Origin of the sequence: Hydrogenibacillus schlegelii, assembly GCF_001653195.1 — a bacterium.
GTDB classification, from domain to species: Bacteria; Bacillota; Bacilli; order Thermicanales; family DSM-22653; genus Hydrogenibacillus; species Hydrogenibacillus schlegelii.
In genome coordinates this window covers 1-57090 of sequence record NZ_JXBB01000063.1, presented here as the reverse complement: position 1 = coordinate 57090, position 57090 = coordinate 1, and the positions used below count along the sequence as shown (strand labels likewise).

The 57090-nt window shown below is 68.5% G+C and carries 52 protein-coding genes and 2 pseudogenes (1 of these 54 only partly in view); 15 read left to right on the top strand and 39 right to left on the bottom strand.

Annotated elements, in window-relative coordinates; all coding sequences use genetic code 11:
- Together SA87_RS11725 and dnaE are read right to left on the bottom strand one after the other, a co-directional pair.
- Positions 1-583 (bottom strand): annotated as a pseudogene (locus tag SA87_RS11725) (NAD(P)-dependent malic enzyme) (its annotated part extends 626 nt beyond the left edge of the window); the annotation flags it as partial.
- Between the two features lie 86 nt (positions 584-669).
- Positions 670-4101, bottom strand: coding sequence for a DNA polymerase III subunit alpha (gene dnaE / locus SA87_RS11720; RefSeq protein ID WP_066203495.1), 3432 nt, complete (start codon positions 4099-4101; stop codon positions 670-672).
- An 87-nt stretch (positions 4102-4188) separates the two neighbouring features.
- Here dnaE and SA87_RS11715 point away from each other — a divergent pair, with 87 nt between their 5' ends.
- A complete protein-coding gene (locus SA87_RS11715) occupies positions 4189-4500 on the top strand; it encodes a YtrH family sporulation protein (RefSeq protein WP_066203492.1) in 312 nt (103 codons plus the stop codon).
- Positions 4501-4634: 134 nt separating this feature from the next.
- Positions 4635-5117 carry a sporulation membrane protein YtrI gene (locus SA87_RS11710; protein WP_156516548.1) on the top strand — a complete coding sequence of 161 codons (483 nt, stop codon included), beginning with the start codon at positions 4635-4637 and terminating at the stop codon, positions 5115-5117.
- A gap of 11 nt (positions 5118-5128) precedes the next feature.
- On the opposite strand, the gene SA87_RS11705 is transcribed toward SA87_RS11710, so the two are convergent.
- From SA87_RS11705 to SA87_RS11695, 3 genes are all read right to left on the bottom strand, one after another.
- Positions 5129-6442 (bottom strand): DRTGG domain-containing protein, encoded by a 1314-nt coding sequence (locus tag SA87_RS11705; protein ID WP_066203485.1) that lies wholly within the window; start codon positions 6440-6442, stop codon positions 5129-5131.
- 19 nt (positions 6443-6461) lie between these two features.
- Complete coding sequence (locus tag SA87_RS11700) at positions 6462-6728, bottom strand: hypothetical protein (RefSeq protein ID WP_066203482.1); 267 nt, start codon at positions 6726-6728, stop codon at positions 6462-6464.
- Positions 6729-6873: 145 nt separating this feature from the next.
- On the bottom strand, positions 6874-7560 hold the full coding sequence (locus SA87_RS11695) for a metal-dependent hydrolase (protein WP_066203479.1): 687 nt from the start codon (positions 7558-7560) through the stop codon (positions 6874-6876).
- A 179-nt stretch (positions 7561-7739) separates the two neighbouring features.
- On the opposite strand from SA87_RS11695, the gene SA87_RS11690 reads away from it, so the two are divergent.
- From SA87_RS11690 to SA87_RS11665, 6 genes are all read left to right on the top strand, one after another.
- Positions 7740-9374: a YheC/YheD family protein gene (locus SA87_RS11690; RefSeq protein WP_245637736.1), complete on the top strand. Its 1635-nt coding sequence runs from the start codon at positions 7740-7742 to the stop codon at positions 9372-9374.
- A 155-nt stretch (positions 9375-9529) separates the two neighbouring features.
- Positions 9530-10609 (top strand): YheC/YheD family protein, encoded by a 1080-nt coding sequence (locus SA87_RS11685; RefSeq protein ID WP_066203473.1) that lies wholly within the window; start codon positions 9530-9532, stop codon positions 10607-10609.
- 30 nt (positions 10610-10639) lie between these two features.
- The gene (locus tag SA87_RS11680; protein WP_066203471.1) at positions 10640-12007 is read left to right on the top strand and encodes a YheC/YheD family endospore coat-associated protein; all 1368 of its coding nucleotides are present in this window, start codon (positions 10640-10642) and stop codon (positions 12005-12007) included.
- A complete protein-coding gene (locus SA87_RS11675; protein WP_066203468.1) occupies positions 12004-13227 on the top strand; it encodes a YheC/YheD family protein in 1224 nt (407 codons plus the stop codon). The genes SA87_RS11680 and SA87_RS11675 overlap by 4 nt, the downstream gene beginning before the upstream one ends.
- A complete protein-coding gene (locus SA87_RS13620; RefSeq protein ID WP_066203465.1) occupies positions 13224-13733 on the top strand; it encodes a GNAT family N-acetyltransferase in 510 nt (169 codons plus the stop codon). The genes SA87_RS11675 and SA87_RS13620 overlap by 4 nt, the downstream gene beginning before the upstream one ends.
- A complete protein-coding gene (locus SA87_RS11665; RefSeq protein WP_066203462.1) occupies positions 13712-14806 on the top strand; it encodes a YheC/YheD family protein in 1095 nt (364 codons plus the stop codon). Before SA87_RS13620 ends, SA87_RS11665 begins: the two co-directional genes overlap by 22 nt.
- Here the strand turns inward: SA87_RS11665 and SA87_RS11660 are convergent.
- Entirely contained in the window at positions 14758-15447 is a 690-nt protein-coding gene (locus SA87_RS11660) for a C40 family peptidase (RefSeq protein WP_066203459.1), read from the bottom strand. The genes SA87_RS11665 and SA87_RS11660 overlap by 49 nt on opposite strands.
- 283 nt (positions 15448-15730) lie before the next feature.
- Here SA87_RS11660 and proC point away from each other — a divergent pair, with 283 nt between their 5' ends.
- A complete protein-coding gene (gene proC / locus SA87_RS11655; RefSeq protein WP_066203456.1) occupies positions 15731-16657 on the top strand; it encodes a pyrroline-5-carboxylate reductase in 927 nt (308 codons plus the stop codon).
- A gap of 57 nt (positions 16658-16714) precedes the next feature.
- Positions 16715-18133: a dipeptidase gene (locus tag SA87_RS11650; RefSeq protein WP_245637730.1), complete on the top strand. Its 1419-nt coding sequence runs from the start codon at positions 16715-16717 to the stop codon at positions 18131-18133.
- An 85-nt stretch (positions 18134-18218) separates the two neighbouring features.
- Here the strand turns inward: SA87_RS11650 and SA87_RS11645 are convergent, their stop codons facing one another.
- From SA87_RS11645 to SA87_RS11625, 4 genes are all read right to left on the bottom strand, one after another.
- A complete protein-coding gene (locus SA87_RS11645; RefSeq protein ID WP_066203453.1) occupies positions 18219-19793 on the bottom strand; it encodes a sensor histidine kinase in 1575 nt (524 codons plus the stop codon).
- On the bottom strand, positions 19790-20473 hold the full coding sequence (locus tag SA87_RS11640; protein WP_066203450.1) for a response regulator transcription factor: 684 nt from the start codon (positions 20471-20473) through the stop codon (positions 19790-19792). The genes SA87_RS11645 and SA87_RS11640 overlap by 4 nt, the downstream gene beginning before the upstream one ends.
- 360 nt (positions 20474-20833) lie before the next feature.
- Entirely contained in the window at positions 20834-22000 is a 1167-nt protein-coding gene (locus SA87_RS11630; protein WP_066203445.1) for a S1C family serine protease, read from the bottom strand.
- Between the two features lie 152 nt (positions 22001-22152).
- Positions 22153-23025, bottom strand: coding sequence for an undecaprenyl-diphosphate phosphatase (locus SA87_RS11625; protein ID WP_066203657.1), 873 nt, complete (start codon positions 23023-23025; stop codon positions 22153-22155).
- 179 nt (positions 23026-23204) lie between these two features.
- Here SA87_RS11625 and SA87_RS11620 point away from each other — a divergent pair, with 179 nt between their 5' ends.
- Complete coding sequence (locus tag SA87_RS11620) at positions 23205-23759, top strand: BclA C-terminal domain-containing protein (RefSeq protein WP_066203442.1); 555 nt, start codon at positions 23205-23207, stop codon at positions 23757-23759.
- Between the two features lie 42 nt (positions 23760-23801).
- Here the strand turns inward: SA87_RS11620 and thiE are convergent, their stop codons facing one another.
- Positions 23802-24458: a thiamine phosphate synthase gene (gene thiE / locus SA87_RS11615; protein ID WP_066203439.1), complete on the bottom strand. Its 657-nt coding sequence runs from the start codon at positions 24456-24458 to the stop codon at positions 23802-23804.
- A gap of 201 nt (positions 24459-24659) precedes the next feature.
- Between thiE and SA87_RS14525 the strand changes: the two genes are divergently transcribed.
- Both SA87_RS14525 and SA87_RS11605 read left to right on the top strand, forming a co-directional pair.
- On the top strand, positions 24660-25382 hold the full coding sequence (locus tag SA87_RS14525) for a MarR family winged helix-turn-helix transcriptional regulator (protein ID WP_066203436.1): 723 nt from the start codon (positions 24660-24662) through the stop codon (positions 25380-25382).
- Positions 25312-25893 (top strand): protoglobin domain-containing protein, encoded by a 582-nt coding sequence (locus SA87_RS11605; RefSeq protein WP_066203427.1) that lies wholly within the window; start codon positions 25312-25314, stop codon positions 25891-25893. Before SA87_RS14525 ends, SA87_RS11605 begins: the two co-directional genes overlap by 71 nt.
- Here the strand turns inward: SA87_RS11605 and thiD are convergent.
- The 28 genes from thiD to SA87_RS11460 form a co-directional block, all read right to left on the bottom strand.
- A complete protein-coding gene (thiD, locus tag SA87_RS11600) occupies positions 25887-26753 on the bottom strand; it encodes a bifunctional hydroxymethylpyrimidine kinase/phosphomethylpyrimidine kinase (protein WP_066203424.1) in 867 nt (288 codons plus the stop codon). The two genes, SA87_RS11605 and thiD, sit on opposite strands and share 7 nt — an antisense overlap.
- 78 nt (positions 26754-26831) lie before the next feature.
- Positions 26832-27686, bottom strand: a complete 855-nt coding sequence (gene thiM / locus SA87_RS11595) for a hydroxyethylthiazole kinase (protein ID WP_066203418.1) — start codon at positions 27684-27686, stop codon at positions 26832-26834.
- Between the two features lie 310 nt (positions 27687-27996).
- Complete coding sequence (thiW, locus tag SA87_RS11590) at positions 27997-28560, bottom strand: energy coupling factor transporter S component ThiW (protein ID WP_066441414.1); 564 nt, start codon at positions 28558-28560, stop codon at positions 27997-27999.
- A 463-nt stretch (positions 28561-29023) separates the two neighbouring features.
- The gene (locus SA87_RS11585) at positions 29024-30286 is read right to left on the bottom strand and encodes a molybdopterin molybdotransferase MoeA (protein WP_066203415.1); all 1263 of its coding nucleotides are present in this window, start codon (positions 30284-30286) and stop codon (positions 29024-29026) included.
- 316 nt (positions 30287-30602) lie between these two features.
- Positions 30603-32135, bottom strand: coding sequence for a SpoVR family protein (locus SA87_RS11580; protein ID WP_066203412.1), 1533 nt, complete (start codon positions 32133-32135; stop codon positions 30603-30605).
- A 182-nt stretch (positions 32136-32317) separates the two neighbouring features.
- Positions 32318-33493 (bottom strand): YeaH/YhbH family protein, encoded by a 1176-nt coding sequence (locus tag SA87_RS11575; RefSeq protein ID WP_066203410.1) that lies wholly within the window; start codon positions 33491-33493, stop codon positions 32318-32320.
- 166 nt (positions 33494-33659) lie between these two features.
- Complete coding sequence (locus tag SA87_RS11570) at positions 33660-35612, bottom strand: PrkA family serine protein kinase (RefSeq protein WP_082910558.1); 1953 nt, start codon at positions 35610-35612, stop codon at positions 33660-33662.
- A 493-nt stretch (positions 35613-36105) separates the two neighbouring features.
- Positions 36106-37251, bottom strand: coding sequence for a hypothetical protein (locus SA87_RS11560; RefSeq protein WP_066203405.1), 1146 nt, complete (start codon positions 37249-37251; stop codon positions 36106-36108).
- A complete protein-coding gene (locus SA87_RS11555; protein ID WP_066203400.1) occupies positions 37241-38128 on the bottom strand; it encodes an ABC transporter ATP-binding protein in 888 nt (295 codons plus the stop codon). The genes SA87_RS11560 and SA87_RS11555 overlap by 11 nt, the downstream gene beginning before the upstream one ends.
- Complete coding sequence (locus SA87_RS11550) at positions 38094-38672, bottom strand: GntR family transcriptional regulator (protein WP_066203398.1); 579 nt, start codon at positions 38670-38672, stop codon at positions 38094-38096. The genes SA87_RS11555 and SA87_RS11550 overlap by 35 nt, the downstream gene beginning before the upstream one ends.
- A gap of 196 nt (positions 38673-38868) precedes the next feature.
- A complete protein-coding gene (locus SA87_RS11545) occupies positions 38869-39771 on the bottom strand; it encodes an MTAP family purine nucleoside phosphorylase (RefSeq protein WP_066203396.1) in 903 nt (300 codons plus the stop codon).
- Positions 39772-39844: 73 nt separating this feature from the next.
- A complete protein-coding gene (locus tag SA87_RS11540) occupies positions 39845-40309 on the bottom strand; it encodes a tRNA (cytidine(34)-2'-O)-methyltransferase (protein ID WP_066203394.1) in 465 nt (154 codons plus the stop codon).
- Between the two features lie 142 nt (positions 40310-40451).
- On the bottom strand, positions 40452-41060 hold the full coding sequence (locus SA87_RS11535) for a methylated-DNA--[protein]-cysteine S-methyltransferase (RefSeq protein ID WP_066203392.1): 609 nt from the start codon (positions 41058-41060) through the stop codon (positions 40452-40454).
- A 133-nt stretch (positions 41061-41193) separates the two neighbouring features.
- Positions 41194-42540 carry a tRNA epoxyqueuosine(34) reductase QueG gene (queG, locus tag SA87_RS11530; RefSeq protein WP_082718373.1) on the bottom strand — a complete coding sequence of 449 codons (1347 nt, stop codon included), beginning with the start codon at positions 42538-42540 and terminating at the stop codon, positions 41194-41196.
- Entirely contained in the window at positions 42537-43034 is a 498-nt protein-coding gene (gene rnhA / locus SA87_RS11525) for a ribonuclease HI (RefSeq protein ID WP_066203389.1), read from the bottom strand. Before rnhA ends, queG begins: the two co-directional genes overlap by 4 nt.
- An 86-nt stretch (positions 43035-43120) precedes the next feature.
- Positions 43121-43918: a hypothetical protein gene (locus tag SA87_RS11520; protein WP_066203384.1), complete on the bottom strand. Its 798-nt coding sequence runs from the start codon at positions 43916-43918 to the stop codon at positions 43121-43123.
- 204 nt (positions 43919-44122) lie between these two features.
- Positions 44123-44827 carry an ABC transporter ATP-binding protein gene (locus tag SA87_RS11515; protein ID WP_066203377.1) on the bottom strand — a complete coding sequence of 235 codons (705 nt, stop codon included), beginning with the start codon at positions 44825-44827 and terminating at the stop codon, positions 44123-44125.
- Positions 44814-45605 carry an ABC transporter ATP-binding protein gene (locus SA87_RS13360; RefSeq protein WP_066203375.1) on the bottom strand — a complete coding sequence of 264 codons (792 nt, stop codon included), beginning with the start codon at positions 45603-45605 and terminating at the stop codon, positions 44814-44816. Before SA87_RS13360 ends, SA87_RS11515 begins: the two co-directional genes overlap by 14 nt.
- A gap of 3 nt (positions 45606-45608) precedes the next feature.
- Entirely contained in the window at positions 45609-46547 is a 939-nt protein-coding gene (locus tag SA87_RS13355) for a branched-chain amino acid ABC transporter permease (protein ID WP_066203645.1), read from the bottom strand.
- 9 nt (positions 46548-46556) lie between these two features.
- Positions 46557-47432: a branched-chain amino acid ABC transporter permease gene (locus SA87_RS11500; protein WP_066203367.1), complete on the bottom strand. Its 876-nt coding sequence runs from the start codon at positions 47430-47432 to the stop codon at positions 46557-46559.
- Between the two features lie 221 nt (positions 47433-47653).
- Complete coding sequence (locus tag SA87_RS11495; protein ID WP_082718375.1) at positions 47654-48886, bottom strand: ABC transporter substrate-binding protein; 1233 nt, start codon at positions 48884-48886, stop codon at positions 47654-47656.
- 285 nt (positions 48887-49171) lie between these two features.
- Complete coding sequence (locus SA87_RS11490) at positions 49172-50929, bottom strand: methyl-accepting chemotaxis protein (RefSeq protein WP_066203363.1); 1758 nt, start codon at positions 50927-50929, stop codon at positions 49172-49174.
- Positions 50930-51241: 312 nt separating this feature from the next.
- Entirely contained in the window at positions 51242-51499 is a 258-nt protein-coding gene (locus SA87_RS11485; RefSeq protein WP_066203360.1) for a hypothetical protein, read from the bottom strand.
- A gap of 200 nt (positions 51500-51699) precedes the next feature.
- Entirely contained in the window at positions 51700-52710 is a 1011-nt protein-coding gene (locus SA87_RS11480; RefSeq protein WP_066203638.1) for an oxidoreductase, read from the bottom strand.
- A 38-nt stretch (positions 52711-52748) separates the two neighbouring features.
- Positions 52749-53549 (bottom strand): enoyl-CoA hydratase-related protein, encoded by an 801-nt coding sequence (locus SA87_RS11475; RefSeq protein ID WP_066203357.1) that lies wholly within the window; start codon positions 53547-53549, stop codon positions 52749-52751.
- A gap of 17 nt (positions 53550-53566) precedes the next feature.
- Complete coding sequence (locus tag SA87_RS11470; protein ID WP_211258080.1) at positions 53567-54139, bottom strand: peroxidase-related enzyme; 573 nt, start codon at positions 54137-54139, stop codon at positions 53567-53569.
- Positions 54136-55797 (bottom strand): acyl--CoA ligase family protein, encoded by a 1662-nt coding sequence (locus SA87_RS11465; protein WP_245637728.1) that lies wholly within the window; start codon positions 55795-55797, stop codon positions 54136-54138. Before SA87_RS11465 ends, SA87_RS11470 begins: the two co-directional genes overlap by 4 nt.
- A 178-nt stretch (positions 55798-55975) precedes the next feature.
- A complete protein-coding gene (locus SA87_RS11460; protein WP_169816969.1) occupies positions 55976-56251 on the bottom strand; it encodes a hypothetical protein in 276 nt (91 codons plus the stop codon).
- Positions 56252-56488: 237 nt separating this feature from the next.
- On the opposite strand from SA87_RS11460, the pseudogene SA87_RS12870 reads away from it, so the two are divergent.
- Both SA87_RS12870 and SA87_RS11455 read left to right on the top strand, forming a co-directional pair.
- Positions 56489-56617, top strand: a pseudogene (locus SA87_RS12870) (IS607 family transposase); the annotation flags it as partial.
- On the top strand, positions 56604-57090 hold a 487-nt coding region (locus SA87_RS11455; RefSeq protein ID WP_156516504.1), incomplete at its 3' end, for an RNA-guided endonuclease InsQ/TnpB family protein. The pseudogene SA87_RS12870 and the gene SA87_RS11455, both read left to right, overlap by 14 nt.

The window sequence follows — 57090 nt, the reverse complement described above, 5'->3', positions numbered from 1 at the left end:
CGCCGGCGCCGCTGACGACGACCCGGATGTCCGGAAAGGTCTTGTCGACGAGCCGGAGGGCGTTGATGAGCCCCGCCAGGGTGACGATCGCCGTCCCGTGCTGGTCGTCGTGAAAGACGGGAATGTCGAGGCGCTTTTTGAGCCGCTCCTCGATTTCGAAGCACTTCGGCGCGGCGATGTCTTCGAGGTTGATGCCGCCGAACGTCGGTGCAAGGCGCGTCACGAGGTCGACGAAGGCGTCGACGGAGTCGCCGTCGACGACGAGGGGAAAGGCGTCGATGTCGGCAAACGCCTTAAACAAAAGCGCCTTCCCCTCCATCACCGGCAGGGCCGCCTCGGGGCCGATGTTGCCGAGGCCGAGGACGGCCGTCCCGTCGGAGATGACGGCGACGAGGTTTTGCTTGATCGTGTAGTCGTAGACCCGCTCGACGTCCTCGTAAATCTCCTTGCACGGTTCGGCGACCCACGGCGAGTAGGCGAGGGACAGATCCGCCGACGATCGGAGCGGCACTTTCGGTCGGACGGCGAGCTTGCCGCCGTTTTCCCGGTGCAGCCGGAGGGCGGCGAGGCGCATGTCCATCATAACGGGGCTTCGCTCCTTCATAGGCTGGCGATGGTGCCTTCATTTTAAACCAATTCGATCGCCGGCCGCCACCGGCGTCCGGCGCCTTACCGGCGCCGGGCGTCGTCCGGCGCCGGGCGGAGGGCGACGCCGTCCGGGCCGAAGAGGGCCCGGGCGGCCTTTAAAAAGGTCAAGGAGGGGGTCACGGCGTACCGCTCGGGGAGCATCCGGACGCCCCGGCGCTCGTCGACGAGGAAGACGGGGCTTTCCCCGGGATGGTCGAGAAGAAGCCGCCGGAGCGCTTCAAGCTTGCCGGTGACGCGATCGGCCTCCCGCACCCGGACGAACACCGCCCGCCGGCCCTCGCCGTCGGCGGCGGACAGGGCGAGGCGCCGCGCGACGTCGTCGAGGGGACGGGCGTCGTCGACGGCAAGCCGGACGGCCTCGCCGTCGTGGAGCACCCTCCCCCGGAAGAGGTAGAGCGCCCCGGGCCGGAGCGCCTCCCGGAGCAGCCGGTACGCCTCCGGAAAGACGACGGCCCACAGGCGGGCGGTTAAGTCGTCGAGGAACAAGGACGCCATCGGTTCGCCGCGGCGGGTCGTCCGGGGCCGGACGGCGACGAGCTCGGCGGCGACGCGGACCCGTTCGTCCGGCCGGTGGGTGGAAAGGGCCGCGAGACGCGTCACCGACGGATGCCGGAGAACGGGCATAAAGCGATGAAGCGGGTGTTCGCCGAGGACGACGCCGAGGGCCTCCCGCTCGAGGCGGGCGAGTTCCTCGGGGGAATACGGATCGACCGCCCGGGCGGCCTCGAACGCCTCTTCCGGCGCCCCGTCGTCGGCAAACAGCGCCCCCTGCCCGGCGGTCTCGCGGAGGGCGTCCGCCCGGCGGTACGCTTCATCGAGGCCGGCGAGGAGCTTCGCCCGGTTGGCCCGGCCACCGGCGAGGGCGTCGAAGGCCCCGGCCACGATGAGGGCCTCGACGACCCGGCGGCTTACGGCCCGGGCATCGACCCGGACGAGGAAGTCGACCAGGGAGCGAAACGGCCCGTCCGCCCGGGCCCGCTCGATCGCCTCCGCCGCCTGCCGGCCGACGTTTTTGACGGGCAGAAGGCCGAAGCGGATCCACGGGCCTTCGACGCGAAAGAGGGCGGCGGAGGCGTTGATGTCCGGCCCGAGGAGCCGGATCCCTGCCCGGCGGGCGGCGTCGAGATAGGCGGCCGTCTTGTCGGCGTCGCCGACGACGCTGTTTAAAAGTTCGGCGTAAAAATACAGCGGATGGTGGGCCTTCAAGTACGCCGTCTGATAGGCGATGAGGGCGTAGGCGACGGCGTGGCTTTTGTTGAAGCCGTAGTCGGCGAAGCGGACGATGAGGTCGTAGACGGCCTCCGCCTCGGCCTTCGGCACCCCCCGCCCGACGGCCCGCTCGACAAACCGCGTCCGCTCTCCCTCGAGGGCGGAGCGGTCTTTTTTCGCCACCGCCCGCCGGAGAAGATCCGCCTCGCCGAGGGTGTAGCCGGCGAGGGCCTCGGCGATCCGCATGATCTGCTCCTGGTAGACGATGACGCCGTACGTCGGCTCGAGGATCGGCCGAAGGGCCGGGTGGGGATAGCGGACCGCCTCCGGGCGGCGCTTCGCCCGAAGGTACGCCGGAATCTGGTCCATCGGGCCCGGCCGGTAAAGGGCGATGGCGGCGACGAGGTCGTCGAAGGCGCTCGGCCGAAGCTCGACGAGGAGCCGCCGCATCCCCGGCGACTCCAGCTGAAAGACGCCGTCCGTCTCCCCTCGGGCGAGCATCCGGTACGTCTCCGCATCGTCGAGGGAAAGCGTCCGGAGGTCGATCTCGGCGACGCCGGCGCGGGAGAGCGACCGGACGGTCCGGTCGAGGAGGGAGAGGTTCCGGAGGCCGAGGAAGTCCATCTTGACGAGGCCGAGGCGTTCTAAGTCTTCCATCGGAAACTGCGTCACCGCGCCGCCGGCGCCGGGAAAAAGCGGCACGAGGCCGTCCAGCGGCTCCGGCGCGAGAACGATGCCGGCGGCGTGGGTCGAGACGTGCCGCGGCAGGCCTTCGATCCGCCGGGCGATGTCGAAAAGCCTCCGGATGTCCGGATTTTTTTCCCCTTCCGCCCGGAGGGCCGGATCGTCCCGGAGGGCCGCCTCGAGCGTCGCCCCCGGCTGCGCCGGGATGCGCTTCGCCAGCCGGTCGATGTCCGTCGGCGAAAGGCCGAGCGCCCTTCCGGCGTCCCTGAGGCTCATCCGGGCCGCCATCGTGCCGAACGTGCCGATGCCGGCGACGCGGTCGGCGCCGTATTTTTCCCGGACGTAGGCGAGCACCTCTTCCCGCCGGTCGTCGGCGAAGTCGATGTCGATGTCCGGGAGGCTTCTCCGCTCCGGGTTCAAAAAGCGCTCGAAGAGGAGGTCATACCGGAGGGGATCGACGTCGGTGATGCCGAGGGCGTAGGCGACGAGGCTCCCGGCGGCCGAGCCGCGCCCGGGCCCGACGGCGATCCCCCGGCGCCGGGCGTACGCGACGACGTCGGCGACGATGAGAAAGTAGTCGCTGAACCCCATCCGGACGATGACGTCGAGCTCGTGGTCGAGGCGCGCCCGGGCCGCGGCGGACGGCGCGCCAAAGCGACGCCGGAGGCCTTCTTCCGCCAGCGTCCGGAGCAGCCCGGCCGCGTCCCGGCCGTCTTCCGGCGGCACGGGAAACCGCGGGAGTTTCGGCGTTCCGTCCGGAAGATGCGCCGAAAGCCGCTCCGCGAGGCGGACGGCGTTTTGAAGCGCCTCCTTCGGCCAGGCCCGCCGGCCGAAAAACGCCTCCGGCGCGGCGAGGTCGTAGCCCCGGCCGGGAAGCCGCGGCCGAAGCGGGTCGGCGAGCTTCGTCCCGGCGGCGATGGCCAGAAGCACGTCGACGACCGGCGCTTCCGCCTCGTCAAGATACCGGACGTCGTTCGTCGCCACAAGGGGGAGGCCGAGGCGCCGGCCGAGCTCGACGCTGTAGGCGATGAGCTTTTGTTCTTCCGGCGTGCCGTGGTCCGTAAGCTCGAGGTAAAAGCCGTCGGGGCCGAAAACGTTCCGGTACCAGAGGGCCGCCTGGGCCGCCCGGGGGAGGTCGCCCTTCACGAGAAGCCGGCCGACCTCCCCCTCCGGTCCGCCGCTTAAAGCGACGAGCCCCTCGGCGTGGTCGGCGAGCGCCGCTTTCGTCACGCTCGGCCGGTCGGTTGCCGGATGGAGTTGGGCGAGGGTCGACAGGCGGACGAGGGAGCGGTAGCCCGCTTCGCCGTCGGCGAGGAGGACGACGTGGGCCGTCTCGCCGTCGTCGAGCGCCACCGCAAGCTCCATCCCGAGGATCGGCTTTACGCCGGCCGCCCGGCAGGCGTGGACGAACGGCACCCAGCCGGAGAGGACCCCATGGTCGGTGATGGCGACGGCGCTCATCCCTCGGGCCCGGACGGCTTCCGGGAGCGCCCCGACGCGGACGGTGCTCTGGAGCAGGCTGTATTCCGTGTGGACGTGGAGATGCACAAACGTCGACACCGCGAACTCCCCCCTGCGGACGTATGGGCGGGGACCGGCCTGCATACGGATGAAACGACGTCCGGCGCCCGAAAGGAGGCGCGCGCCGTGAGCCGCCTGATCACCGTCTTTTTCATCGCCTTCGGCATCACGCTGGGCGGAAGCCTGTTCGCCGGCCTCGCCGGCGTCCTCACCCGACAGGCGCCGTTCGAACTGATGAAAGAAGTCGCCGGCGAGCTCAAGCTCTGGGCCGTCATCGCGGCGATCGGCGGGGCGTTCACCGCCCTCCGCGGGATCGAAGAGGGGTTTTTGGGCGGCCAGCCGTCGTCCCTCGTCAAGCAGCTCTTTTATCTCGCCAGCGCCCTCCTTGGCGCCCAGGCCGCCGCCGCCCTCCTCCTCGCCGCCGTCGACCGCCGCTAGCGCGGGCGGACCCGAAGGGGGCCGGGGGGAGGAAAGCGGCGATCAGGGCACGGAACCGGATGGGGATGGCCTCGGAACGGATTCGGCAGCGTCGGACCGGATCCGGAAACGGGTGCGGAAAGGAAGGAGCGGCGGTGCTTTTGCCCCGACGGCCGACGGCGGAGGAGCGGCGCAGGCTGACCGCCTTCGTCTTCGGCCTCCTCGTCGGCGCTCTGTTCATGCTCCTCGAAGTCGGCGGTGAGCTGAACCGCCTCACCCTGGAACGGGCGCGGCTGATCACCGAAAACGCCCACCTCGCCGAGCGGCTGGCCAAGGCGGAGGACGAAAACGGCGCCTGGGATCGGCGGGTGCGGGTCAAGGACGTCGACATCCGCCTCGAGCCCCTCGAGAGCGCCCGGGTCGAGCAGGCGCTCCGCCGGCACCTCCTCGCCGACGCCCGCTTCCTCATCGGCAAAAGCATCGCCGACGTCGCCGACGCCGGCGACGTCCTCTTCCGGGCGTTCGACCGGCGGGCGGTCGACGTCGACGGCCGAACGTACGTCGTCCGCCTGAAAGGGCTCATCGTCGCGCCGACGCTCGTCCTCTACGTCGCCGTCGAACAAAAAGAAGGACCGTGACGCCGGAGCGCTCACCCTTCCCAGAGGTGGGCCCGGACGTACGCCTTGGCGGCCCGCCGGCCTTCGGCCTGGACGTCCGCCTCGAGCTGCACCGTCTTCCGGCCGGCATCGATGAAGGCCACGGCGATGTCGATCCGGCCGTCGATCGAGATCGGCCGGAGGTAGAAGACGTGGGCATCTTCGATTTCGTAGTCGCCGCGGAAAGCCCCTTTGAGGGCCCGGCGGGCCGCCTCGAGGATGAGGTTCGTGAGGACGCCGTTCGAAAGCACGCCGAACCGGTTCGACATCTGCGGCACGATGCGGGCGGAAAACCGGGCTTCGGCCCGGCCGAACGACTCGTCGCTCAGGTGGGCAAACATCAGGTCGTCGAACGTATCGCCGACCTGCGGCTGCTTCTGGAGCGTCTGCATCGCCTTCAGGACGTCCTTTCGCGTGAGGACGCCGACGAGGCGACGCTCGCCGTCGACGACCGGCATCAGGTGGATCCCGTCCCAGACCATCGCGTGGGCGGAAGCGGCGAGCGTGTAGTGGGGCCGGGCGCACGTCACCTCCGGCCGGACGATCTCCCGAAGGGGCGTCTCCGGATCGCGGCCGATCACATCCCGCGACGAGACGACGCCGTGGACGACGCCGTCATCGTCGACGACGGGAAAATGATGGTGCCCCGTCTCCTGCGACAGGCGCATGACCGCCCCCGCGTCGTCCGAAAGCGACACGTAGATCGTCCGATCCCGGGGGATCATCACGTCTTCGACCCGCAGGATCTCTTTTTTGATCAGATTGTCGTAGATCGCCCGGTTGATCATCGACGCGACGGTGAACGTGTCGTACGAGCACGAGATGAGGGGGAGCTTGAGCTCGTCCGCGAGCCGCTTCGTCTGCTCCTTGGCGTCAAAACCGCCGGTGATGAGCACCGCCGCCCCGGCGAGCAGGGCCATCCGGTGCGCCTCGTCGCGGTTGCCGACGATGAGCAAGTTTCCCGGCTCGACGTATTTCATCATGTCGTCGAGCTTCATCGCGCCGATGACGAATTTGTTGAGCCGCTTGTGCAGCCCTTCCCGGCCGCCCAGGACGACGCCGTCGACGATGGAGACGACCTCGGCGAAGGTGAGCATCTCCATCGTCTCGCGGCGCTTTTTTTCGATGCGGATCGTCCCGACCCGTTCGATCGTGCTGACCAGGCCGAGGGACTCCGCCTCTTTGATCGCCCGGTAGGCCGTCCCCTCGCTCACGCCGAGGGCTCGCGCGACCTGCCGGACGGAGATTTTTTCCCCGACCGGCAGGTCTTCAATGTACTTTAAAATCTGCACATGCTTGGTCGCCATCGCTGCCTCCGCCGCTTCGTCATCCCCCCGGCCGGCGGACGCCGGCGGGGGCCGGCCGCCGCTTCATCGCCGCGCGGGCGGCCTTGAGGCGGGCCCGGGCTTCCCGGACGGCAGCGTCCCGGCGGAGGGCCACGAGGTGGCCGCCGAGGGCCAAAAGGGCCACCGCCAGCCAGAGCGCGGCAAACCCCCGACCCCGGGGAGTCGCCTGCCAGATGCCGGAAAACCCGGCCCACGCGAGGATGAGGAGCCCGACGAACGCCCCTTTGACCGTCGTCCACGTTCGCACCGCCGCTTCCTCCTTTCTTTCCGACGCGGGAAAAGACGGCGGACCGGCGCCGGGCCAGACGCCGGGCCGCCTTTTGCCAGCGTATGCCGGCGGCGGCGCGGATAGGACGGGCCAAAATCGGACGGGCCAATCATAAGGTGATTTTTTACAAGGTGATTTGCTCGCCCGGACGAAGGGCCCGCCCTTCAATCCCCCGTTCGGCGAGGAGCCGGATGAAGGCGTCCGCATCCTGCCGGATGACGGGGAAAGTGTTGTAGTGGATCGGGACGACGAGCGGCTTGCCGAGCCATTCGGCGGCGACGACCGCCTCCGCCGGGCCCATCGTGAAGTTGTCGCCGATCGGCAAAAAGGCGACATCCGGCCGGTACAGCTCGCCAATGAGTTTCATGTCGCCGAAAAGCGCCGTGTCGCCGGCGTGGTAGAGCGTCTTCCCTTCGGCTTCGACGATGAGCCCTGCCGGCATGCCGGCATACACCGGACGGCCGTCCGGCCCCTCGACCGACGAGCTGTGAAACGCCGGCACCAGGCGGACGGTGCCGAACGGAAAGCGGTGCGCGCCGCCCAGGTTCATCGGATGAATCTCGACGCCTTGGGCGCCGAAGAGGCTCGCCAGCTCGTACGTCGCCACGACGGTCGCGCCGCGCTTTTTCGCCAGCGCCAGGACGTCGGCGGTGTGGTCGCTGTGGCCGTGGGTGAGGAGGATGTAGTCGGCTTCGGCCGCCGGGGCGGCGACGTCCGCCAGCGGGTTGCCCGTGAGGAAGGGGTCGATCCACACCCGGGTGGCGCCGATGACGAGCTCCACCGTCGCATGGCCGTGATAACGGATTTCCATCGGGGAGACCTCCTTGTTGAGCAGGCGGGAGGGCGGAGGCCCTCGCTGCCGATGCTCCGAATGATGGCCGGCCTTACGGCTATTGTACCGGAACCGACGCCCCCCCGTAAACCGATCGACCGCCGGCACCGGCCCACCGGCCGGTGCATACGATGCCAAGGCGATGACAGGAAGTGGGGATGCCGGTGGACCGTCTGCGCGCACGCGTGCTCGTCGACCCTGCCCTGCCCTCCGGCTTGGCCTGCCTCGTCCTGCCCGGAGGCGCCCGAAGGCGCCCCGACCCGACGGCCGCCGAACCGCCGAAGGCGCTCGCCATCGGCGGCACCCTGCCGATCCCCGTCACCTGCCTCGGCCAAGAAGCCGCCCTTTCCCCGGCCGGCGAACCCGAGGAGGCGGCCGCCCTCCGGCTCGCCCCGGCGGTGGCGGAAGCGTTGGCGTGGACCGAGCCGGCGATCCTGACCCTCGTCCGTTCGGGCTCCCTCCTTTTCGCCGGCCCGGTCGTCGCCGTCGTCACCGACGGCCGGACGCGGCCGGAAGACGACCCTCGGGCCCCCTTTTTCGTCGAGCTCGCCCGGGCGGCCCAGGCGGTCGGCGCCTTCGTCTACCTGACGGAGCCGAGCGCCCTCGACCCCGGCGCGCCGGCCGCGTCCGGCTGGGCGCTCACCCCCGCCGGGTGGCGCTACGGCCGGCGGCCTCCGCCCAACGCCATCGTGCCGCGCCTTCGCTCGCGCCGGGCGGAGCGGGCGGTGGCCGACCGCTGGACGGCGGCGTGGCGGGCGCGGGGCGCGATCGTGTTTCACACCCGGTTTTTGAGCAAATGGGCCGTCTACGAAGCGCTTTCCGATACCCCTCTCAGCCGCCATCTGCCGCCGACGGCGCTCCTCCGGCCGGAAGCCGGCGGTTTTCCGCTTTCAGGCGCCCCCGGGGCCGCGGAAGCGGGGCCGCCGGACGTCGGCGAAGAGGCCGCCGGCGGCGATGCCGAAAGCGGCGAGGCGGCCGGGGGCGCGGCCGGATCCGGCGTTCCCGCCGGTGTTCCGCCCGACCAAGGGGATGCCGAAGGCGATCCGGCCGGCGCGAAACCCGGGGGGGCCCGTGCCGCGGCGGAGACGCTTCCGTCGGACATCGGCGGGCCCGGGGGGGCTTTCGCCGGGGAAGCGCCCGCCGCCGGGCGCCCGGCCGTGGCGTGGTTTGTCAAACCGGAATACGGTTCCGAAGGGCGGGGCATCTGGCGCCTCGAGCGGCGGGGGGACGAAGCGATCGCTTTTTCCGCCCGCTCCCCGCTTCTCGGCGTCCGCGTTCCGACGGCCGCCCTGACCCGTTTCCTCCGGCGCCGGAGGGGTGAGAGGCGGTATGTCGTCCAGCCGGATCTCCGGCTGGCCCGCCTCGACGGTCGGCCGGTCGATTTTCGCCTCCTCGTCGTGCAGGAGGCGCCGGGAACGTTTCGGGTCGTTTCGGCGGTCGCCCGCCTCGGACCGCCCGGCCATTTCCTGACCAACCTGGCGCAGGCGGGCATCCTCCTGCCGGCGACCGAGGCCTTACGGCGCCTGGCGGAAGGTCAGCCGGTGCCCGCCCTTTCGGCGATGAAGCGCCTTGCCCGGGAGGCGGCCCGGTGGCTTCAGCGACGAACGGCGGAGGCCGGACCTTTGCTCGAGCTCGGCGTCGACATCGGCCTCGATGCCGCCGGGCGCCTCTGGATCATCGAGGTGAACGCCAAGCCGTCCAAACGCGGCCCGGGCGGCGGCGGCATCCGACCGAGCGCCCGCGCCCTGGCCCGGGCGTTCGTCCGCTGGTGGACGCCCGCCGGACCGCCCTAAGACCGGAGCGCCCGGCGCGGCGAAACGCCGGCGCCGACCGCGGCCGGGGCCCGTCCCCGAGGGGGCCGGGCGCTTCCCGGGATGACCGCGGACGATCGATCGATTTCCGGCGCCCGGGCGCCGGAACCGACGTCGAAAGGAGGCGGTCGGCGGCCATGCGCTTTTTCTTTCTGTACACGCCTTGCCCCGACGCCGGTCCGGCGGGGATCGCCGAGCCGCGCTACGCCGCGGCGGTCCTCGCGGCGGCCCGGAAGCTGGACCTTAAGGCGGAACGCCTCGCCGGGCCGGACGTCTTCCGGCAGCTTTCGGAGCTTCGGGGCGCCCTCGTCTACGACCGGACCGGACCGTGCCCCGGCGGCCGGCGGGGAGACGCCCGGCGCCTTCGGACGGCGCTCGCGGCCGCCGGCGCCTTCGTCATCGGTCGGCCGCTTCCGGACAAATGGGGCCAGTACGTCCGGCTTAACCGCCATCCCGCCCTCCGGCCGCACCTTCCGGCCCAGCGGCGCCTCGACGTTCCGGAAGACGTCTTCGCCCTCGGCGTTCCGGAGGTCGTCGTCAAGCCCCGCGCCGGCGCCTTCGGCGCCGGCGTCGTCGCCCTCCGGCTTGTGCCCCCTTACCGGGCGCGAGGGCGGGACGGGCGGCTCCGGCCGGTCGTTCGGACCTTTTCCGACCGGGCGGCGCTTTTTGCGTTTCTTGCGCCGGCCCTCGGGCGGGCGATCGTCCAGGAGCGGCTTTCGCTGACCGACGCCGGCGGCGAGCCGTTTGACCTCCGCCTCCTCGTTCAGTGGGAGACCGCCGGCGGCGGAGAGCGGATCCGCGTCGACGACTACGTCCGCCTCGGCCGGCCGGGGGACGTGGCGTCGAACCTCAAGCTGGGCGGCGCGGCGCTTCCCCCGGACGCCGCTGCCCGGCGCCTCGGGCGGCCGGAGCTCCTTTCCCTGCGGCCGGCCCTCACCCGCCTCGCCCGGGCGGTCGCCGATGTCTTTTCCGGTGATCCGGGCCGGATCGAGCTCGGCCTCGACGTCGGCCTCGATCGGGAAGGGCGCCTCTGGCTGCTCGAGGTAAACGGCAAGCCCGGGCGGGCGGGCCTCCTTCAGGCGTACGGCCCCGCCCGATATGAGAAAGCCGCCGAGGCGCTCCTCCGGACGGCCCTCGCCCGGTTCGCCCGGAGCGCCGGCCGCCCGCCGGAGGACGGCGAGGCCCGCCCTACGCCGCCCGATGAGCCTATCGGATGATCTTGCAGCAAGAAAGAAGGCGATCGCTCGATGCCCCAGGACTCAGCGCCGTTCGGTCCCTTCGTCGTCCGCCCGGCGAGCGGTCCGGACCTCTGGCTCGCCCTCCCGCCGGCCGCCCTCCCCGCCGGCACGGAACGGACGGCCGTCGTCCGTTTCGGCCACGCCGCCGCCGTCGCCGAACTGAAACGCCTACGCGGCCCCGGCGCCCGCCGGGTCGTGGCGGCGAGCCCGGCCCTCCTCGGCACCCTCGGCCTCTGGCCGGGTGCCCGGCTGTTCGCCCTCCGGGACGGCGGCATCCTGCGCTTCGGGCCGCTCATCGGCATCGCCACCGCCGGACCGGCGCGACGAATGCGGGCCCTCCTCGAAGCCTTCGCCCGCCTTCGGCCGGACGTCCCGTTTGCCGTCTTCGATCTCCGGGACGTCGACTGGGCGCGGCTTCGGGTCCCGGCCCTCGTCTGGACCGAACGCGGACCCCGGTCGGCGGCGGTGCCGCTTCCGGACGTCGTCTACAACAAAATCCCCTCCCGCCGCCTGGAGCAAAAGCTCGAACGGGAAGGGATCATCGACCGCTGGTATGCCTTGAGCCGGGCGCCGATCGTCAACGCCTCGTACTTTCACAAATGGGACGTCTATCTCGACCTCATCGCCTACCCGGAAATCCGCCCGAACCTCCCGGAGACGATTCTCGCCCCGGATGAAGCCGACGTCGCCGATCTCCTCGCCCGACACCGACGGGTCTACCTGAAACCCGCCGAAGGGGCCAAAGGGCGCGGCATCATCCGCCTCGACCGCGACGGGCCGGAGATCGTCGCCCGGTTTTACCTCGGCGGGCGGCCCCGCCTTCGGCGGGTGACGTCGCTCCGGCGCTTTTTGCGACAGGCCTTTCCCCCCGGGCGGCTTCGATCGTATATCGCCCAGCAGGGCATCCCCCTCATCGCCGAAGGCGGCCGGCCGGTCGACTTCCGGCTGCACCTCGCCAAAGGCGAGGACGGCCGCTGGCATCCGATCGTGCTGGCGGCCAAGGTCGCCGGGGAAGCCGGCGTCACGACCCACCTCGCGTACGGCGGCCGGCTGGACGACGCCGGAGCGGTCCTCGGCCGGCACTTCGGCGAGCAGGCCGTGGGCTTAAGGCTGGCCCTCCTGCAGTTCGGCCGCGCCGTCGCGGAAAAGCTGGAGCACGCCACCGGACAGCCGCTCATCGAACTCGGCCTCGATCTCGGCGTCGACGAAGACGGCCGCCTGTGGCTGTTCGAGGCGAACGCCAAACCCGGCCAGGCGGCTTTCGGCCGCGACCGGCACCTCGTTCGCCTCCGGCGGTTCAAGCTCATCGCCGCCCTCATCCGCCTGGCCGGCTTTCCCGCCGGCGCTTCGGGGGAGAAAAAGGAGGGACCCGCGTGAAGCCGGCACTCACCGTCGGCATCCTCACGGCGACGCCGTCCGGCGCCCGAGCGTTTCGCTTCGGCGGCCGCTACAGGCGGCTGGCCCGGCACGGGCTTCAGGAAAACGTCTTCGTGTACGCCGTCCTTCCGGAATGGATCGACGTCGATCGGCGGACCTATCAGGCGGTGCCGCTCTTTTTGGACGGCGACCCCAAGCGGGTCACCCTCTCCGCCTTCGACGTCATCTACAACCGCCTGCCGACGCCGGAGCTCGAAGCCAAACACCGCCGGCTTTTGGCGGAACTTTCGCTCCTCACCGGCGGCGCCGTGTTCAATCCGCGCTTCATCGATAAATGGACGCAGTACGTCCGCTTCGCCCCGCTCCGGCCGCGCCTTCACCTGCCCCATACGGAACGCCTCACGGCGCCGGAAGACGTCCGGCGCTGGATCGGCGGGCCGTTTTACGTCAAGCCCGTCTCCGGCCGGATGGGCGACGGCGTCGCCTTCGTCCGGGAAGACGGCGGAACGTTTTGGGTCATCGGGACTAAGACCCGCCGGCACTATGCCGACGCCGGCGCGCTGGCCCAAGCCCTCTTTCAAGAAGCCCGGCGGCGGCCGATGCTCCTTCAGCGGGCCGTCCGGCGGGTGTTCCTCGATGGGGCCGCCGTCGACCTCCGGGTGCTCGTGCAAAAAAGATCCGGCGGGCGCTTCCGCCTCACCGGCATCGGCGCCCGCGTCGGCCGGCCCGGCGCCCCGACGACCCACGTTCCCCGGGGCGGTCGGATCGCTCCCGTCCGGCCGCTGCTCGAAACGCTCTTTTCTCCGGCGGAGGCGGCCCGGATTGTGGAGCGAACGCGTTTTCAGGCGCTCATCGCCGCCGAAGCCCTCGATCGGACGTTCGCTCTCAGCCTCGGCGAGCTTTCGTTCGACTTCGCATTGGCGGAGGACGGCGAGCCGTGGCTGCTCGAAGCCAACGCGAAGCCGATGGCGTTTGACGAAACGGCGATCGAGCGCCGGTGGCGGTCGGCGTTTTTTGACACGGTGCGGCACTTTGCGGCCGCCGGCCGGGCCCATCGCCCGGGCGGCGGACCGAGAGGACCGGGAGGCGGCGGCCCCCGCGCTTCGGCCGGAAGCGGGCGCCGGTCGAATGGCGCCGGGACGGACGCCGCGGCCAGGGGCGACGGCCGCCCGCCGGCGGGGCCGGTCAAAACCGTCCCGCCCGGGGAGGCGCGACCGTGATCCGCCTTCGCCGCCTCGCGCCGCCCGACGTCCTCCGCCGGCGCCGGACGCTCCTTCGCTTCATTCGCCGGCACGGCGAGCGGCGGATCACCGCCGCCGCCCTCCGTCGGATCGCCCGGACCGCTCCGGAAGCCTGGCTCGCCCCCGGCACTGCCGTCTACGTGGCCCTCGAGCCCCGGCCCGGCGAAGGCTCCGGCGGGCGGCTGATCGGCGTCCTGGCCGCCTTGGACTACGGCCTGGCGGCCTCCCTTCTCGTCGTGCACCGAAGCCGCCGGAACCGGGGTCTCGGCCGGGCGCTCCTCGCCGCTGCCTTACGGGATCTCGGAAAACTCTACGGTCGGATCCGCGCCGACAACGGCCCGAGCCTCGCCGCCGCCCGGGCCGCCGGCCTTACGCCCCTGTTGGTCGCCCCGCCGGCGGCCGACGACCTCCCCCCGACGGTGATCGTCGGCGGCGGCCGGGTCGACCCGGAGGAGGCCCGACGATGTGCCATCTCGGTTTTCTGACCTTGCGCCGGGCCCGGGACGAGGCCGGCGGCCTTGTTCCGACGCCGCCCGGCCCTCCGATCCCCCCGGCCGACGCGGCCCCTTCGGCCCTGGCGTCGCTCGCCTTTGCCCGGCGCCTCGCGGACTTCGGCCGGCCGTTCGGCATCGCCGTCGTCGCCTTTACCCCGGACGATCTCCGTCCCGACGGCACGGTCCGCGCCGTCCTCTTTTCCGGTCGATCCGTTCGCCGGGCGACGATCCCGATGCCGGAGGCGGTGTACGACTTCGTCCGGACCCAACCGACCGACGCCTTCCGGCGCTACCTCGCCGCCCGCAAGGCGGGCCGCTGGCCGAGTCCGTCCCGCGGCGGGAGCGAAAAGTGGCGCCTCGATCGCATCCTCCGGGCCTCGCCGCTTGCGCCGCATCTTCCGGAGACGATCCTCTGGACGGGGGACGCCGAGGCGAGAGCGTCGGCCGAGGCGCTCCTCGCCGGCGGCGACGTCGTCATCAAACCCCGCGCCGGAACCGGCGGCCGGGGCGTCGTCCGCATCCCCCGCGACACCCCGCCTTCGGCGCTTCGCCGGGCGCTCGGGGCCCTTCCGCCGGGGAGGCATCTTCTCCAGCGCTACATCCCCCACGCCGCCGGAGACCGCGTCTACGACGTCCGGGTGCTCGTCCAAAAAACGCCCGACGGCGTCTTCCGGCCGACGGGCGCCGGCGTGCGGACCAACGACCGCCGCCGGTTCGTCACCAACCTCGCCCGGGGCGGCCGGGCCCTTCCCCTGAACGCCTATCTCCTTCGGGTGCGGCGGTTTTCCCCCGCCCGCGCCGAAACGCTTCAGCACGACCTCTTCCGACTCGCCACCGCGGCGGCCGAAGCGCTGGAAGCCGGCCTCGGCCCCCTCGTCGAAGTGGCCCTGGACGTCGTCATCGATCCGGAGGGCCGCCTTTTCATCGTCGAGGCGAACACGAAGCCGGGGCGGGAGCTTTTCCGCCTCCTGGGCGACCGGGCGGCGTACCGGTTGAGCCACCTCCGGCCGCTGTTTTACCTCTGCGCCTGGGCGCGAAACACGGCGTCGATCCGGCGGGCGTAGAGGAAAGCGTCTTTCCAGTAGCCGCTCGTAAGCGACGAGATCTGCACGCCGCGGCCGCCGGCCGGCGAGGCGTGGATGAAGCGACCCCGGCCGAGGTACAGGCCGACGTGGTTCATCTTGCGGTCCTTGCGCGTCGTGAAAAAGACGAGGTCGCCGATCAAAAGCTGCGATTTGGCCACCGGCCGGCCGAACGCCGCCTGCTTCGCCGTCGTCCGCGGGATGTCGATGCCGACGTCGGCGTAGGCCCGCTCAACAAACGCGCTGCAGTCAAACGCGCCGCTCCCGTCGCGGTCGTACGTCGCGCCGAAGCGGTACGGCACGCCGAGGTACGCCTGCGCCTTCTCCGCGAGGACGAACCGGAGCGGCACCGCCGCCGGTGCGGCGGCCGCGGCGGACGGTGTGGCGGCCCCGGCGGACGGCGCGGCCGGAACGGACGAAGCGGCGGTTCCGGCAGACGGCGCGGTCGGGGCGGCCGGAGCGCCGGAAGGCCCGTCCGCCATAGCGCCGGCCGTCCCCGCCGGCGCGGCGGCCGCAAGGGGCGGGAACGCGCCGAAGAGGGCGGCGAAGGCGACGATTCCTCCGAAGGCGAAGACGGCGATCGCCCGCACCGACCGGGCGGTGCGGGCAGGTCCGATGAACATGCGCTCCCTCCCGTCCGAGGTGTTTTTGACCGCTGCCGGCTCGAGGATACCAGAAAAGGAGCCGGCCGGACCTGGAAAAGGTTGTCAATCCGGACGGGGTCGGCAGGCTCACCCTAAGAACGGCCTCGGCGGCCGGCGGCGGCGAAAAACGAGGGGGGTCGGCGGCGGTGAAAGAGGCCGGAAAAAAGCCTCCGAGAAAGGCGGCGGCGAAAGACGGCGGCGAAAGGCTTTGGCAAAATAGGCGGGAACCGTTAAAATGTGAAAAAAGAAAGGAGGACCCCCTGTGCGGACCGAGCCGACCGATGCCGAGACTGCCGGGGCCCATTCGCCCCTCATCTTTCTCGGCGCCGGCGCCGTGAGCGAAGCGATCGTCGCCGGACTCCTGGCTGCCGGCGCCGATCCGACCGCGATCTACGTCACGAACCGCGCCGACGACGGGCGACTGGAACACTTCCGCCGGCGGTTCGGCGTCCACGCCGGGCGGGACACCGCCGCCTTTCCGGCGGGGCTCGTCGTGCTTGCGGTCAAGCCTGCCGACGCCGCCGAAGCCCTACGGGAACACAAGACCCTCTTCACCCGGGCGCCCCTCGCCGTCTCCGTCGCCGCCGGCATCCCCCTCGCGGCGCTCCGTTCGGCCCTGGGGCCGACCCCGCCCCTCGCCCGGGCGATGACGAACACCTCCGTCGTCGTCCGGAAGGCCGTCACCGCGATCAGCTTTGAGGCCGGCGTCCCGCCGGCGTGGCGCCGGGCGGCCGTCCGCCTGTTTGAGGCCGTCGGCACCGTCGTCGAAGTCGACGAGCCGGCCCTCGACGCCGTCACCGCCCTCGCCGGAAGCGGCCCGGCGTACGTCTACTACCTCCTCGAAGCGATGACGGCCGCCGGGGCGGCCGTCGGCCTGTCGCCGGAGCTTTCGGCCCGCCTCGCCCGGGAGACGGTGATCGGCGCCGGCGCGATGCTGGCGGCGGTTCCGGAAGCGCCGGAGGGGCTGCGAAAAAAGATCATGTCGCCCGGCGGGACGACGGAAGCGGCGATCGACGTCTTAGACGCCGGCGGGTTTTTCCGGCTCGTCGAGGCGGCGATCGAAGCCGCCGACCGGCGGGCCAAAGCCCTCGGGGAACGGTTTCGGGCGGCGTTTTACGCCCGGGGCGCCGAACCGGCTGCGCCCGAGGCGCCGGTCGAGCCGGGGGCGCTCGACCGGCGAAGCGTCTGATCGGAGGCGGGAAGGACGCGCCCCGACCTGAACGCTTTCGCCGAAAGGAGTCCGAACATGCTCACCCCACCGCTGAACGCCGTCCTGGAGGCCGTCCGCCGGGAACGGGACGCCATCCTGGACGGGCTCTTCCGGTTTCTCGCCCTGCCGAGCGTAAGCGCCCTTTCCGTGCACAAAGCCGACGTCGACCGGACGGCGGCCTTTCTCGCCGACGCCCTCCGGGAGGCCGGTTTTGCCGACGCCCGGGTGGAGCCGACGGCGGGACACCCGCTCGTCGTCGCCTCGTCCGTCGTCGACCCGCTTCTTCCGACGGTCCTCTTCTACGGCCACTACGACGTCCAGCCGGTCGACCCGGAAGACCGCTGGACGACGCCGCCGTTTGCCCCGGCCATCCGGGACGGCCGGATCTACGCCCGCGGCGCAAGCGACGACAAAGGCCCGGTCTGGATGCACCTTGCCGTCTTCCGGGCGTACCGGGACGCCTGGGGGCGGCTGCCGCTCAACGTCAAGGTCCTCATCGAAGGCGAAGAAGAGATCGGAAGCCCCCACCTCGAGCCGTACCTCGCGGCTCACCGGCATGAACTCGCCGCCGACGCCGTCCTCATCTCCGACACGACGATGCTCGGGCCGGATCGACCGGCGATCACCGTCGGCCTTCGCGGGCTGGCCGCCCTCGAAGTCCGGGTCCGGGGGCCAAAAAGCGACCTCCACTCCGGCCTCTACGGCGGCATCGTCCACAATCCGCTGCAGGCCCTCGTCCGCCTGCTCGCGACGCTCCACGACGCCGACGGCCGGGTCGCCGTGCCGGGCTTTTACGACGACGTCCGGCCGCTTCCCCCGTCCGAACGGGCGGAGATCGCCGCCTTGGCGCCGGCGGCGGACGCTCTCCGGGCGGAGCTCGGCGTTCCGGCCCTGTTCGGCGAAGCGGGCTTTACGCCCCTCGAGCGGAACTGGGCCCGGCCGACGCTGGAACTGAACGGCCTCTTCGGCGGTTTTCAGGGCGAAGGGATCAAAACCGTCATCCCCGCCGAAGCCGGCGCCAAGCTGAGCGCCCGCCTCGTCCCCGACCAGGACCCGGAGCGGATCCTCGACCTCGTCGAAGACCACCTCCGGCGCCACGCGCCGCCGGGCGTCGTCCTCGACCTCCGCCGCTTCGATGCCGGCCGGCCGTACCTCGCCCCGGCGGACCACCCGGCGATCCGGGCAGCGGCGCGGGCCCTCGAGGCGGCCTTCGGCCGGCCGGCGGCATTCATCCGGATGGGCGGCTCCATCCCGATCGTCGAACCCTTCCGGCGACACCTCGGCGCGCCGATCGTCCTCATGGGCCTCGGCCTGACGACGGACAACATCCACGCCCCCGACGAACATTTCGACCTGGCGATTTTCGATCGGGGGCTTGAGGCGATCGTCCGAGCCTACGCCGAGCTCGCCGACGCGCTGGCCCCGGCGGCGGGGCAAACCGGGGCCGACCGATAAGGACGGAGGCGGAAAAAGGCGCCCCGGTTTGCGCCGGGGGGCGGACCGGCGACGCTTCCGGGGTCGGGGGCGATCGGTGCGCGTCTTACGTCGGATCGCGCCCGTGCCGCCCGGGCGGCCCCTTCGGCGCCGTCTCCGACGGCGCCTCCGGCGGCGGGCCCGCTTCGTCGAGCGGCAGCATGAGCGTCACCGCCGTCCCCTGTCCCGGGGCGCTCTCGATCGTTACGTCGCCGCCGTGGGCCCGGGCGACCGCCCGGACGATGGCAAGGCCGAGCCCCGTCCCCGGCCGGTCGAGGGCGTTTTTTCCCCGGTAAAACCGTTCGAAGACGTGCGGGACGTCGTCCGGCGAGATGCCGATGCCCGTATCTTCCACCCGAAAAACGAGTCGCCCGTCGGCCGCCCGGCAGACGATCCGGACCCGGCCCCGGTCGGTGTACTTGAGCGCGTTTTCGAGGAGGAGCTCCACCGCCGACGCCAGGGCGTCCGGACGCCCGCGAAGCCGGCCCGCCGCCCCTTCGGATTCCGGCAGGAAGAGCCCGTCCGCCGTCCGCGCCGATGCTTCGGCCTCCGCCCCGGGGGCCGCCCCGGCCGCCGGGCAGTCGAATTCCACCGCCACGGCGGGCTTTCCGGCGCCGTAGCGGCGCCGGAGGCGCTCGATGAGGGCGGCGAGCCACGGACCGACCGCGAAGGGCTCCATCGCCTCCCGGCGGTCGGCGTCGGCCCGGGCGAGGGCGAGAAGCCGCTCGGCGAGGGCGATCATCCGCTCCACATCGTCCCGAAGATCGCGCACGACGTCCCGGACGTCCGAAACGGGCGTCCCCGCCGCGAGCATCCGCTCAAGAAGCTCCAGATTGCCCCGCATCGCCGTAAGGGGCGTCCGAAGCTCGTGGGAAGCGTCGGCGACAAAGCGTTGCTGCGCCTTGAGGGCCGCCGCCAGCGCTTCGTACGCCGCCTCCAGCCGTCCGAGCATCGCGTTCAGCTGATCGATGAGCCGCCCGAGCTCCGCCGGCGCCCCGCCCTTCGGCACTCGGCGACTTAAGTCCCGGCCGCTTTCGATGTCGGCGACCGTCGCCACGAGGGCCTCCAGCGGGCGGAGTTCCCGGCGGGTCACCGCCGACGTCACCAGCGCCGCGAGGGCGACCAAAAACACCAAGCTCCCGCCGAGCACCAGCCGGAGGTTGGCGAGCGTCCGCTCGAGGGGGTCGAGCGTGCTGGCGACGACGAGGACCCCCACCGCCTGTCCCCGGGCGACGAGGGGCGCCGCCAGCAGGCGAACCCGGTGCCCCCGGACGGCGGCGGTCGCCGTCACCGTCCGCCCGGCCAGGGCCGCCTCAAACACCGGCGCCGGAAGCGGCAGCCGGACGCCCTGAAGCGCCGACGAACGGGCGACGACCCGGCCGTCGGGGCTTAAAATTTCCAGCAACGTGTTGGGAAAAGTAAAAACGTCGACGTCCGGCAGGACGACTTCCTGCCACGGGAAAAAGAGCGGCTCTTCGATTCGGACCGACCGGAGGACCTCGGCCGCCGTCCGCCGGAGGCCGTCGTCGACCGCCGCCTCCTCCCGGGCGGAGAAAAACGCGTACAGCCCGCCGCCGACGGCGGCAAAAAGCGCTGCCAGCGAAAGCGACAGCGCGAGCACGAGCCGTCCCCGGAGCGTCATCGCCCGTCCTCCCGAAGCACATATCCGACCCCTCGGACGGTGTGGATGAGCCGCGGCCGGCCGCCCTCTTCGAGCTTCTGCCGGAGCTGGGCGACGTACACCTCGACGGCGTTCGGCCCGGTGTCCGCCTCCGGGCCCCACAGGCGGGCGAGAATCGCCTCTTTGGCGAGCACCTGCTCCGGATGCTCGAGAAAATAGACGAGGAGCTCAAACGCCTTGCCCGTGACCGGAATCGGCCGGCCGCCCCGACTCGCCTTCCGGGCGCCGAGATCGACCTCGACGTCGGCGTAGCGGAGCACCCCGCCTTTTGCCAGCACCGCCCGGCGCCGAAGCTGCGCCCGGAGCCGGGCAAGGAGCTCCGACAGATGAAACGGCTTCGGCACATAGTCGTCGGCGCCGAGATCGAGCCCCCGGACGCGCGATTCGACGTCGTCCCGAGCGGTGAGCATGAGGATCGGCACCGCCGGATCGCTCCGGCGGAACGCTTCCAGGAGCCGAAATCCGTCGCCGTCCGGCAGCCGGACGTCGAGGAGGATCGCGTCGAAGCCGCCGCGGGCAAACGCCGCCCGGGCCGCCTCGGCGCCGTCGGCCGCCGTGACATCGTATCCTTCATACCGGAGCGCCCGAAGGAGCATCGCGCGAATGTTCGGATCGTCGTCGACGACAAGCACCGTCGCCATCGTCCTCCCCTTTCCGTGCCTGCGCGCCGAAGGAAGCCGGCCGAGCGACCGACGCCCGATCCGCCGCCCTCCCTGAAGCGCTTCTTCTCCCCTCGCTTCCCATTGTACCGGCGGCATCGGGCGCCCGCACGTTTCACTCGCCGAAAAAGCGGCCTTCGTCCGCTTCGCGCTTCGACCCCCGCCACGCCGCCCGTCGACGCGCGGCGACGGAGCGTGCCGGGGTCCCGGCCCGGCCGGCGACCGGCGGCCGAAAGAAGCGTTTCCGCCGTTTCCGCCCAAAAAAGCGCGTGTTTGCGCAAAAGAAGAAGCGCCCGACCGGAGGAAGGGGCCGGGCGCTTTTTTTTGGGGTTTTTGGGGCCATCACTGATACGTCTTCTCGCCGATCCGGACCGAGATCGGGACGAGCTCGCCGCCGCGGTTCACGAGAAGCTTTTTCACCTCGCCGACTTTCGCCTGCTGGATCAGGTCGACGAGCGTCTGGGCGTCGGCGACGTCTTTGCCGTCGAACTGGACGATCACATCGCCGGGCCGAAGGCCCGCCTTCTGAGCGGGGCTTCCGTCAAACACCTGCGACACGAGCGCCCCCTTCGTCGACCGCGGCAGGCCGAGGTAGTCGGCGATGTCCGGCGTGAAATCCTGCACGCCGATCCCGACCCACGGCCGGGAGACCTTCCCCTTCGTGAGGAGGTCATTCAGCACTTCCCTCACCGAATTGCTCGGGACGGCAAAGCCGATCCCCTGCCCCTGGGCGCTCACGGCGGTGTTGATGCCGATGACCTCGCCGCTCAGGTTGAGCAGCGGGCCGCCGCTGTTTCCGGGGTTGATCGACGCGTCGGTCTGGAGGAGGTTTTTAAACTGCTTTCCCTCGACCGTAAGCGGCCGCCCCTTCGCCGAGAGCACCCCGACCGTCACCGTATGATCCAGGCCGAAGGGGTTTCCGATCGCCACCACCCAGTCGCCGACGTCCATCTTGTCCGAATCCCCGAGGGGAAGGTACGGAAATGGGCCCTTTCCGTCCACTTTCAGCACCGCGAGGTCGAGTTCCGGATCCCGGCCGACGACATGGGCCGTAAGCGGCGTCTTCCGGTCGGACATGTAGACCTTGATCTCGCTCGCCTTGTCGATGACGTGGTTGTTCGTGAGAATCGTCCCGTCTTCCGAGATGAAAAAGCCGGACCCGATCGACCCGCTCGGCTGGTTCGGCACCGGCACGCTAAACGGAAACGGCCCGAAGAAAAACATCTCGTCCGTCGACCCGCCCCGGGCGGGGATCTTCGTCTCGATGCGCACCACCGCCGGCCCCGCCTTTTTCACCATCTCGGCGATGAGGCTGTGGCCTTTGTCGGTCGACTCCGGAAGAAGGGCCGCCTTCCCTTCCACGGTGCCGGCGGCGGCCGCCTTCCCGTCGATCGCCGACGCCCCGGCCGATGGAAGCGGCGAGCCGACTTTCCCGAGCCAGAACCCGCTTGCAAAGAGCACGCCGGCCAAAAACGCCAGCACGACCGCCTTGCCGCTCATGCGTTTCATCGGCCTCACCCCTCCCGTTCCGAGATCTTCGAAATCCGTCCACCCTCAATTGAAGCGAAGGAAGCTGAAGCCCGGCTGAAGAAAATGTGACAGATCGGTGAACGACCGGGCGAAAAAGCGCCCGCCGGCGGTCGGCCGAAGGTGCCGGCCGCCTACGTCCGGCGGGCCAACACCCCCCACAACACCGCCACAAGGAGCAGGCGGTAGACGACGAAGGGCCCGAGGCCGTAGCGCTTGAGGAGCCTTAAAAACGTCACCACCGCCAGCATCGCCGTGACGAACGCCGTGCCGAAGCCGGCGAAGAGCACGCCCCAGTCCTCCGGCCGGATGATCGACCAGCTTTTGACGAGGTCGAGGCCGACGGCGCCGAACATGACCGGCACGGCGACGAGAAAAGAAAACTCCGCCGCCGCCGCCCGGGATGCCCCGGCGAGAATCCCGCCGCTGATCGTCGCCCCGGACCGGGAAAAACCGGGGTAGAGGGCGAGCGTCTGAAAAAGGCCGATCCAGAGCGCCTGAGCGTACGTGAGCTCGTCGACCGTCCGGGCCGTCGGTCCGGCGCTTCCCGGCCTCCGCCGCGTGCCGGCGTTCGCTTCCGTCCCTCGCGGCATGCCGGCGTTCGCCTCTCCCCTTCGGGCCACCCATTCCGCCGCCGCCATCAAGAGCGCCCCCGCGAAGAGGCCGTAGACGACCGTCTGCGGCGAAAACAGCCGGCTTTTGATAAAGTCGTGCAGAAAAAAGCCGGCGACGGCCGCCGGCAGCACGCCGAGGGCGAGGTGGACGATGTTGAGCCGGCGGGCCCGAAGGTCCGGCACGGTCAAAAAACCGACCAACCGCCGGAAATACAGCACGACGATGGCGAAGATCGCCCCCAGCTGAATAAAAATGTCAAACGTCTTGGCCAATTCTCCGGTAAACCCGAGCCAGTGCCCGACGAGGATGAGGTGCCCCGTGGACGAAATCGGCAAAAACTCGGTGAGTCCTTCGAGCGCCCCGAGCAGCACGGCCACCCCGAATTCCGACATCCACCCGAGCTCCTCTCTTTCCGGCTCATCCGGCCGGACCATCCCGGCCGCTCCCCGCACCGGCGGGCCCACCGCTTATCCGCCGTCGTGCGGATGGGGCGCCCGCCTTGTTCCTTTGCCGCGGCGTCCGGCTCCCCTCGGACATACCGTATTCGCAGGCGGCGAAAGGAGGTGTCATCATGAGTTGCCATAAAAAGATTGTCGTCCCGACCAAGAAAACCGGGGGACTGAAGATCATCATCCATCCCACGTGCCAGCCGACGGTGACCTGTCAGTGCCCGCAGCCGTCGGAACCCCCGCCGCCGGGAAACGGAGGCGGAGCGCCCACCCCCCTCGGATTTCTCAGCCGCTCCAACGTCGGCGGGCTCCTCAACATCGGCGTCAACGAACCGGTGTCCTTCAACACGCCCGGCGTCCAGGTCGGCGACGACATCGTCGTCCTGAACGACACGACGTTTTCAATTCAGCGCCCCGGCTTCTATGTCGTGCAATTTTATCTGTACACCGTTGCCGCCACCTTGCTCGGCACGGTCAAAGTCCAGTTCAGCGGGACCGCCGCGCCGAACCCGAACGACGTCCCCTTCAGCCTCCTTCTGGCCGGCGTCAACTTGAGCGGCGCCGTCGCCTTTGAGGCCAAGACGCCGGGGGCACTGCAGCTTGTGCAGACCGGCCTCGGGCTCAGCCTGAGCACCAGCGGCACGAACGCCGTCATCCTCATCCGGCGGATCGCTTAAGCCGCCTGCGGGCGCCGGTTTTTGCCGGTCCGGAGCCCGGCGTCAGCCGCCGCGCGGCCCGAGCCCCGCCTCCGCCGCCCGGGTGATCGCCCGGGCGGCCTTTTTCGGCTCGTCGGCCCGGGCGACCGCCGAGATGTACGCCACGCCGTCGGCGCCGTGCCGCATGACGCCTTCCGCGTTCTCCGGCGTGATGCCGCCGATGGCCACGATCGGAAGCGCGATGCCCGCCTCCCGGAGGCGCGCCACGTGCTCCGGCCCGACCGGCGGCTTCCCCGGCTTCGTCTGCGTCGGAAAGATCGGCCCGGCGCCGATGTAATCCGCGCCCGCCGCCTCCGCCCGCTTGGCCTGTTCCAAGGTGGTCGTGGAGACCCCGATGAGGAGTTTCGTCCCCACCCTTTGTCTCACGCGCTCGATCGACTCGTCCTCCTGCCCGATATGCACCCCGTCCGCCTCGACCTCGAGGGCCAGATCCGGATCGTCGTCGACGAAAAACAGCACCCCGTGCCGCCGGGCCACCGCCCTGAGGCGCCGGGCGAGGGCGAGCCGCTCCTCGCCGGTGAGCGCCCCGGGCCCCTTTTCCCGGAACTGGTACGCGGTGATGCCCCCTTCGATCGCCTGCTCCAGGAGCCAGATCGGATCGTACTTCGTATCCGGCGTGCCGAAAATGAAATAACTGAGCAGGGCTTTTCGGTCCAACACGATCTTCCCTCCTCCGGACTCGCCCCTCCGTCCTCCGCGCTCCCTTTCCCGCACGCCCTCATCTTACCACGCGAACGCCCGCCGGAGAACCGCCGGACGTCCGCGGCGGCCTTGGATGCAAAATGTCTGTATTGACAAAATAAATGCGTTCGGTAGACTTTTATTAGGAGTGCTAATTAAGTTGGAGGTGGGGGCCGGGAAATGCCGACGCACGATGAACTCGACGTCGCCAAGCGGATCGTCATCGGCCTCAACAAAATCGGCCTCGCGCTTCGGCATCACGCCTGGCAAAAAGCGGACAAAGCGCGTCTTACTCCGACACAGGGCCAGATTTTGAGCTTCCTCGACGCCCATGCGGGCGAATGCGTCGGGACGAGCGCCGTCGCCGAGGCGCTGGCCCTGACCCGCCCGACGGCAAGCGAGGCCATCCACGCCCTTGTTCAAAAAGGATGGGTGAAAAGAGAACCTTCTCCGGCCGACAGGCGGGCGGCGTGCTGGACGCTGACCGAGGCGGGCCGGCGTCAGGCCGAAGCCGCTAAGACGTGGGCCGACTTCCTCCTGCCGGCCGTCGCCGCGCTCGATCCGAACGAACAGGTGATTTTTCTCCGCAGCTTGATGAAGATGATCCGCGTGCTCCAAGTTCAACAGAAGATCCCGATCGCGGCGATGTGCGTAACCTGCCGCTTTTTCCGCCCCTGCGTGCATGACGATCCGCAAAAGCCGCACCACTGCGCCTTTGTAGACGCTCCGCTCGGCGACCGCGATCTCCAGCTGATGTGCTCCGATCACGAAACGGCCGATGAGGCGCATGCCGCGCACGTCTGGAACATCTTGACGCAAAGGAGGAGACGCCATGACGATCCCCGGGTACATGATGGGGTCCCCGACGCTGCCGCCGGCGCCGCTGAAACCCGAAGAGATTGAAGAGATCAAAAAAACGCTCACGCTGACCGACGATGACCTCCGCTTCTTGCGAATGTCGCTGCCGATCGTCGAGGCGCACGCCGATGAAATTCTCGACGTCTGGTACGGCTTTGTCGGCTCGCACCCGCATCTTTTGTATTATTTCAGCCGCCGGGACGGCACGCCGAACGAAACCTACCTTGCCCGCGTCCGCCAGAGGTTCAAACAATGGATCATCGACACGGCACAGGCGGAATACGATGACGCCTGGCTTCGCTACCAGTTCGAAATCGGGCGCCGCCACCACCGGACGGGCAAGAACAAGACCGACGGCGTGGACAGCGTTCCCCATATCCATTTCCGGCACCTCTTCGCCCTCGCCATCCCGGTCTTACACACGCTGAAGCCTTTCCTCGCCCGCGGAAGCCACGACACCGAAACGGTTGAACGGATATTTCAGGCATGGCAAAAAGCAGTCCTGTTCCAGCTCATTCTCTGGTCCTATCCGTACGTCAAAGAGGGCGATTACTGAACGTCTTCCCACTCGACCTCCGGGGCCGCCTCCGCCGAAAGCGTCGCCGCCGGCCGGAGGGCGCCGTACGCCCAGTGGTTCGTCGGTCCGTGCCCCGACCCGAGCGGAAGCGCCGAGCGGATGGCCGCGTCGATGAACCGCTCGGCGGTGAAGACCGCCTGAAACACGTCCGCCCCCTTCGCCAGCTCGGCCGCGATCGCCGCCGAAAAGGTGCAGCCCGTACCGTGGGTGTTTTTCGTCGCCGTCCGCTTTTTCTTAAAGACGACCGCCCGCGCCCCGTCGAAAAAGACGTCCTCCACGACGGGGCCTTCTTCATGCCCGCCTTTGATGACGACGTGCCGCGCGCCGCGGGAATAAAGCGCCTCCGCCGCCCGAAGCTTGTCCGCCCGCGTGCGGATCGCCCGTCCGGTGAGCCGCTCCGCTTCCGGAAGGTTCGGCGTGACGACGAGGGCGAGAGGCAGGATCGCATCGAGATACGCCTGCACCGCCTCGTCCTGTAAAAGCGGCGCGCCGCCCTTGGCGACCATCACCGGATCGACGACGAGCCGTTCGATCCGGTGCTTTCGTATGCGCTCGGCGACGGCCTCGATGATGGCGCGGGAAAACAGCATCCCCGTCTTCGCCGCGTCGACCCCGAGGTCGTCCGCCACGGCGTCGATCTGCGCCGCCACCGCCTCCGGCGAAAGGGGATAGACGCCGGTGACGTCCCGCGTGTTCTGGGCCGTCACCGCCGTGATGGCGCTCATGCCGAAGACGCCGAGGGCAAAAAACGTCTTCAAATCCGCCTGGATGCCGGCGCCGCCGCCGGAGTCCGACCCGGCGATCGTCAGCGCCCGCGCCACCGGCGTTCCCGAACGCATCGCCGATCCCTCCCGTCCCGTTCCGGATCTCGCTTAGACCTTGCCGCCTCGCCGAGCGCCGAAAGAGAAATGCCGGCCTTACGCGCTCCCGCCGCCTTCGGCCGCCATCTCCTCCGCCTCCCGGACGCGGGCCCGCGCCGCGAGCGCCCCTTCATCGAGCCCGTCGAGGGCGTCGAGGAGGGCGATGCCGTAACGTCCGCTTCGCACCGGGCCTAAAGCCGCAAGGCGCTCCCGGGCGATCTCCCCCGCCACGCCGAAGGCGACGAGGGCATCGGCCGCCGCCCGGAACGCCTCTTGTTCCACCGCGGCAAACGCCGCCACGACCGCCCCGAGGAGGCAGCCGCTTCCCGTCACCCGGGCCATGAGCGGATCGCCGTTGGCGACGATGAGCGTCCTTCGTCCGTCGGTGACGAAATCTTCCGGCCCCGTGGCGGCGACGACCGTTTCGAAGCGCTCCGCCGCCGCCCGGGCGACGGCCACCGCCACCGCCGTCGGCACCGCCTCCGCATCGACCCCTTTGATCGGGAGCGGCCGGCCGATGAGATTTGCCACCTCGGCGACGTTGCCCCGGATGACGGCAAACCGCCCGGCGGAAAGAAGCCGCTCAACGGCTTCGGTGCGAAACGCCGTCGCGCCGACCCCAACCGGATCGAGGACCGCCGGCACGCCGGCGGCGTTCGCCGCCCGGAGCGCTTCTTCCATCGCCCGAAGCGTCCGATCGGAAAGGGTTCCCAGGTTGATGAGCAGCGCGTCGGCCTTTCCCGCCACCTCGCCCGCCTCTTCCGGCGCGTCGGCCATCACCGGCGAGGCGCCGAGGGCGAGAAGGCCGTTTGCTGTAAAATTTTGTACGACCGTGTTGGTGATGGCATGAATGAGCGGGCGGCGCTCCCGGATCGCCCGAAGCGCCGCGCCGGCCCGGGAAGCGTCGAACATCGGATCGAACCTCCTGCTGCTCGGGAACCTCGCCCAGAAATCTCCCGATGGCTGATGGCTGACGGCTGATCGCTGACTGCTGATCGCTGATCACCGCTCGCCGCTCATCCCCCTGCGCGGCCGACGGCCTTTCGCAGCTTAGATCAGCGATCCTACCCGCAAGCGGCCGGTGGGCTTTCGCCCCGGCAGCCTGGAACGTCGTCGACCCGTCCCGGAAGCCGCCCGCCCGAGCGCCTTTCGCCGCGCCGGAGAAAAGAACCGGTGCTCACTGGCGCGGCGGCTCCTTCGCTGCCCTTTCCGCCTTCGCCGCTCATTCGTCTGCGCCGGGCGGCGGGGCGGCATCGAACCGTGAAAGCTTTTCGCCGCCGAGCAGACCGGTACGCCGAAGCGCAAGGAGAAGGACAACCCCGCCGGCGGCCCCGAGGACCGAGCTTAAGAGAAACGGCCCCACAAAACCCAAAAGCGCCACCTCCCGGCTTGCGATGAGGCGGCCGAGGCCGTACGCGACCGTCGCCCCGACGAATCCCGTCCCGATCGCCTCGCCGAACGCGGCGGCGACGAAGTGTTGGAAGCGGCGGTAGAGGACGCCGGCGAGCCAGGCGCCGAAGAGGCTCCCGGGGTAGGCGAAGATCGTCCCCGTCCCGAGGGCCAGGCGAAGCGTTGAGGCCGTCGCCGCCTGCAGCACCGCCGCCCCCGGCCCCAGGCGAACCGCCGTCAGGACGTTCACGAGATGCTGCACCGGATACGCCCGAAAGGGACCGATCGGAATGGAAAGAAGCGGACTCAGCACGACCGAAAGGGCCACGAGCGCCGCGATCTCGGCCACCGCCCGCGGCGACAATCCGAGACGGTCGATCTCTCTCTGCCGGTCCATACTCCCCTTCCTTTCGCGCAGGGTTATAAGACATCTGCCCTGCGACCACGGTGACCTGGGGGCCACCTCCTTTCGCGCGGGGTTTTGAGGGCGAGCGGGTCGGACGCCCGCCCCGATGCGGACGGCGGCAAGGCGGCGATGATCGCCGGCTTCGCCGTCGTGGAAGCCGCCCGCCCCGGCGCGGACGGCGGCAGGGCGGCCGCATCACAAGAAAAGCGCCGACCGCATCGGTCGGCGCCCCGCCCGGAAGGCCGGCGCCCGCCGAAGCGCCTCGGCGAGCCGTCCGGCGCGTTCCTTGCGGCCGATTCCCTCCGCCGGTCCGAACCGGATCAGGTTCCAAGGGTTGGGCGTTGCCCTCTCAGCCGCCCGGGAAACCCGCCGGGCCCGTACGACCCAGGCGGCTTCCGGACGGCACCCCCGCAGCCGTCCTCGATTGTCATCCGATCCCGTCCTCCACGGCCGCTCATCCCGGGCAGCCGCCGATCCACCAGACGGTCACCGTCTCCCCGACGGCCGGGTCCGCCTCCGGCGGCACCTCGACGAAGGCGTTCGTCCCGAGAAAGCTCGAAATCGACGCCGACGTCTGCGATCGCCCCGCGTCGACGACGACGGCGCCTCCCTCCAGCCGCGCCTCCGCCCGCCAGAAGCGCGTGCGCCACGTCGGCCGCTCCGCGGGCTTTCCGATCAAGCGCCCCGTCGTCCGAAGCGGTTCCCACCGGCGAGCGCCGGCCATCTTGCGAAGGAGCGGGAGGACGAACAGATGGGTCGTCACAAACGACGACGCCGGATTTCCCGGAAGGGCGATCCACGCCCGGTCGTCGCGGACCGCCACCGTAAGCGGCATCCCCGGCTTGATCGCCACCTTCCGAAACAGGACCTCGAGCCTAAGCCGCGCCATCGCCTCCGGAACGACGTCATAGTCGCCGACCGACACCGCTCCCGTCGTCACGACGACGTCCGCCGCCTCCAGCGCCTCCCCGATCGCCCGGACGACGTCTTCCGTCGCGTCCGGCAGCCGGCCGAGGTCCTCCACCCGAAACCCTTCTCCCGCGAAAAGCGCCCGCAGCATCGGGCCGTTCGAATTGCGGATCTGCCCCGGCCGGAGCGGACCGGCCCCCGTCACAAGCTCGTCCCCCGTCACGGCGAGGGCCACCCGAGGGAGCCGCACGACCGCGACTTCCTCCGCGCCGGCCGTGGCGAGCACCGCCGCCTCCGCCGGGCCGATCCTCGCGCCGGCCTCGACCGGCGCGCTCCCCTGCCGGAGATCGCCCCCTTTCGGCTGCCGCTCCGCCCCCGGCCGCGTCGGACGGACGATATGCACCACCTCGCCGGCGCGGCCGCGGGACCCCGGCGGAAGCACCGCGTCTTCGACCGGCACGACGGCGTCGGCCCCCGCCGGAAGGGGGGCGCCGGTCATGATGCGGACCGCCGTTCCCGGTCGAAGGGCCGCCTTCGGCCAGCCGCCGGCGGGCACCTCCTCCACGATCCGAAGGACGACCGGCGCCTCCGGCGACGCCCCCTCCGTCTCCGCCGCCCGCACGGCAAACCCGTCTTTGAGCGCCCGGTCGAACGGCGGCACGTCCTCGGGAAGGGCCGGCGCCTCCGCCAGGTAGCGGCCGAACGCCTGAAGAAGCGGCCGCCGCTCCGCCGCCCGCGGCCGGGCCCAATCGAAAAGCCGCCGCCGGGCTTCCTCCACCGGGATCGGCCGCACCTCTCGTTCGATCACCCCGCATCCCTCCGTCCGCCTGTTTTTCCGTCCTCATTTTCGAGCGCCGACCCTTGCGGCCCGTTCTCGGCTTGGGCTTTCTCCAAGGCCCTTCCTTCCGTCGCCGCAAAACGCTTTCTTTGATCAATACTATGATCATACCTCGCCCGAAAAACAAGTACAATTCCATCGCGCCCGAAGCAACGATGTCGCACGGAGGTCGATTATTGTTTGTAATCGTTAAAATTTTTGTAGGTGCGTACTCAAACCTTTTGCACCTCGACTTTTGTCCTCAAAATCCCGCAAGCCGTCAGAGAAAAATTTTTCGCATGCCGCCTCAAGCCAAAGCGGTGCGATCATGCCGGATCCCGTCGTAAGAAAATCGGACCGTCCGGCCCTCCAGCACCGTCTCCAGATGCACCGGTCGGCCCCAGAGCCGGTGGACGTGCGGAAGCGTCTGTTCGATCGAGCGGACGTCGAGCTCCGGGCCGTCGTGGACGTGCCGCAAAAGAAGCTCCCCCCGCCGTTCGAAATCCCCGTCGGCGACGACGATGAGGGGAAACCCGCCGCCGATCCGCTGGCGGATGAGCGCCTCCCGCACCGCCGTCCAGTCCGTCGTCTCCACCTGCCAGACGTCGTCCTTCCGGCCGTAGACGAAAAGATCGAGCTCCCGGACGACCTCCTCCGTCAGGTGATTGCGGATGAATGACACGTCGTTGTCGAGCTCCCGCGCCTCGAACATCCCCTCCCGCCCGCTTTTCGCCTCGATCGTCTCGAACATCTTCCAGCCGAGGAGGTACGGGTTGATCCCGCCCGGATACGGCTTCACGATCTCCGCGTGCATCCGCGCAAACTCGATCGCCTCCTCCGGCGAAAGGGGAAGCGCCTGCATGATCTTCCGATGCCAGTAGGTCGCCCACCCTTCGTTCATGAGCTTCGTTTCGAGCTGCGGCCAGAAATACCGCATCTCGTCGTGGACGATCGTGAGGATGTCCCGTTGCCACGGTTCGAGGGCCGTGCTGTACCGAAGGATAAAAAGAAGCACGTCCTTTTCCGGCTCCGGAGGAAAACGCCGGCGCGCCGGGGGCTCCGCTTCCGCCCCGCCGGCGCCGGATCGTTTCCCGTCGTTCCCCGAAAGCCGCTCGTCCAGGGCCCACAAATCGGCAAAAAGCCCCCATCGCCGCTTCTTCCCCGGCGGATCGCCGCCCCCAACGCGCCCGCCCCCGCGAGCCGGCGCCTCCGCCGACCCCGCTTCCCCCTGCCGGTCGGACCCCTCGATCCGCCGGTCGGACCCGTCGACCGCCGCATCGTAAAAAGCATCCGCGTCTTCCCACCAGAACCCCGTCTCCCGGGCCGTCCCGTACGGATCGATGTGCTCCTGGATCGACAGCGCCGCATCCAAAAACGCTTCCACCCGCCGTTCGCCGTACGCGATTTCGTAGCGGCGGATCCGCTCTGCCGATGCCGCCATGCTGTCCACCATGCGGCGGTTCGTCCGGGAAAAATAGACGTTGTTTTTAAAAAAGTCGCTGTGGGCCAGGACGTGCGCCACGATCACCGTGTTCTGCAAAAGCGAATTCCCTTCGTATAAAAACGCCTCGCACGGATCGCTGTTGATGACCAACTCGTAAATCTTCGACAGGCCGAGGTCGTAGTGGAGCTTCATCCGGTAAAACGCCTTCCCGAACTGCCAATGGGAAAAGCGCGTCGGCATGCCGCTCGCGCCGATGGCGAGCATGACGTCCGCCGGGATGATGTGGTAGCGCATCGGAAAAAAATCGAGCCCCATCTCCCGGGCGATCGCCGTCACCGCCTCGATTCGCTCCTTGAGCCGGGCGTCTTCCTCCGCCCGGCGAAGGCGCCCTTTCATGGCCCTCCCTCCCGATGCCCCGTTCCTTTCGCGCTCGAAGCGACGCCTCCTGCCGCCCAAGGGGCCGGCGAAAGCGGCCGGAGCAACCCAAATCGCCCGAGCCGCCCGGCGCTTTCGCCCTCGGCCGCCTGCCGCTTTCGCCCCCGGCCGCCTGCCGCTTCCTCCCCCGTCCGTCCGCCGGTTTACGCCGTCCGCTCGCTGAAAAAGTGCCGGAGCGCCCCGTACAGGTCGCTTTTGTCCTGCAGGCGGACGAGGCGAAACGCCGGAGAGGCGAGCGGCAAAAACTCATCGTAGAGCGTCCGGCGCTTCGCATAGTGGGTCACTTCCGCATACCCGGTGAGGTTCGTCCGCTCGATCAGCGCTTTAAGCAGCCGGCTCGCTTCCGCGTTGTCTTGGGGCAGGTTGTCGCCGTCGGTAAAGTGGATCGCGTAAAGATTGTACCGCTCCGGCGGATATTCCGCCGCGATCAGCCGAAGCGCGAGGGCGTACGCCGACGAGACGACCGTCCCGCCGCTTTCCCCCTTGCGGAAAAACGTCTCCTCGTCGACGACCTTCGCCTCGGCGTGATGGGCGATGTAGACCCGATCCACCCGCTCGAAGCGCGTCTTCAAAAAGCGCGTCATCCAGAAGAAAAACGTCCGCGCCATCTCCTTCTCGTACGTCCCCATCGACCCCGACGTATCCATCATCGCGAAGACGACCGCCCGGCCCTCTTCGTGGGGCGCCGGAGCGTAGGCGCGAAAGCGGAGGTCCTCATCGGTAAGGCGGAGCGCCACCCGCCCCCGCTCCGCCCCGACGCCGCCCCCCTTTTCGGGGCCGGCCAGGGCCGCCCGAAGCCGCGTCCGCTTGAGCGCCTGAAAGACCGTCCGGCGCTTGTCGAGGTTGGCCCAGGCCCCTTTTTTCCGCAAATCCGAAAACCGCTCCCCGTCGGAGGAGACCGCCTCCGGCGCCTTGGGCCGAAGGTTCGGCAGCGTCAGCTCGGAAAACAGCACCTCCTCCACCGCCTCGAGCGTCACTTCCGCCTCGATGTAGTCGACCCCCGGCGCCTCGCCGGGGCCGCCGTCCGGGGTCGCCCCGTCCGCCGCCCGGCCGACGACGTCCCCCGGCCGCGTCCCGCCGGCGCCCTGGCCGACGTGGCGATGCTTGCCCTCATCGAAGCGAAAGCGCGCCTCCTCCAGCGTCCGCACCGGAATGCGGACGATCGCCTTGCCGTCGGAGAGGAAAAAACTCTCATCGTGCAAAAGATCCGGCAGGCGCTCCCGGATCGCCTCCCGCACCCGGGCGTCGTGGCGCCGCCGATCGAGATGCCCCTTCGGATGAAGCGACCAGTCTTCGCGAAACACGAGCCCCTCGTCCATCGTCCCCCCTCCTTTCCGGATCCGCGGCCGTGCCGACATTGCGCTCCCGTGCCGACGCCGCGCGTCCGCGCCGGCGCCGAGGGAAAAGGCCGGGGCCGCGACCCCTCCACTGCCGCCCGGCCGACCGGGGCCCGCCTCACCGCCGTTTTCCCCGATCGGCCGCCGGCTACCGGTTCAAAAGCCCGCCGACGTACCGGAGGAGTTCGTTGGCGCACGTCGCGCAGTAGCCGTACTCGTCGATGAGCCGCCGGGAGACCTCGTTCACCTTCCGGAGCTGCTCCTCATCCGGCGTCACGCTCGACGTCGTGATCCGCACCGTATCTTTGAGATCGGCGAAGAGCTTCCGCTCGATCGCCTCCTTCAGCCGCTCGTGGCTGTCGTACGTAAACGGCCGACCCTTGCGGGCATAGGCCGAGATGCGGATGAGGATTTCCTCCCGAAAGGCCTTCTTCGCGCTTTCCGAGACGCCGATCTGCTCTTCGATCGACCGCATGAGCCGCTCGTCCGGCTCCACCTCTTCGCCCGTGATCGGATCCCGGAGCTTCTGCCGCCGCGACCACGCCTCGATGTTGTCCAGGTAGTTGTTCAAAATCGCCTGCGCCGCCTCTTCGAACGAATAAACGAACGCCTTTTGCACTTCCCGCTTCGCGATCTCGTCGTACTCCTGCCGCGCCAGGGCGATGAACTCGAGGTAGCGCTCCCGTTCCTCCTTCGTGATGCTCGGGTGCTGGTCGAGGCCGTCCTTGATCGCCCGGAGCACGTCGAGGGCGTTGATGCAGTCCGCGTCCCGCCGGATGAGGGCGCTCGAGATGCGGTTGATCACGTACCGCGGGTCGATGCCGCTCATCCCCTCGTCATCGTGCTCCGCCCGAAGCTCCCGAAGATCTGCCTCGCTTAAGCCCTCCACCGCCTCGCCGCCATAGAGCCGGAGCTTTTTCACGAGATCGATCCCCTGTCGCTTCGACGGTTTAAGCCGCGTCAAGATCGAGAAAAAAGCGGCGGTGTAGAGCGCGTGCGGTGCGATGTGCACGCCGCGCAAATCCGATTGTCGGATAAGCTTTTCATAGATCCGCTCCTCTTCCCGCACCTTCAGGTTATAGGGAACCCGAATGACGATCATCCGCGACTGGAGCGCCTCGTTTTTCTTGTCAGCGACAAACCGCCGGTACTCCGCCTCGTTCGTGTGGGCGACGACGAGCTCATCGGCGCTGATCAGGGCAAAGCGCCCCGCCTTAAAATTCCCCTCCTGCGTGAGGGACAACAGGTGCCAGAGGAATTTTTCGTCACTCTTTAAAATTTCTTGAAACTCCATCAAACCGCGGTTGGCCACGTTGAGCTCGCCGTCAAAACGGTATGCCCGCGGGTCCGACTCGACACCGTACTCCGTGATCGTCGCCAGATCGATGCTCCCGGTGAGCTCGGCGATGTCCTGCGACTTCGGGTCCGACGGCGAAAACGTCCCGATCCCCACCCGCTTCGCTTCAGAAAAAAGCACCCGTTCGACGCGAAACCGGTGGATGTCGCCGCCGTACTCCTCGTCCAGCCGGTGGCGGCAGACCGGGCAGAGCTCCCCTTCGATCCGGACGCCGAGCGCCGCTTCAAATTCCGGCCGAAGCTCGTGCGGCACGAGGTGGAGCGGCTCCTCGTGCATCGGACAGCCTTTCAGGCCGTAGACCGCCCCCGCCTCCGTCCGGGTGTACCGCTCGAGCCTGCGCTTCAAAAGCGTCACGATCGTCGATTTCCCGCCGGCGACCGGCCCCATGAGAAGCAAAAGGCGCTTTCGCACGTCGAGCCGCATCGCCGCCGCGTGAAAATATTCTTCGACGAGCTTTTCCAGCGTCTCGTCCAGCCCGAACAGCTCGTCGCTGAAAAAGCGATATCGCTTCCGGCCGTCGACCTCTTCCACCCCGGCGTCGACGATCATGCGGTAGATCCGCCGGTGGGCCGAATCCGCCACATGCGGCGACCGCCGGACGATCTCCAGGTATTCGGCAAACGTCCCCTCCCAGCGGAGGCTTTCTTCCCGCCGATAATACTCCCCGAGGCGCGACCAGAGCCGCTCCAGGGTTTCCGACGTCGGACCGCCCGCCTCGCCGATTCGCGCGCTCCACTCGCTCATGCGGCTCCCTCCGTTTGCCATATATTTCCTAAAAGACCGACTTCGGCGGCGGTGTACGGTCATTATACCACATCGGCCGGCGGTTGTGTTTGAAATTTGCGCCCGCTTCGCGCCGCTTGTGGCGCTCGCCGATTTGCCGTACAATACGGTTGGACGAAAGCGGTCTCAGCCCCTGAGCCATCGCCCGCCCGTCCAAACGTCGGCCGGGCTGCCGAAAACCGGATGCGAGGTGACTGCCGTGCTCTTTAAGTCGTCCATCGTCATCGCCATCCTGGCGTCGCTCATCTTCTTCATCCTCACCGCCGGCTACAACGAAGACAAGACGTGGAACCTCTGAACCGCTGGCGGAATACTGGCGAACGCCCCCGTCCCTCGTCGCCGCTCGCACAACCGAACCCTGCAAACCAAAAGGAGGAGGGAACGCCCTCCTCCTTTTGCTTTGGAAAGCACAGGCGGGAAAGCATCGGCCGCATCGGGCGGCCTCACCGCGGCGTCAGCCGGCCGGCGCCCCCCTTCGCCGCCTCGGCGGACCGAAGATCCGCTGCCGCGTCCCCCAGTAGACGACCCCGCCGAGGACGGCGGCGCCGAAGTAAAACCGGACGAGCGACCCCACGCCGATCATCGGTCCGCCGACCAATCCGGAAGCGATCAGCCCGCCGAGCAGGGCGAAGTGAACCGGGATGCCGACGAGAAAAAGCGGCCGAAGCGCCGGCACGACGAGCATCCGCCGGGAAAGCTCGAGCCGGTTGGCCGCATATCCGGCCGCCCCGGCCAGCAAAAACACCGCCGTCATCCCGAGATCGTACGGAACAAGCCGCCAGAACGCCGCCGCCTCCTGCGCCGGATCCGCCCCGCCGGTGAGGAGGCCTGGAAGCCCGAAGAAGGACTCTCCGAAATGGAGCAGCGGACTCAGGCCGATCACCGCATCGGCGATCTCCTGCATATGCGCTCGAAACCACTCGACCGGCGCCCAGTGTTCCACCAGCGGCTGCAGATGAAGCGCCTCGACGTGCACGACCGCCGTCAGGTACAAAAGCCCGATGACGCCCGCCGGATAGACGCCGAAGATGATCGTCAAGGCGACCTGGTACCCGCCGCTTCCGGCGATCGCCCCCATCAGCATCGCCAGCGCATACAGCGCCAGCGCATCGACAAAGAGCGTCCCCAGCCGCAGCCCGAGCGCCGGGCCAAAGACGACGACGTCCCGATACGGGGATCCCGCCACCAGTCCGAAACCGACCAGAGCCGAAAGAAGAAGCGCCGCCGCGATGACCGCCGCGCCGAGGGCCGCCTTGACCGCGAAGACCGTCCCGCGAGCGTACGGCAAGAAAAACGTCAGCCGGTCGAGCCCGCGACTCCGTTCGCCGCCGAGCTGGGCCATCGCCAGCCACAGGACAAACGCCGGAAAAAAGAACGACGGCCAATCCAGCCGCACCCGGTAAGGCGGCGGAAAGCCTTCCTCGATCTTAAAGTGGACGTCGTCGAGCTGGCCCATCACCCGGATCGCCGTCCAGAACACCGCCGCGCCGATGAACGCCGCCGTCACCCCGGCGATCTGCCGCCCTTCCTTCAGCCAGAGCCCGGCGAGCGGCGGCCGGAGGCCGCTTCGTCCGGCTTCCTGTCCGGCGTCACCCTTCATCTGGCGTCCCTCCCAGCTTTCTCACGTACACGTCTTCGAGCCTGAGCGGAAGCGGCTCGACGAACAGCGCGCCGGCTTCCCGGAGCCGCCCCGGCACCTCCTCCGGCGCCCCCTCGACGAGCACCGTCATCACCCGCCCCGTCCGGGCGAGAATCCGCACCCCCGAAAGCCGCTCGAGCGCCTCCGGCCCGACCCCTTCCGCGAGCGCCACCTGCCACTTCCCGTACCGCGTCTGAAGCGCCTCCACCGCCACCTCGCCGTCGATCCGCCCTTCCCGGAGAAAGAGCACCCGGTCGGCGATCGCCTCGAGCTCTTCCAGCCGGTGGGTGGCGACGACGATGAGCGGCCGGGCCTCCGCCGCCGCCTCGACGAGCAAGCGCAGCGCCTCTTTTTTGTAGATCGGATCGAGCCCCTCCGTCGGCTCATCCAGAAGGAGCCCTTCCGCCCCCGTCGAAAGCGCCAGCGACAGATAAAACAGCCCCTTCATCCCCTTGGAAAACGTCTGCACCTTCCGGTTCGGCGGAAGGTCGAACGCCCGAAGCCGCGCCCAGAACGCCTCCCGGTCGAAACGGGGGTAAATCCGGGAAAACAGCGCCAAAAACGCCTTCGGCGTATAATGGCCGAGCCACTCCCGCTCGTCGGTCACGAAAAAGAGCCGCGCCCGCGCCTCCGGCACCCGGTAGACGTCCAGGCCGTCGTAGCGGACCGACCCGGCGTCCGGACGGAAGATGCCGGCCATCGTCCGAAGGAGCGTCGTCTTCCCGGCGCCGTTTCGCCCGACGAGGCCGACGATTTCGCCCGGCGCGGCGGAAAACGTCACCCCGTCCAGCACCGCCCGGCCGTCAAAGGCCTTCCGAACGCCGTCCACTTCCAGCATCGCCGTCCCTCCCTCCGTCCGCCTCCGCGCCTCGCGCTTCGCCCCGTGCCGCCTTTTCCGCCCGGCCCGCCTTTCCCTCCCGGTCTGACGTCGCCGCCGCTCCGGCCGGCTCCGGCCGACCATCGGGCGCCATGCCCCGCACCCGACGATACGCCTCCGCCACCCAGCGCTGAAACGCCGCCTCCTCGACGCCCCAGAACGCCGCCTCCAGGACAAGCACGTCCAGCCGGCTTCGGAGCTTTTGCATCCGCTCTTCTCCCGCCGGAGGCCGCTCGGCGACGAACGTCCCCTTTCCCGGATACGTGGCGATCACCCCCTGCCGCTCCAGCTCCTGATAGGCCTTCATCACCGTGTTGGGGTTGGCGAGCACCTGAGCCGAAAGGTCCCGAACCGACGGCAGCCGGTCGCCGGGCCGAAGGAGTCCCTTGACGATGAGCCCTTTGATGTGCCGCACCAGTTGCTCGTACACCGGAACGCCCGGCTCGCCCTGCAGGTCGAACACGCCGTTCACCTCCTCGCCGCCGGAGCGCCGCTCGACACCCATGTTCTATTATACATAGTACACTTGGATCGTCAAGCGCTTTTCTCCCATCCCCATCGGCGCCCGTCTTCGCTCCGATCACGCTCATCGCCGGCAAACGCGAAAGACCCGGGCCAAAACGCCGCAAAAAAACCCGCCGGAGCCTCCCGGCGGGCAATGCGGTCGCCGCCCCCGCTCCACGCGCCGGGCGTCCCGCGCCCTACTCGAGCGTCGACGGATCGAACCGCTTTTCCTGAAGCAGCGTCTCCTTCCGGAGCGTCCGGCAGCGGCAGCCGACGGCTTCTTCCGGGCTTTCCTTGAGGGCATCGAGCAGGATGTGGCCGATCGTCACCGCTTCCTCGTAAAAAATCTCCGCCAGCTCCCGGTGCCGCCAGTCCCGGATGACGCCCTCCGCGTAGTTGACGACCATATAAAGCCCCGTATAACAGGCGCCGATCTCCCGGGCGAGGTACACCTCCGGAACCAGGCTCTGGCCGATGACGTCGGCGCCCATCAGCCGGAACGCCTGCACCTCCGCCCGGCTTTCAAAGTGCCGGCCGTCCGTCACGAGATACACCCCGCGGGTGAACACCCGGCGGCCCGTCCCTTCCAGCCGCCGCCGGGCGGCCCGGGCGAGGATCTCCGTCCCCGTCGGGCAGATCGGGTCCCGCATGATTAAAAGATAGGGGCTGCCGAGGGAGACGTCCTGCCGCATCGTGTAATCGATGTAATCGTCCGGGATGATGACGTCCCGAAGCTCCAGCAGGCGGTTTACGCTTCCGACGCCCCCTTCGGCGTAGATGCGGACGACGCCCGCCTCCCGGAGCACCCAGAAAAGCTGCCGCGACGCATCCGCCCGGCTCACGTGCGGCGGCCGCCACCCGTGCATTTTCACCGTCCAGAAGCGCTTGTCGCCGACCTCCGCCAGCGTCATCGGCGGGCTCGGGCCGAACGGCGTCTCATAGACGACGTCCCGCTCAAGCACCCGGACGTCTTCCCGCCCGAGCCCGCCGGGAAAATCGAGCGAAAACGTGCTCGAGCCGCCGATGAGGGCAAACGGCGCCGGCGCTACCGGTTCCGGCGCCGGCGCCTTTTTCTCTTTTTCTTCGGTCGAAGCAGCCATCTTCTTTCCCTCCGGTTCTCATCATTTCATCCGAACCGGGCGCATGCGACGGGCGGTCCCGACGGAAGCCCTCTCAGACGAGGTCGGGAAAACCGTTTTGCCGGAGCGCCTCGTACAGGACGATGGCGACGGCGTTGGAAAGGTTGAGCGAGCGGAGCGTCTTTCGCATCGGGATGCGGAGCACCCGGTCGGCGTTCGCCCGGAGGACGTCTTCCGGGAGCCCCGTCGTCTCCTTGCCGAAGACGAGCACGTCGCCCGGGCGAAAGCGGACGTCGGTGTAGCGGATCTTGCCGTGGGCGGAAAAATAAAAAAAGCGATGCCCGGCATAATGGCGATAGACGTCATCCAGGGAATAAAACTCCTTGAGCCTCACTTCCGGCCAGTAATCGAGCCCCGCCCGGCGCAAATACCGGTCCTCCAGCGAAAAACCGAGCGGATGCACCAGACCGAGCGACGCCCCGGTCACGGCGCACGTCCGGGCGACGTTCCCGGTATTGGGCGGGATCTCCGGCTCGACGAGCACGATGTGAAACGGCATGCCCCCAAAACCGCGCTCCTTTCCGGTCGACGGCCGGCAAAGGTCGTTTGGTCGTCGGCGATCGGCACTTCGGTCGAAACCGTCAACGGTCGAACGTCCGTCCGGTCACGGCGGTCGGCGATCGACCGCCCGGTCGCGGCCGTCAGCGGCCCGTCTGCCGTTCGACGGGGGACGCTCCGCCCCGATGCGCCCGCTCGTGGGCGAGGAGGGCCGCCTTCCGGTCGAGGCCGCCCCGGTAGCCGACGAGGCTGCCGCTTGCGCCGATCACCCGGTGGCACGGGACGAAAAGGAGAACCGGGTTGTGGTGAAGCGCCCGGGCGACGGCCCGGACCGACCGGGGCACGCCGAGGACGGCGGCGAGCTCCCGATAGGACCGCACCTCCCCGAAGGGGATCGTCCGGACGGCCTGCCACACCGCCCGGGAAAACGGCGACCCGAAAAGATGCAGGGAAATCCGGTGAAGGGCCGCCCCGTCGCCGGCAAAATACGCCGCCAGGGCTTCCCGCTCCGCCTCAAACCGCCCCGGCGCCGGCTTCGGGTCCGGCAGCCGGTGCCGCCGGAGAAACCGGGCGAGGGCCGCTTGCCCCCTGTCCCCGTTCGCTTCTCCCCAGGCGCCTCCGTCGGCGACGAAATTCGCCCAAAGAAGCCCCGCCGCCCCCTTCACGAGCCGCATCGTCCCGAGCGGGGTCGGCACATCGGTCCACCCCAGATCCGGCGCGCCCGACTCCGACGCTCTTTTCTCCGGCCGCATCGCCGCGCCCCCTTCCGGCGTTCGTGCTCGGGCCGGCGCGACCCAGAACCGCCCGTCCGGTGTTGCCCGGCCTTTGCCCATGGCGCCGGACCTGGGCGCCGCGCCTCGCCCCCGCCAGCGGGCCGGTCCTCCCTCAGCCGATGCCCGAGCGGTCATTCGCCGGGCGACGTTCCTCCTCAGCCCCGCTACGGCCGGAAGCGCCGGAAAGCCGCGCGAGCGCCGCCTCGATTTCTTCTCGGACCATCGGATCGCGCTCCCGCGCCCGGGCCGCCTCGAGGGCCGACTTTGCCGCCTCCCCGCCGATTTTCCCGAGCGCCCAGGCGGCGGTCCCCCGGATGACCGGCCGCGGATCCAGAGCGAGCCGCTCGGCGAGAACCGGCACCGCCTCCGGCGCCCGATGGTGGGCCAGTGCGATGATGGCGTTTCGCTCCAACGTCCGTTTCCCCCGCCAGCCGGCCGCCGTCTTGGCAAACGTTTCGACAAACGCCTTTTTCGAAAGGCCGATGAGCGGCATGATGAGCGGCTTGACGACTTCCGGATCCGGGCGAAACTCCGGATGATGATCGGCATCGACGCCGCGGTTGTACGGACAGACGACCTGGCACGTGTCACAGCCGTAGAGGCGGCTCCCGAGCTTTTCCCGGTACGGAAGGGGGACCATGCCCTTCGTCTGGGTATGATACGACAGGCACTTCTTACTGTCCAGCGCCCCCGGCCGGATGAACGCCGACGTCGGGCACGCGTCGAGGCATTTCGTGCATGAGCCGCAGCGGTCTTCCATCGGCGCATCCGGCGGAAGGGGGAGATCGAGCACGAGCTCCCCGAGATAGACGAACGAGCCGTAATCCGGCGTGATGAGAAGGCCGTTTTTCCCGATCCAGCCGATTCCCGCCCGGGCCGCCACCGCCCGGTCGGAGAGGACACCGGTGTCGACGAGGATCTCCCCGCGGACGGACGGCACCCGCTCCCGGATCCAGGCCAGAAGCGCCTCCAGCCGCTCCCGGAGGACGCCGTGATAATCCCGCCCCCACGCCGAGCGGGCGATGAATCCCCGCCGGGCGCCGGGGACGGATTTCGGCGCGTTTTTGAGCTTCGACGGATAGGCCATCGCCGCGGCGATGATCGATTGCGCCCACGGCATCGTCCGCCGGGGATCGACCCGCTCGTCGATCGTCCCCTTCTCAAATCCGGAATCATATCCCCGGCCGTAATATTCCTCCAGAATCGGCCGGAGCTCGTGAAAGGGATCGGCCGTCGTCACGCCGACCGCATCGAGGCCGATCGCCCGGGCCGCCGCCTTCAGCTCCGCTTTGAACGCCGCCCCGTCTTCGGGCGCCCGGTCGCTTCTTCCCCGCCTGCCCGGCGTCTCGTCCGGTCGAAGTTCGGATCGATCCGGATCGTCCGGCCGCGGGTCGAACGGCTTTGGTGCGCCTGCTCGCGGGTCGGACGGCGGGGCATTCGGCCGCCGTTCGGCCGTCATCGCGGCCCCGCCCCGCTTTCCCGCCGGTAGGCGGCCATCGCCCGCACCGCCAGCCGGTCGACCCGGACGTTCTCCGGAACGCCGGCGTGCCCTCGCACCTTCTCAAAGCGCACCGTCCGCCGCGCCGTCTCCTCGAGGATGGCCGCCCAGAGATCGCGGTTTTCCACCGGGCCTCCGTCCGCCTTCCGCCAGCCGCTTTCGACCCAGCGTCGGAGCCATCCCTGCCGGAAGGCATTGACGACGTACGCTGAATCGCTGTAGACGACGACGTCCGCCCCCGGGGGAAGCGCCCGCAGCGCTTCGAGGACCGCCGTGAGCTCCATCCGGTTGTTCGTCGTTCGGGCCTCGCCGCCGGTGAGGACCCGCTCCGCGCCGGCGTTCCGAATGAGCGCCGCCCAGCCGCCGGGCCCCGGATTGCCGGAACAGGCGCCGTCGGTATAGACGACGAACGATGGCCGGCTTTCGGCCGGCGCCGGGCTCCCGGTCTCGTGCATCCCGGAGCGCCTCCTTCCCCATCCCCCGTAAGCGTAACAAAAAAAGCACCGGTCGCCAAGGACGACCGGTGTCGGCCTTTGGCCGCTTAGCGCCCGGCCGGAGCAGCTCCCTTACTGCCGTTCGCCGGTCCTCCGCCGTCGCCGGGACCGGCGGGCGCTTCCGATCCGGGTTCGGCGGCCTTTTGTCCGATGCCGGCCGGCGCGGTCCGGGGGGGCCCTTCGCCGACCGGCCCGTCCCCGTCCGGTCCGAAGGCGGGCCACTCCAGCCGGGACGCCTGAGCATACCGTTCGAGCAGCGAAAAAAGGTAGGCCAGATCCTCCGGCGAAAGTTTCTCCCGGACCGCCGTATACGCTTCGCCCAGCGTCTCGAGCGTGAGCCCGCGGCCGAACACCTCCGCAAGGCGCCGGACGTCCGCCGGCGTCAAACGGGCCTGGGCCCAGCGGAGAAATTCGGTCTTTTCCTTTGCCGTCATCGTGGCCTCGAGGACGTCGATCGCCCGGACCAGTTCGTCCGCCGGGACCGCCGGGGCGCTCACCTCGACGGCGTCGCTTCCGCCTCGGGATTTGCCGCCGCCGGTGGCGGCGCCGGCGTTCTTTGCGCCCGAAGGGCGCCGCTCGACGCCGTCGATCGCCGCCCGGGCCTCGCCGGCGTATCGAAAGAGTTCGAACCACGCCTCGAGCCGGCTCGCGATCGCCCGTTCGACGGTGCGGTCCAGCTCCGCCTGCACGGCGTCCGGGAGGCCGATCCAGACGAAGGGCCGGAGTCCTCCGCCGCCTTCGCCCCCGGCCCCGTTTCCCGGCCCCCATCCGGCGGCGACGTACCCGGCGGCAAAAAAGGACGCCGCCCAAAAAAGGCGCCAAAAGGCCCGACCGATCGTCCGCATCGCGCTCCCTCCCGCGTGGCACCTGTTTCCAGTTTGCCAGCGGGACCGGTCCCATATACGCCGGGCCCGGGATCCGCCGGAAGCGGGCAACGATCGACGCCCGGACGCCGGGGGCCGTCGGTGGAGGGCGCCGGCCTTGAAGGCTCCGGCGGTCGGAAAGCGGCCGCATGGCCGCCCGACGGCCGCCGGAGGTCCCAGACGGCGCTAGCCGCCGAGGTACGCCGCCCGCACCTTTTCGCTCTGCCGGAGCGCCTCGCTCGGACCCTCCAGCACGATCCGCCCCGTCTCGATGACGTACGCCCGGCGGGCGACGCCGAGGGCCATGTGGGCGTTTTGCTCGATGAGGAGGATCGTCGTCCCCTGCGCGTTGATCTCCCGGATGATGCCGAAGATCGTCTGGACAAGGACCGGCGCAAGCCCCATCGACGGCTCGTCCATCAGGAGGAGCTTCGGCCGGGCCATGAGCGCTCGGCCGATGGCGAGCATCTGCTGTTCGCCGCCGGAGAGCGTCCCGGCCGGCTGCCGAAGCCGCTCCTTAAGGCGCGGAAAGAGGGCGAACACCCGCTCCAGGTCGGCCTGGATGCCCGCCCGATCCCGCCTGAGGTAGGCGCCCATCTCGAGGTTTTCCTTCACCGTCAGGTTGGCGAATACCCGGCGGCCTTCCGGCACGTGGGAGATGCCGAGGGCGACGATGTCCTCCGGCCGGCGGCGGGTGAGGTCCTCGCCCCGGAAACGGATCGTCCCGTTTTTCGGCCGCACCAGGCCGGAGATCGTCCGAAGGAGCGTCGTCTTCCCGGCGCCGTTGGCCCCGATCAGGGTGACGATCTCCCCTTCGTCGACCGAAAGCGAGACGCCCTTTAAGGCGTGGATTTTCCCGTAATAGACGTCGATCGCCTCAAGCGAGAGCATCTTCCGCCGCCTCCCCCAGATACGCTTCGATCACCCGCGGGTTTTTCCGCACCTCCGCCGGCGTGCCGTGGGCGATGAGGGCGCCGTGGTCGAGGACGTAGATCCGCTCGCTCACCGACATGACGAGGGACATGTCGTGCTCGATGAGGAGGATCGTGAGCCCGAACGCCTCCCGCACCTGGCGGATGAGGTCCATGAGCTCCTGCGTCTCCCGGGGGTTCATCCCCGCCGCCGGCTCGTCAAGGAGGAGGAGCTTCGGCCGCGTCGCCAGCGCCCGGGCGATCTCCAGCCGCCGCTGCATGCCGTAGGGAAGGTTTCGGGCGAGTTCCCCTTCGACGGCAGAAAGCCCCACCCGCTCGAGGAGCTTCCGGCTCTCCGCGAGCATCCGATTTTCTTCCCGAAAAAAGCGGGGAAGGCGGAAGATCGAGTCGATGAACGTATGATGCGTGTTCACCTGGTAGGCGATCCGCACGTTGTCGAGGACGGTCAGGTTCTGGAACAGCCGGATGTTCTGAAACGTCCGGGCGATCCCCTTCCGCGTCAGGCGGTGGGGCGCGGTGCCGTCGATCCGCTCGCCGAAAAAGCGGATCTCCCCCGCCGTCGGCCGGTAGACGCCGGTCAGCAGGTTGAACACCGTCGTCTTCCCGGCGCCGTTCGGGCCGATGAGGGCGACGAGCTCCCCTTCGTCCAGATAAAGGTCGACGTCTTTCACCGCCGTGAGGCCGCCGAAGTGGATGGTCAGCCCCTTCGTCTCCAGCACGCGCGCCTTCGTCGTCATCCGTCACGCCTCCTTCGCCCGGCGGCGGAAGAGGTCGCCGAGCTCGCGGTTGCCCATGAGCCCCTGAGGCCGGTAGAGCATGACGAGGATGAGCACCAGGCTGTAGAGGATCATCCGGGTCTCCGGAAACGCCTGCAGGTAGATGTTCACGACGCTAAGGAGCGTCGCCGCCAGAACCGCTCCGCTCAGGCTCCCGAGGCCGCCCAGGACGACGAAGACGAGGATCTCAAACGACTTCAGGAAGCTGAAGGCGACCGGCTGGATGATGTAAAACTGATGCGCGTACATCGCCCCGGCGATGCCGGCAAAAAACGCCCCGACGGCAAAGGCGAGCACCTTATAGTACGTCGTCGGCACCCCCATCGCCTCCGCCGCCACCTCGTCTTCCCGCACCGCGAGCATCGCCCGGCCGTGGGCGGAGTTTGTCAGGTTCGCGATGACGACGAGCATGACGACGACGGCCCCGTACAGCACCGTCCAGTTCGTGAGATGTTTCACCTGCATCCCGGCGGCGCCGCCGACGTAGTCGATGTTGTACAGGGTGATTCGGACGATTTCCCCGAAGCCGAGGGTGGCGATGGCGAGGTAGTCTCCCCGGAGGCGGAGCGTCGGCGCCCCGACGAGGAGGCCGAAAAGCGCCGCCACCACGCCGGCGGCGAGGATGGCGAGGAAAAACGGCTGATCGAGCTTCGTCGTGAGCACCGCCGACGTGTACGCCCCGACGGCGAGAAAGCCGGCGTGGCCGATGGAAAACTGCCCCGTCACGCCGATGATGAGGTGGAGGCTTGCGGCGAGCATGATGTTGATGCCGATGTTCATGAGCATGTTTTCATAAAAGCGGCCGATCCAGCCGGCAGAAAGCCCCGCTTGAACGACGGCGTACAGCGCTACGATCCCGATGAAGAGGAGGGCCAGACGCTTTCGATCCGGCGCGATGGTCATCGGCGTCACCTACACTTTCTCCCGGACGTTTTTCCCGAAGAGCCCCTGCGGCATGAAGAGTAGGATCAGGATGAGAATGATGAACGCCACGGCGTCCCGGAAAAGAGAAAAGCCGAGGGCGCTCACCCCCGTCTCGACGAGGCCGAGGAGGAGGCCGCCGACCATCGCCCCGGGGATGCTCCCGATCCCGCCCATCACCGCCGCCACGAACGCCTTGAGCCCCGGGATGAGCCCCATGAGCGGGTCGATCTTCGTGTAGTAGAGGCCGAAGATGACGCCGGCGGCGCCGGCCAGGGCCGACCCCAAGGCAAACGTCCAGGAGATCGTCCGGTCGACGCTGATGCCCATCAGGCGAGCCGCGTCGGCGTCGTACGAGACGGCCCGCATCGCCTTCCCGATCTTCGTGTAGTGGACGATCCACTGCAGAAGGAGCATGAGCAAAACGGAGATGAGGAGGATGACGAGCGTATCGACCCGCGTCGTCGCGCCGAACACCCGGATCACCCGGTCGCCGAAGAGGTCCGGGTAGACGTCCGGCTGGGCGCCGCGGACGTAGATCGTCGTGTACTCGATAAAGAGCGACACGCCGATCGCCGTCGTGAGCGCCGCGATCCGGGGCGAATTCCGGAGGCGACGGTACGCCACCCGCTCGATGAGGACGCCGATGAGCGATGTCACCGCCATCGTGAGGAGGATCGCCGGAATAAAACCGAGATGAAGCACCGTGATCGCATAGAAGCCGATGAACGCCCCGAGCATGAAGACGTCCCCGTGGGCGAAGTTGATGAGCTTGACGATGCCGTAGACCATCGTGTAGCCGAGGGCGATGAGGGCGTAGATGCTGCCGACGGAGATGCCGTTTAAAAGCTGCTGCAGCCAGTTCATGGAAGCACCGTCCTTTTCATCAAAAAACGGTGGAGAAGCGCCCTGCGGGCGCTTCCCACCTTCTCCGCGCATCGGACCGCCGACCGGCCCGGATCATTCGGCGGCCGCTCCATCACCGGCGGCCTCCCGCTTCTCGACCGGCCTCGTCGCCGCACCCGAACCGACTGGTCTTTCGGTTCCGAACCTCACGCCGGCTGGGCTCCGAACCTTATTTCCGAACCTTATTCCGGCTGGACTTTCGTCCGGAACGTCTGTTTGCCGTCCTTGAACTCGATGATGGCCGCCGCCTTGACGGGGTTGTGGTTCTCGTCGATCGAGATCTTGCCGGTGACGAGCTGGAGGTCTTTCGTCTCCGCCAGCGCCTGGGCGATCTTCTCCGGATCGGACGACCCCGCCCGCTTGATGGCGTCGGCGAGGAGGTACATCGCGTCGTAGCCGAGGGCGGCGAAGCCGTCCGGCGTCTTGCCGAATTTATCCTTGTACGCCTTGACGAACGCCTGCACCGCCGGATCCGGGTCCTCGGACGAGTAGTGGTTGGTGAAGAACGTGTTGTTGAGCGCCTCTTTCCCGGCGAGCTCGAGAAGCGTCGGCGAATCCCAGCCGTCTCCGCCGACGATCGGGCCGGTGTAGCCGAGCTCTCGGGCCTGCTTGATGATGAGCCCGACTTCCTCGTAATACCCCGGAACGTAGAGGACGTCCGGATTTTTGTCCTTGATGCGGGTGAGCGTCGAACGGAAGTCGGTGTCCTTCTGGACGTACGACTCTTCGGCGACGATCGTGCCGCCGGCGGCCTTGAACGTATCGATGAAGGAGGCGGCGAGCCCCTTCGAGTAGTCGCTCGACGAGTCGATGTAGACGGCCGCCGTCTTCGCCTTCAGATCGTTCAGGGCGAACTGCGCCGCGACCTTCCCCTGGAACGGGTCGATGAAGCACGCCCGGAACATGTACGGATGGACCTGGCCCGTCTTCTCGTCGACGGTCACCGACGCCGCCGTCGCCGTCGGCGAGACGACCGGCACTTTGTTCTCCGTCGACAGCTGGATCATCGCCTTCGTGTTGCCGGACGTCGCCGCGCCGATGATCGCCGACACCTGATCCTGCGTCATGAGCCGCACGGCCACGTTCGCCGACTCGGCGTTGTCGGAGCGGTTGTCCTGCTTGACGAGCTTGATCGTCATGCCGTCGATGCCGCCCTGCTTGTTCAGCTCCTCCGCCGCAAGCTCGGCGCCGTTTGCCGCCGACGTGCCGTAGGACGAGACGTTGCCGGAAAGCTCCAGGTTGAGACCGATCTTCACCTCACCCTTGGCCGCCTCTCCGCCGGAGGGCGTCGACGCCTGCGGCGAACCGGTGTCGGACGTTCCTTTTCCGCCCGTGCCGCAACCGGCAAGGACGAACAAGAACGCCGCCAGCAGGAGGAGCCAGCGTCCCCGAACGGGCCATGTCCGTTTCGTCATCGATCGACAACCCCCTTTGTTTTTCCCCCATCCATTCACAAAATTTTCGGATGGTGGTGGCAAACCTGCTTAAGATTATAATCATCTCCCGACCGTTCGTCTATAGGATGGGGCTATTTATTTTTGCGCTGCAACCGTGAAAACACCGGCGTCCGAACGGGCGCCAGGCCATCTCCGTTTCCGGGGCAGCCTGCGCCCATCGGCCGCACGCCGGCGCCGGCGTTCCTGGCGTCCGGGAACCGGGAACCCGCGCCGGCGCCGCAAGCCATCACCCGCCTGAGGCCGTCACAGCTTAAACTGCTTCAGCGTCTCCGTCAGGCGGTCGAACCCTTCTTTCAGGGCAGCGATCTGCCCGCGTAGATTTTCGGCGAGCGCCCCCGTCTCTTCGCTCGAGGCGGCGACTTCTTCCGCCGACGCCGACGACTCCTCGGCAAAGGCGACGATCTCCGCCAGTGAAGCGGCGACCTGAGACGCGTACGCCTCGATCGATTTCAAGCCGTCCGATAGCTCGCCGATCGCCCGGGCCGTCTTTTTCGCCTGCTCGGCGACCGCCGGGAAAAGCCGTCCCGTCTCTTCGAGCCGCTCGATGTGCCGCCCGAGCAGGTCGCTTTCTGCATTGACCTGCTCGGCAAGCTGGCGCGCCCCGTCGGCCACTTCATCGAGCGTCTCCCGCACCCTCTTGACAAAACCGGCCGACTGAACGGCGAGCTTTCCGATCTCCTCCGCCACGACGGCAAAGCCCCGGCCGTGCTCCCCCGCCCGGGCCGCCTCGATCGAGGCGTTCAAGGCCAGAAGCTGCGTCTGGGTGGCGATCTCCTGAATCTGCGCCAGCACCTCCACCATCTCGCGGGTCATCTCCGTCACCCGATCGGCGACGGAGCGCATCTCCCGGTTCGCCTTCAAGACTTCGCGCCCGTCGAGGACGAGGGCCTCGACCGCCTCGACGCCGCTTTGGGCCTTGGCCTGGCTTTCGCCGGAGAGGGTCCGAACCGTCTCCGCCCCTTCCGTCATCCGAACGAGCCGCTCCTTGACGCCGTCGACGGCCTCCGAAGCGCTCTGGATGCGCTGGGTCTGCTTTTCCGTCGCCTCGGCGAGCTGGGTGATCACCTGGCTTACTTCTTCCGAGACGGTGCCGAGCTGATCCGCCATCTCCTGCACTTCGACGATGAACGTTCCGCTGGTGCGCTCCATTTCCTGGACCTGGCGGATCGCCGCCCGGAGCTTGGCGACGTACTGCCGGAACCACCAGGCAAGGGCCCCGGTCTCGTCCATCGCCTGAACCGGCACGGCGACCGTGAGATCCGCCTCGCCCTGCGCCGCCCCCTGCATCGCCCGGGCCACCTCCCGGAGCGCCCGGTGCGACGCCCGCATGGCGAAGCTGACAAACAGGGTTCCCAGGATGAGGTTGCCGAGGTCGCTCAGAAGAAGCGTCCGGCCGATGACGAGCCAGTCGGCCGACCGCTGGAACGTCTCCAGGTGGGCGACGGCCGACGCGCTGCTCATGAGGATCGTCGCCAGAAGCTGCAGGAAAATCCCGGCCCCAAGCCGGACCGAGGAGGAAAACAACCCGTTCGACCGGTGCCGAAACGCCTTTTCGGCAAAGACTTTTTCGTATTCGAACACGATGAGCACGTAGAAGATGAGCGTCACCGGCACCGCCACCCCGATGCCGAACGACTCCAGCGCCCAAAACTGAAGCGGCGAAACGTCCGGGAGGCGGCCGGCGGCGAGCCAGACGGCGATCGGCGGATCGATCATTTTCCAGAGGAGGAAGACGATCGGGGACCACTTCAGCCGGCGGTACGTCGTATCCGGCGTGCCGCGCTCGAGTCCGACCCAGAAGGCGTGGAGCATCCCGAGCGTTCCCGCGAGGACAAACGCTCCCCAGAGAAGCGACGGCCAGGCCAGAAGCGCGCCGGAGAGCGTCCCGGCGTCGACGAGGCGGGCAACCGCCGTCACGTACAAAAACCAGACAAGCGGGACGAGGGCGACGTTCGCCGCAGCGTAAAGGATGATGCGCAGGCGAGACTGTGCCGGTTCCATCGGTGTTCCTCCCATCTTTCCGCCGTCGATCCGGTGGCCGGTTTCGGAACCGCTGATGCGGACCTGACGAGACGCCTGATGCGTGTCTTCCGGAGGGCCTGATGCATGCCTGATGGGGCACTTTCTGGATGTCTTATGTACGGCGATTTCCGGTAAGAAGTGTATCGGAAGGTTCCAAGGAAATTTTTAATGAAACGGCGGCGCCAAGAGGCGCCGCCGCGCGACGTCTTTTCCGCCTGCGCATAAGGGATATTTTGCGCTTTCCAAAGCTTTGTCGTCCGGCGTCGGCTTCTGCCGAGGCGAAGCCCGTCCTCATTCCAGCGGCGCTTCCGTCCGGTCTTTTAACATCGCCGTTCCGGCAAGGGAGATCAAGCCGAGGACGATGACATACAGCGAGATCGCCGCCGACGAGCCGGCCGTTTTCAAGAGCCACGTGCTCACGAGCGGCGCCGGGCCGCCGGCGATGATCGCCGTGAGCTGATATCCCAGCGAGGCGCCGCTGTAGCAAAGCCGCGTCGGAAAGTTTTCCGCGATGAGGGCCGCCTGCGGCCCCTTCGTTGAGCCGTTCAAACGGCACCCGGTCGGACAATAGTTTTTCGATCGGCAGCTTCCCGCGTCGGTACAGCTCGATGTAGCGGGGAATGTCTCGAGCCGGAACGGCACTTCCCATATACGCCCCTTTCACCGTCCGTTCCTCGACCGTCATCGTCACCAGCGGAAAGGCGAACCGGTGGCGCTTTGATTTTCACGGGTATCCTTCCTTTTCGAATTCAAGTTGGTTCCTCTCCTCCCAGACGCACGACGATCCGCCCTTGAACCGCCCCGCGAAGGATCGCCTCAAGCGCGTCGATGAGCCCGTCGAGTCCGACCTCCCGGGTCATGGCGAGAAGCTCCGGCGGCTTCCACGGCCCCGCCAGACGACGCCAAAGCTCCTCCCGAAGGGACATCGGGCAGTAGACGGAATCGATGCCGAGGAGGCTCACCCCTCGAAGGATAAAAGGGAACACCGTCGTCTCGAGCGCGCTTCCGCCGGCGAGACCGCTTAAGGCGATCGCCCCGCCGTAGCGGATCGCCTTCAAGACCGACGGGGTCGTCCGGCCGCCGACCGGGTCAACGGCGGCCGCCCACCGCTCTTTTTCCAATGCCTTCCGGCTCTCGGCCGCCACCGCCTCCCGATCGAGCACTTCGGAGGCCCCAAGCCGCCGCAAAAAATCATGGGCTTCCGTTTTCCCGGTGCTGGCCACGACCGTAAATCCGAGCCGGGCCAGGATCGCCACCGCCATCGACCCGACGCCGCCCGTCGCCCCCGTGACGAGCACCGGCCCCCGCTCCGGCGTAAGCCCCCATTCCAACAGCCGGTGAACCGACAGCGCCGCCGTGAAGCCGGCCGTTCCGAGCGCCATCCCCTCTTTGAGCGTCATGCCCTCCGGAAGCGGGACGGCCCAGTCGGCCGGCAAGCGCGCCCATTCGCTAAATCCGCCTTCGTGCGACACGCCGAGCCCGTACCCGGTGGCGAGGATGCGATCCCCGGGACGAAACCGATCGTCTTCCGAGGCGACGACGACGCCGGCGAGGTCGATCCCCGGCACCATCGGGTAGCGGGTGAGAATCTTCCCGTCCGGCCGAATCGCCAGGCCGTCTTTGTAGTTCACGCTCGAGTACGCCACCCGGACGAGGAGCTCCCCTTCCGGCAGATCGTCCGTCGTCCGCTCCCGGACGGCCGCGGCGACGCCGCCGTCGGCCGTCCGCTCGACGACGAGCGCCCGAAACCTTTGTTCCATCTTCACCGTTCAACCCCTCGATCCTCGATCATCGCCTCTCATTTCGGCGCCGGGGCCGGCCGCTCGATCCCGTCCTGCCACGCCGGCGTCCGCTTGTCCAAAAACGCCTGAATGCCCGCCACGGCGTCCGGATGTTTGCTGTTGCGGACGATCACTTCCGTCGCATAAGCGAGCGCCGTCCACTCGTCCAGCGGATACTGCCGGTAAAACAGCCGTTTTCCGAGCTCGACGACGTCCAGGCTGTGGGCGGCCACCTGCAGGGCCAGCGCCTCGGCGACCGCATCCAGCCGCTCGTCCGGGGCCACCTCGTTGACGAGCCCCATCGCCTTGGCCTCTTCGGCGCTGTACAGCCGACCGGTAAAGAGCATCTCCGCCGCCTTCTTCCGCGGCACGTTCCGGCTCAAAAACACCCCCGGCGTGCTGCAGAAAAGCCCCCATCGAATGCCCGTCGTTCCGAAGCGGGCCGTCTCGGCGGCCACCGCCAGGTCGCTCGCCGCCACCAGCTCCAGCCCCGCGGCCACGGCGAGCCCCCGCACCTTCGCCAGCACCACCTGCGGCATCTCCCGAATCACCCGTTTGAGCGCATACCCCAGCTCAAAAAGCGCATGCACCCCGTGAAGATCCCGCTCCTGAATTTCTCCGAGGTGATGGCCGGCGGAAAACACGTTCTCCCGCCCTTCCAAGATGACGACGACCGTCTCCCGGGCCGCGGCGATCGCCTCGAGCCTGGCCTTCAGCTCGGTCATCATCTCGACCGTCAGCGTGTTGTGCCGGCCGGCATCGTCCATCCGCACCCGCGCCAGCGGCCCCTTTTTCTCCACGTGGACAAGCGTCTTCATCGTGTCACTCCTTTCACTTAGCGCCCCATCCCGTAGAACTCCTCGTTCGGCAAGAGGGCACTCATGTTCGCCAGGCGATTGCTCATGGCGAAAAACGCCGCGATCGCGCCGATGTCCCAGATCTCGTCGTCGGAAAAACCCGCCTCCCGGAGCGCCTCGATGTCCGCCTCGGTGATGTCCGCCGAGGCGAGCGCCACCTTCATGGCAAAATCGAGCATCGCCCGCTGCCGGGGCGTAATCTCCGCCCGGCGGTAGTTGGTGGCGAGCTGATCCGCCAGGCGCGGATTTTTCGACCGAAGGCGCAAAATCGCCCCGTGGGCGACGACGCAGTACAGGCAGCGGTTGGCCGCCGACGTGGCGACGACGATCATCTCCCGCTCCGCCTTGGTGAGGCCCCCCGGCCGCTCCATGAGCGCATCGTGATAGGCGAAAAAGGCGCGAAATTCCTCCGGCCGGTGGGCCAGCGCGAGGAAGACGTTCGGCAAAAACCCCGTCTTTGCCCGGACCGCCTCCATGCGGGCCCGCACGTCCTCCGGCAGGGCCGACGGATCCGGAATCGGAAACCGGCTGATCGGCCGCCCTTCGCTCACCGGCCTTCCCCTCCCCCGTAGATGCGCCGGTCGCGCCCCTGCCATTCCCGTTCCCGGAGGACGTATTTCTGGATCTTCCCGGTGCTCGTCTTCGGCAGCTCGCCGAATTCGATCGTCTTCGGGCACTTAAAGTGGGCGAGGCGCTCCCGGCAGAAGGCGATGAGCTCGGCCTCCGTCGCCGTGCGGTCCGGCTTCAAGGTGACGAACGCCTTCGGCACTTCTCCCCATTTTTCGTCCGGCACGCCGACGACCGCCACTTCCAGCACCGCCGGATGCTCGAGGAGCACCCGCTCCACCTCGATCGAGCTGATGTTCTCCCCGCCGGAGATGATGATGTCCTTCGCCCGGTCCCGAAGTTCGATGTAGCCGTCCGGATGCATCACGCCGAGATCGCCCGTATGGAACCAGCCCCCGGCAAACGCCTTTTCCGTCGCGGCCGGATCCTTGTAATACCCGAGCATGACGCCGTTTCCCCGCATGACGACTTCGCCCATCGTCTCTCCGTCGGCCGGCACCGGCCGCATCTCGGCATCGACGACGTCCACCTCCCCCAGCCCGACGTACGGCACCCCCTGCCGCGCCTTCAGCCGGGCCCGTTCTTCCAGGGGGAGCGTCTCCCACGCCTTCCGCCACGCGTTTACGGTAAACGGCCCGTACACTTCCGTCAGCCCGTAGACGTGGGTGATTCGGGCGCCGAGCCCTTCCATCTGCCGAAGCAGCGCCGGCGACGGCGGCGCCGCGGCGGTGACGATGTGCACCGGCCTGGGAAATGCCCGCCCCGTCCGCTCCAGGTGCTGAGCGATCATCGTCAGCACCGTCGGCGCGGCGCTGAAGTGGGTCACCCCCTCCGCCTCGATGAGGGCCACGATCCGCTCCGGATCGACCTTCGAAAGGAGCACGTGCGTCGCCCCGACGGCGGTGACCGCCCACGGAAAACACCACCCGGCCGCATGGAACATCGGCAGCGTCCAGAGATAGACGTCTTCCGACTGGATCTTGGCCTCGATCACTTCCGCCAAAGCGTTCAAAAAAGCGCCGCGATGATGGAGCATCACCCCTTTGGGGCGGCCCGTCGTGCCGCTCGTGTAATGCAGGCTGATGAGGTCCCATTCGTCCCGAACCGCCACCGGCCGGATCTCCGCCGGCGCCGCCTTCAGAAGCCCTTCATAGTCGTGCCGGGCCCAGGGCGGCGTGCCGTCGACCGCCGCCTCGCCGTCGAAGATCACGTGCCGGAGCCGGCGTTCCGCCAGCATCGCCGCATGGTCCCGATAAAGCGCCGCCTCGATCAGGAGCACCGACGCCTCGGAATGATCGAGGATATAAGCGATCTCCGCGCTCTTCAGGCGGATGTTGATCGGCACGATCACCGCCCCCATGAGCGGTAGGGCCAGGTGCGCCTCCAGCGCCATCCGCGTGTTCGGCGCCAGCACGGCCACCCGATCGCCATACCCGACGCCCAACCGTTCCAGCCCGTTGGCCAGCCGGTGCACCCGCTCGTGGAGCTCGGCGTACGTCAGGCGGCGATCGCCGTCGACCGCCGCCACGACGTCCCGATACGCCACCGCCGATCGCTCGAGAAACATCGCCGGCGTAAGCGGCGCCCGATACGGGACCCCTTCGCGCTGAAGGGTTTTTTCCGCCATCCGCGTCAAAAGCATCGACGTTCCTCCTTTTCGTGCGCACTTTTCGCGCGCCTCTCCGGCATCTTCGATCCCTTCCGGAACGGATCGGGCCTCACCGCTCATCGAAACCGCTCGTTGCGTCCGTCCCAGCCTTGGACCGACAAACATGGCGGCCGCCTTGCGGCGGATCCGGCCGACCGTCCCTTCCGGACCGTCATTCCGCCGGCTGTTCTGCCCCCGCCGTCTCCCCGCCGACCCAGCGCATCTCCCGCTCCGCGACGGCTTTCAGCACCGCCGTCCCGATGAGCGACAGCACGTCGACGAGGGCGATGTAGGCGCTGATCGCATGGGTCGTTCCGAACGTTTTCAGCAAATAGGTGGCGATCATCGGCGAAAAGCCGCCGGCCGTCGCCCCGGCCACCTGATAGATGAGCGACGATCCGGTATACCGCAGGGCCGGCGGAAAGCTCTCGGTGTTCACCGCCGCCATCGGACCGTAGAAAATGCCAAACAGCATCAGCCCGATCGCCGCCGCCAGGACGATGGCGCCGGGCGATTTCGTATTGACGAGGGCAAAGTAAGGGCTGCCAGCAGCTGAAAATACGATTGATCTTCATCACTTTCTCGGATAAAATATACCCATGAAACTCAGCCAATGGGCCAAAAATCGCGGCATCACCTACAAGACGGCGTGGCGCTGGGTCAAAGAGGGCAAGAAGAAAGAGAGGTTGACGATGACCTGGTGCGCGACATGACCGAGGTCCTCACTTCCCTTGCCGCACGATTGTATGGCAAGCGTTCCCCGAGACGTCGGGCAAAAAAGGCGCTGGAGGCGCTTCAGCGTGAAGATCCATAGAGCCTACCGGTACGAACTCGATCCCAACGTCGACCAGCGCATCCTCCTCGCCAAGCACGCCGGGGCCGCCCGCTTCGCCTACAACTGGGGCCTCGCGCGATGGATCGAGATCTACGAAAAAGAAGGCCGCACGACAAATGCGATGGAGCTCCACCGGGAACTGAACCGCCTGAAGAAGACGGACTTCCCGTGGATGTACGAAGTGTCCAAATGGGCACCGCAGGAGGCGCTTCGGGACCTGGAAAAGGCGTTCCAAAACTTCTTTCGCGGGCGGAAGACCGGCCGGAAGATCGGCTATCCGAAGTTCCGGCGGAAACACGACCGGCGGGACAGTTTCCGGCTGGACAACAGTTCCGGCACGATTCGCCTGCTTCTGGACGGGAGTGACAGGCGTTATCCCGGAAAGGCGCGCCACATCGTGCTCCCTCGCATCGGCGCCGTGCGCCTGAAAGAGAAGCCCGTCCGCCGGAAGA

Coding starts and splice junctions, on each gene's coding strand:
- SA87_RS11705 (WP_066203485.1), bottom strand. CDS start 6,442: ATGGCGACCAAGCATGTGCAGATTTTAAAGTACATTGAAGACCTGCCG.
- SA87_RS11695 (WP_066203479.1), bottom strand. CDS start 7,560: ATGGAAATCCGTTATCACGGCCATGCGACGGTGGAGCTCGTCATCGGC.
- SA87_RS11690 (WP_245637736.1), top strand. CDS start 7,740: ATGCCGGTGGACCGTCTGCGCGCACGCGTGCTCGTCGACCCTGCCCTG.
- SA87_RS11685 (WP_066203473.1), top strand. CDS start 9,530: ATGCGCTTTTTCTTTCTGTACACGCCTTGCCCCGACGCCGGTCCGGCG.
- SA87_RS11680 (WP_066203471.1), top strand. CDS start 10,640: ATGCCCCAGGACTCAGCGCCGTTCGGTCCCTTCGTCGTCCGCCCGGCG.
- SA87_RS11665 (WP_066203462.1), top strand. CDS start 13,712: ATGTGCCATCTCGGTTTTCTGACCTTGCGCCGGGCCCGGGACGAGGCC.
- SA87_RS11660 (WP_066203459.1), bottom strand. CDS start 15,447: ATGTTCATCGGACCTGCCCGCACCGCCCGGTCGGTGCGGGCGATCGCC.
- SA87_RS11650 (WP_245637730.1), top strand. CDS start 16,715: ATGCTCACCCCACCGCTGAACGCCGTCCTGGAGGCCGTCCGCCGGGAA.
- SA87_RS11645 (WP_066203453.1), bottom strand. CDS start 19,793: ATGACGCTCCGGGGACGGCTCGTGCTCGCGCTGTCGCTTTCGCTGGCA.
- SA87_RS11640 (WP_066203450.1), bottom strand. CDS start 20,473: ATGGCGACGGTGCTTGTCGTCGACGACGATCCGAACATTCGCGCGATG.
- SA87_RS11630 (WP_066203445.1), bottom strand. CDS start 22,000: ATGAAACGCATGAGCGGCAAGGCGGTCGTGCTGGCGTTTTTGGCCGGC.
- SA87_RS11625 (WP_066203657.1), bottom strand. CDS start 23,025: ATGTCGGAATTCGGGGTGGCCGTGCTGCTCGGGGCGCTCGAAGGACTC.
- SA87_RS11620 (WP_066203442.1), top strand. CDS start 23,205: ATGAGTTGCCATAAAAAGATTGTCGTCCCGACCAAGAAAACCGGGGGA.
- SA87_RS14525 (WP_066203436.1), top strand. CDS start 24,660: ATGCCGACGCACGATGAACTCGACGTCGCCAAGCGGATCGTCATCGGC.
- SA87_RS11605 (WP_066203427.1), top strand. CDS start 25,312: ATGACGATCCCCGGGTACATGATGGGGTCCCCGACGCTGCCGCCGGCG.
- thiD (WP_066203424.1), bottom strand. CDS start 26,753: ATGCGTTCGGGAACGCCGGTGGCGCGGGCGCTGACGATCGCCGGGTCG.
- thiM (WP_066203418.1), bottom strand. CDS start 27,686: ATGTTCGACGCTTCCCGGGCCGGCGCGGCGCTTCGGGCGATCCGGGAG.
- thiW (WP_066441414.1), bottom strand. CDS start 28,560: ATGGACCGGCAGAGAGAGATCGACCGTCTCGGATTGTCGCCGCGGGCG.
- SA87_RS11580 (WP_066203412.1), bottom strand. CDS start 32,135: ATGAAAGGGCGCCTTCGCCGGGCGGAGGAAGACGCCCGGCTCAAGGAG.
- SA87_RS11575 (WP_066203410.1), bottom strand. CDS start 33,493: ATGGACGAGGGGCTCGTGTTTCGCGAAGACTGGTCGCTTCATCCGAAG.
- SA87_RS11570 (WP_082910558.1), bottom strand. CDS start 35,612: ATGAGCGAGTGGAGCGCGCGAATCGGCGAGGCGGGCGGTCCGACGTCG.
- SA87_RS11560 (WP_066203405.1), bottom strand. CDS start 37,251: ATGAAGGGTGACGCCGGACAGGAAGCCGGACGAAGCGGCCTCCGGCCG.
- SA87_RS11555 (WP_066203400.1), bottom strand. CDS start 38,128: ATGCTGGAAGTGGACGGCGTTCGGAAGGCCTTTGACGGCCGGGCGGTG.
- SA87_RS11550 (WP_066203398.1), bottom strand. CDS start 38,672: ATGGGTGTCGAGCGGCGCTCCGGCGGCGAGGAGGTGAACGGCGTGTTC.
- SA87_RS11545 (WP_066203396.1), bottom strand. CDS start 39,771: ATGGCTGCTTCGACCGAAGAAAAAGAGAAAAAGGCGCCGGCGCCGGAA.
- SA87_RS11540 (WP_066203394.1), bottom strand. CDS start 40,309: ATGCCGTTTCACATCGTGCTCGTCGAGCCGGAGATCCCGCCCAATACC.
- SA87_RS11535 (WP_066203392.1), bottom strand. CDS start 41,060: ATGCGGCCGGAGAAAAGAGCGTCGGAGTCGGGCGCGCCGGATCTGGGG.
- queG (WP_082718373.1), bottom strand. CDS start 42,540: ATGACGGCCGAACGGCGGCCGAATGCCCCGCCGTCCGACCCGCGAGCA.
- rnhA (WP_066203389.1), bottom strand. CDS start 43,034: ATGCACGAGACCGGGAGCCCGGCGCCGGCCGAAAGCCGGCCATCGTTC.
- SA87_RS11520 (WP_066203384.1), bottom strand. CDS start 43,918: ATGCGGACGATCGGTCGGGCCTTTTGGCGCCTTTTTTGGGCGGCGTCC.
- SA87_RS11515 (WP_066203377.1), bottom strand. CDS start 44,827: ATGCTCTCGCTTGAGGCGATCGACGTCTATTACGGGAAAATCCACGCC.
- SA87_RS13360 (WP_066203375.1), bottom strand. CDS start 45,605: ATGACGACGAAGGCGCGCGTGCTGGAGACGAAGGGGCTGACCATCCAC.
- SA87_RS13355 (WP_066203645.1), bottom strand. CDS start 46,547: ATGACCATCGCGCCGGATCGAAAGCGTCTGGCCCTCCTCTTCATCGGG.
- SA87_RS11500 (WP_066203367.1), bottom strand. CDS start 47,432: ATGAACTGGCTGCAGCAGCTTTTAAACGGCATCTCCGTCGGCAGCATC.
- SA87_RS11495 (WP_082718375.1), bottom strand. CDS start 48,886: ATGACGAAACGGACATGGCCCGTTCGGGGACGCTGGCTCCTCCTGCTG.
- SA87_RS11490 (WP_066203363.1), bottom strand. CDS start 50,929: ATGGAACCGGCACAGTCTCGCCTGCGCATCATCCTTTACGCTGCGGCG.
- SA87_RS11480 (WP_066203638.1), bottom strand. CDS start 52,710: ATGGAACAAAGGTTTCGGGCGCTCGTCGTCGAGCGGACGGCCGACGGC.
- SA87_RS11475 (WP_066203357.1), bottom strand. CDS start 53,549: ATGAAGACGCTTGTCCACGTGGAGAAAAAGGGGCCGCTGGCGCGGGTG.
- SA87_RS11465 (WP_245637728.1), bottom strand. CDS start 55,797: ATGCTTTTGACGCGGATGGCGGAAAAAACCCTTCAGCGCGAAGGGGTC.
- SA87_RS11460 (WP_169816969.1), bottom strand. CDS start 56,251: ATGGCGGCGGTGAACACCGAGAGCTTTCCGCCGGCCCTGCGGTATACC.